The 41,350-nt window shown below is 64.5% G+C and carries 40 protein-coding genes and 1 CRISPR repeat array; of the genes, 23 read left to right on the forward strand and 17 right to left on the reverse strand.

Going from position 1 to position 41,350, the window contains the following annotated elements:
• A partial coding sequence (locus ACOOHB_RS00945; protein ID WP_420442957.1) for a YbaK/EbsC family protein occupies positions 1–494 on the forward strand: 494 nt, incomplete at its 5' end.
• 27 nt (positions 495–521) lie between these two features.
• Here the strand turns inward: ACOOHB_RS00945 and ACOOHB_RS00950 are convergent.
• Complete coding sequence (locus ACOOHB_RS00950) at positions 522–2,858, reverse strand: MMPL family transporter (protein WP_420442958.1); 2,337 nt, start codon at positions 2,856–2,858, stop codon at positions 522–524.
• A gap of 212 nt (positions 2,859–3,070) precedes the next feature.
• Here ACOOHB_RS00950 and ACOOHB_RS00955 point away from each other — a divergent pair, with 212 nt between their 5' ends.
• A complete protein-coding gene (locus tag ACOOHB_RS00955; RefSeq protein WP_420442959.1) occupies positions 3,071–5,122 on the forward strand; it encodes a 5'-nucleotidase C-terminal domain-containing protein in 2,052 nt (683 codons plus the stop codon).
• A 34-nt stretch (positions 5,123–5,156) separates the two neighbouring features.
• Here the strand turns inward: ACOOHB_RS00955 and ACOOHB_RS00960 are convergent, their stop codons facing one another.
• Entirely contained in the window at positions 5,157–6,794 is a 1,638-nt protein-coding gene (locus ACOOHB_RS00960; RefSeq protein ID WP_420442960.1) for an HD domain-containing protein, read from the reverse strand.
• A 73-nt stretch (positions 6,795–6,867) separates the two neighbouring features.
• Between ACOOHB_RS00960 and ACOOHB_RS00965 the strand changes: the two genes are divergently transcribed.
• A complete protein-coding gene (locus tag ACOOHB_RS00965; RefSeq protein ID WP_420442961.1) occupies positions 6,868–7,278 on the forward strand; it encodes an acyl-CoA thioesterase in 411 nt (136 codons plus the stop codon).
• Between the two features lie 9 nt (positions 7,279–7,287).
• Here ACOOHB_RS00965 and ACOOHB_RS00970 read toward each other — a convergent pair whose 3' ends face one another.
• Entirely contained in the window at positions 7,288–8,073 is a 786-nt protein-coding gene (locus ACOOHB_RS00970; protein WP_420442962.1) for an SDR family NAD(P)-dependent oxidoreductase, read from the reverse strand.
• A gap of 123 nt (positions 8,074–8,196) precedes the next feature.
• Here ACOOHB_RS00970 and ACOOHB_RS00975 point away from each other — a divergent pair, with 123 nt between their 5' ends.
• A complete protein-coding gene (locus tag ACOOHB_RS00975) occupies positions 8,197–9,228 on the forward strand; it encodes a zinc-dependent alcohol dehydrogenase (protein ID WP_420442963.1) in 1,032 nt (343 codons plus the stop codon).
• Between the two features lie 83 nt (positions 9,229–9,311).
• Here the strand turns inward: ACOOHB_RS00975 and ACOOHB_RS00980 are convergent, their stop codons facing one another.
• Entirely contained in the window at positions 9,312–9,665 is a 354-nt protein-coding gene (locus ACOOHB_RS00980) for a hypothetical protein (RefSeq protein WP_420442964.1), read from the reverse strand.
• Between the two features lie 10 nt (positions 9,666–9,675).
• Positions 9,676–9,918 carry a hypothetical protein gene (locus tag ACOOHB_RS00985; RefSeq protein ID WP_420442965.1) on the reverse strand — a complete coding sequence of 81 codons (243 nt, stop codon included), beginning with the start codon at positions 9,916–9,918 and terminating at the stop codon, positions 9,676–9,678.
• Positions 9,919–10,151: 233 nt separating this feature from the next.
• On the opposite strand from ACOOHB_RS00985, the gene ACOOHB_RS00990 reads away from it, so the two are divergent.
• The 4 genes from ACOOHB_RS00990 (at position 10,152) to ACOOHB_RS01005 (ending at position 14,359) form a co-directional block, all read left to right on the forward strand.
• Positions 10,152–11,702, forward strand: coding sequence for an acyl-CoA carboxylase subunit beta (locus ACOOHB_RS00990; RefSeq protein WP_420442966.1), 1,551 nt, complete (start codon positions 10,152–10,154; stop codon positions 11,700–11,702).
• 90 nt (positions 11,703–11,792) lie between these two features.
• Entirely contained in the window at positions 11,793–13,043 is a 1,251-nt protein-coding gene (locus ACOOHB_RS00995; protein WP_420442967.1) for an acyl-CoA dehydrogenase family protein, read from the forward strand.
• A 70-nt stretch (positions 13,044–13,113) separates the two neighbouring features.
• Complete coding sequence (locus tag ACOOHB_RS01000) at positions 13,114–13,884, forward strand: SDR family oxidoreductase (RefSeq protein WP_420442968.1); 771 nt, start codon at positions 13,114–13,116, stop codon at positions 13,882–13,884.
• A gap of 40 nt (positions 13,885–13,924) precedes the next feature.
• Complete coding sequence (locus ACOOHB_RS01005; protein WP_420442969.1) at positions 13,925–14,359, forward strand: hypothetical protein; 435 nt, start codon at positions 13,925–13,927, stop codon at positions 14,357–14,359.
• A gap of 3 nt (positions 14,360–14,362) precedes the next feature.
• Here the strand turns inward: ACOOHB_RS01005 and ACOOHB_RS01010 are convergent, their stop codons facing one another.
• Both ACOOHB_RS01010 and ACOOHB_RS01015 read right to left on the reverse strand, forming a co-directional pair.
• Entirely contained in the window at positions 14,363–15,190 is an 828-nt protein-coding gene (locus tag ACOOHB_RS01010; RefSeq protein ID WP_420442970.1) for an alpha/beta fold hydrolase, read from the reverse strand.
• Positions 15,187–16,170: a crotonase/enoyl-CoA hydratase family protein gene (locus ACOOHB_RS01015; RefSeq protein ID WP_420442971.1), complete on the reverse strand. Its 984-nt coding sequence runs from the start codon at positions 16,168–16,170 to the stop codon at positions 15,187–15,189. The genes ACOOHB_RS01010 and ACOOHB_RS01015 overlap by 4 nt, the downstream gene beginning before the upstream one ends.
• Before the next feature lie 238 nt (positions 16,171–16,408).
• Between ACOOHB_RS01015 and ACOOHB_RS01020 the strand changes: the two genes are divergently transcribed.
• Together ACOOHB_RS01020 and ACOOHB_RS01025 are read left to right on the forward strand one after the other, a co-directional pair.
• The gene (locus ACOOHB_RS01020) at positions 16,409–17,593 is read left to right on the forward strand and encodes an AAA family ATPase (RefSeq protein ID WP_420442972.1); all 1,185 of its coding nucleotides are present in this window, start codon (positions 16,409–16,411) and stop codon (positions 17,591–17,593) included.
• A complete protein-coding gene (locus ACOOHB_RS01025) occupies positions 17,590–18,210 on the forward strand; it encodes a DUF4276 family protein (protein ID WP_420442973.1) in 621 nt (206 codons plus the stop codon). Before ACOOHB_RS01020 ends, ACOOHB_RS01025 begins: the two co-directional genes overlap by 4 nt.
• 17 nt (positions 18,211–18,227) lie before the next feature.
• Here the strand turns inward: ACOOHB_RS01025 and ACOOHB_RS01030 are convergent, their stop codons facing one another.
• Positions 18,228–18,413 (reverse strand): hypothetical protein, encoded by a 186-nt coding sequence (locus ACOOHB_RS01030; protein WP_420442974.1) that lies wholly within the window; start codon positions 18,411–18,413, stop codon positions 18,228–18,230.
• 125 nt (positions 18,414–18,538) lie between these two features.
• Positions 18,539–19,015, reverse strand: coding sequence for a molybdopterin-dependent oxidoreductase (locus ACOOHB_RS01035; protein WP_420442975.1), 477 nt, complete (start codon positions 19,013–19,015; stop codon positions 18,539–18,541).
• A 118-nt stretch (positions 19,016–19,133) separates the two neighbouring features.
• On the opposite strand from ACOOHB_RS01035, the gene ACOOHB_RS01040 reads away from it, so the two are divergent.
• The 11 genes from ACOOHB_RS01040 to cas2 all read left to right on the forward strand — a co-directional run bounded on the left by ACOOHB_RS01040 (position 19,134) and on the right by cas2 (position 31,261).
• A complete protein-coding gene (locus ACOOHB_RS01040; protein ID WP_420442976.1) occupies positions 19,134–19,571 on the forward strand; it encodes a nucleotidyltransferase domain-containing protein in 438 nt (145 codons plus the stop codon).
• Positions 19,568–19,903, forward strand: a complete 336-nt coding sequence (locus ACOOHB_RS01045; protein WP_420442977.1) for a DUF86 domain-containing protein — start codon at positions 19,568–19,570, stop codon at positions 19,901–19,903. The genes ACOOHB_RS01040 and ACOOHB_RS01045 overlap by 4 nt, the downstream gene beginning before the upstream one ends.
• Positions 19,904–20,050: 147 nt before the next feature.
• The gene (locus ACOOHB_RS01050) at positions 20,051–21,304 is read left to right on the forward strand and encodes an ATP-binding protein (RefSeq protein WP_420442978.1); all 1,254 of its coding nucleotides are present in this window, start codon (positions 20,051–20,053) and stop codon (positions 21,302–21,304) included.
• Between the two features lie 344 nt (positions 21,305–21,648).
• Positions 21,649–21,801: a hypothetical protein gene (locus ACOOHB_RS01055; protein ID WP_420442979.1), complete on the forward strand. Its 153-nt coding sequence runs from the start codon at positions 21,649–21,651 to the stop codon at positions 21,799–21,801.
• Between the two features lie 8 nt (positions 21,802–21,809).
• Positions 21,810–22,058 carry a hypothetical protein gene (locus ACOOHB_RS01060; protein WP_420442980.1) on the forward strand — a complete coding sequence of 83 codons (249 nt, stop codon included), beginning with the start codon at positions 21,810–21,812 and terminating at the stop codon, positions 22,056–22,058.
• A gap of 331 nt (positions 22,059–22,389) precedes the next feature.
• Positions 22,390–23,637: a type I-G CRISPR-associated RAMP protein Csb1/Cas7g gene (gene cas7g, locus ACOOHB_RS01065; protein WP_420442981.1), complete on the forward strand. Its 1,248-nt coding sequence runs from the start codon at positions 22,390–22,392 to the stop codon at positions 23,635–23,637.
• Entirely contained in the window at positions 23,634–25,328 is a 1,695-nt protein-coding gene (gene csb2, locus ACOOHB_RS01070; RefSeq protein WP_420442982.1) for a type I-G CRISPR-associated protein Csb2, read from the forward strand. Before cas7g ends, csb2 begins: the two co-directional genes overlap by 4 nt.
• The gene (cas3g, locus tag ACOOHB_RS01075) at positions 25,318–28,395 is read left to right on the forward strand and encodes a type I-G CRISPR-associated helicase/endonuclease Cas3g (RefSeq protein ID WP_420442983.1); all 3,078 of its coding nucleotides are present in this window, start codon (positions 25,318–25,320) and stop codon (positions 28,393–28,395) included. The genes csb2 and cas3g overlap by 11 nt, the downstream gene beginning before the upstream one ends.
• Entirely contained in the window at positions 28,395–29,327 is a 933-nt protein-coding gene (locus ACOOHB_RS01080) for a type I-G CRISPR-associated protein, Cas3-extension family (RefSeq protein WP_420442984.1), read from the forward strand. Before cas3g ends, ACOOHB_RS01080 begins: the two co-directional genes overlap by 1 nt.
• Complete coding sequence (cas4g/cas1g, locus tag ACOOHB_RS01085) at positions 29,320–30,960, forward strand: CRISPR-associated endonuclease Cas4g/Cas1g (protein ID WP_420442985.1); 1,641 nt, start codon at positions 29,320–29,322, stop codon at positions 30,958–30,960. The genes ACOOHB_RS01080 and cas4g/cas1g overlap by 8 nt, the downstream gene beginning before the upstream one ends.
• Before the next feature lie 4 nt (positions 30,961–30,964).
• The gene (cas2, locus tag ACOOHB_RS01090; RefSeq protein ID WP_420442986.1) at positions 30,965–31,261 is read left to right on the forward strand and encodes a CRISPR-associated endonuclease Cas2; all 297 of its coding nucleotides are present in this window, start codon (positions 30,965–30,967) and stop codon (positions 31,259–31,261) included.
• 170 nt (positions 31,262–31,431) lie between these two features.
• Positions 31,432–33,875: direct repeats of the CRISPR family, unit length 36 nt; unit sequence GTCTGGCGGATCAATTGATCCGCCCTTCATTGAAGC.
• 449 nt (positions 33,876–34,324) lie between these two features.
• Here cas2 and ACOOHB_RS01095 read toward each other — a convergent pair.
• The 4 genes from ACOOHB_RS01095 to ACOOHB_RS01110 form a co-directional block, all read right to left on the reverse strand.
• Positions 34,325–34,621 carry a hypothetical protein gene (locus ACOOHB_RS01095; protein WP_420442987.1) on the reverse strand — a complete coding sequence of 99 codons (297 nt, stop codon included), beginning with the start codon at positions 34,619–34,621 and terminating at the stop codon, positions 34,325–34,327.
• 31 nt (positions 34,622–34,652) lie between these two features.
• Complete coding sequence (locus ACOOHB_RS01100) at positions 34,653–34,844, reverse strand: hypothetical protein (RefSeq protein ID WP_420442988.1); 192 nt, start codon at positions 34,842–34,844, stop codon at positions 34,653–34,655.
• Between the two features lie 113 nt (positions 34,845–34,957).
• Complete coding sequence (locus tag ACOOHB_RS01105; RefSeq protein WP_420442989.1) at positions 34,958–35,953, reverse strand: molybdopterin-dependent oxidoreductase; 996 nt, start codon at positions 35,951–35,953, stop codon at positions 34,958–34,960.
• 196 nt (positions 35,954–36,149) lie between these two features.
• Positions 36,150–37,247 (reverse strand): ABC transporter substrate-binding protein, encoded by a 1,098-nt coding sequence (locus ACOOHB_RS01110; protein WP_420442990.1) that lies wholly within the window; start codon positions 37,245–37,247, stop codon positions 36,150–36,152.
• 118 nt (positions 37,248–37,365) lie between these two features.
• Between ACOOHB_RS01110 and ACOOHB_RS01115 the strand changes: the two genes are divergently transcribed.
• On the forward strand, positions 37,366–37,629 hold the full coding sequence (locus ACOOHB_RS01115; RefSeq protein WP_420442991.1) for a transposase: 264 nt from the start codon (positions 37,366–37,368) through the stop codon (positions 37,627–37,629).
• 28 nt (positions 37,630–37,657) lie between these two features.
• Positions 37,658–38,203, forward strand: coding sequence for a transposase (locus ACOOHB_RS01120; protein ID WP_420442995.1), 546 nt, complete (start codon positions 37,658–37,660; stop codon positions 38,201–38,203).
• Positions 38,204–38,269: 66 nt separating this feature from the next.
• On the opposite strand, the gene ACOOHB_RS01125 is transcribed toward ACOOHB_RS01120, so the two are convergent.
• The 4 genes from ACOOHB_RS01125 to ACOOHB_RS01140 all read right to left on the reverse strand — a co-directional run.
• The gene (locus tag ACOOHB_RS01125) at positions 38,270–39,052 is read right to left on the reverse strand and encodes an ABC transporter permease (protein ID WP_420442992.1); all 783 of its coding nucleotides are present in this window, start codon (positions 39,050–39,052) and stop codon (positions 38,270–38,272) included.
• Complete coding sequence (locus ACOOHB_RS01130; protein WP_420442996.1) at positions 39,049–39,870, reverse strand: ABC transporter ATP-binding protein; 822 nt, start codon at positions 39,868–39,870, stop codon at positions 39,049–39,051. The genes ACOOHB_RS01125 and ACOOHB_RS01130 overlap by 4 nt, the downstream gene beginning before the upstream one ends.
• Positions 39,871–39,911: 41 nt before the next feature.
• The gene (locus tag ACOOHB_RS01135) at positions 39,912–40,889 is read right to left on the reverse strand and encodes an ABC transporter permease (RefSeq protein WP_420442993.1); all 978 of its coding nucleotides are present in this window, start codon (positions 40,887–40,889) and stop codon (positions 39,912–39,914) included.
• A 10-nt stretch (positions 40,890–40,899) separates the two neighbouring features.
• Positions 40,900–41,350 (reverse strand): LLM class flavin-dependent oxidoreductase (locus tag ACOOHB_RS01140; RefSeq protein WP_420442994.1); only part of this gene is annotated, 451 nt, incomplete at its 5' end.

A 41,350-nucleotide genomic window follows, 5' to 3' on the forward strand; every position in this document is an offset into this window, starting at 1 on the left:
TGGCCAACAGCAATCAGACGAGCTCGGGGCGCGCGAGCGCTCGTGAGCGGTTCCTGGCCGGAGCACAAGAGGTGGGGATGGCACCGGAGATCCTGCGCTTTCCCGACGGCACGCGCACGGCCGCGCAGGCTGCAGCAGTGGGCTGCGAGCTGGGCCAGATCGTGAAGTCTCTGGTGTTCCTGTGCGACGGCGAGGCCGTGCTGGCGCTGACATCGGGTTCCAACCGTGTGGACACCGGGCGGCTGGGAGCCTTGCTCGGCGGCATGATCACGCGAGCCGACGCTGACGGGGTCCGGGAAGCCACGGGCTATGCGATCGGCGGCACACCCCCGTTCGGCCACGCTCGGCCGCTGCGGGCAGTGTTGGACCGAGCGCTTCTGGCCTACGACACGGTGTGGGCGGCAGCAGGAACGCCCGACACGGTGTTCGAGCTGACGCCCGATGAGCTGGTGCGGGCCAGCGGGGCCGAGGTGGCCGACTTCGCTACTGACTGAGCGGAGCGGGCGACTCGATGCGTCGGCTCAGTCAGCGCCCTCAGACGCCTCTAGACGGTCGACCCCGGGCAGCTCCCCTTCGATCCGAAGATTCGGGATGATGCGGTCGAGCCACGCTGGCAGCCACCAGTTGCGAGCGCCGAGCAGCTCCATGGTCGAAGGCACGATGAGCATCCGCACCAGCGTCGCGTCGATGGCGATCGCCGTGGCGAGCCCCATGCCGAACAGTTTGACCACCCGTTCATCCTCCAGCACGAAGCTGCCGAAGACCACCACCATGATCGCCGCGGCAGCGGTGATGACCCGCGCAGTGGCGGCCAGGCCGTCGGCGACGGAGTTGACGGGGTCGCCGGTGCGCTCGTACTCCTCTTTCATGCGTGAGAGCAGGAAGACCTCGTAGTCCATGGACAAACCGAACAGGACAGCGAACAGCATCATCGGGATGAACGGTTCGATGGGTGCGGGCTCGATGCCGAGCACGTTGCCGAACCAGCCCCACTGGAACACGGCCACCAGCACGCCGTAGGACGCGCCGATGGACAGCATGTTCATGATGACTGCTTTGAGCGGCACGACCACCGAGCGGAACACTGCCATCAGCAGCAGGAACGACGCCCCCAGCACCGCTGCGAAGAAGATCAGCATGCGCCCGGCCAGGTAGTCACTGAAGTCGATGCGAAACGCAACCGCGCCGCCGACCAGCGCGTCGACGCCGGTGCCGTCCATCGATGCGGGGATCACGCTGTCGCGCAACGTGTGAACGAGCGTCTCGGTAGCGACGTCCTGTGGGCCGGTGGACGGCTGAACTCGGATCAAAGCCGCCCCGCCGTCGGAGCTCGGGAGCGCTGGCGACGCGAACGTGATGCCGTCTGTCTGATTCAACGCCCCCGACAATCCGTTGAGCGCCCCGAGATCAGCAGGACCGGATACCTCGGCCACAATGAACAGGGGACCGTTCGCGCCTGGTCCGAAGCCCTCGGCAACCAATTCGTAGGCCTTGCGCGTCGTGGTTTCGGGCGGATAGTTGCCCTCGTCTGAGAAGCCGAGCCGCAGGCCCAGCGCTGGCGCCGCCAGCAGGAGCAGCACTGCGGTGCCGCCCAACGCGAACAGCCATGGGCGGCCTTGCACTACCCGGCTCAGCCGATACCAAGCGGTGTCCCTCAGCGCTTTCGGCTCGCGCCGGCGCAGGTTTCGTCGCAGCGGATTGCCAGTGCCTCCGAAGGCGCCCGCAACGAGCATGGCGACGGCGATGGCGACTGGAATCGCGGCGAGCAGGGGTCGGATGCCGAGACCGAAGCCCAGCAGCGCCAACGCGATCAGCGACGCGGCGACGATGCCGCGGACCTTGGTCGTCGCCATCCGTTCGCCGAACAGGCCCAGCATCGCGGGCAGCAGTGTCATCGAACCGGCCATCACGATCGTGACGGTGATCGCCGCGGACAGCCCCATGCCGGCGACGAAGGGCAGGCCGATGAGCAGCAGTCCCAGCAGCGAGACCACCACAGTCGCGCCGGCGAACACCACCGAACGGCCTGCGGAATCCAATGCGGCACCCACTGCGTCGAGCGGCTCGAAGCCGTGGTGGAGCCATTCACGGAAGCGGTTGAGGATGATCAGCGCGTAGTCGATGCCCACGCCGAGCCCGATCATGACCCCGAGCGTCGGCGCAATGTCGGGCACGGTCACCACGTTGCTGAGAATCGTGATGGTGAGTGCACCGATGCCGACCCCAATGAGCGCCGTCCCGACAGTCACCCCCATGGCGACGACTGAGCCGACCGCTGCGATCAGCACGAACACGGCGAACGCGAGCCCGATTGCTTCGGTCTCAGGAGGCTCTTGACCGGCGAGCCACGAACCGCCCATCTCCACCTCGACGCCCGGCATGTCGCGCAGACCGCTCTCATCGATCAACTCAATGATCTGCTCGCCGAGGGCGCCGGCATTGTTGACGTTGAACGAACGGCTCATCTGGATGTCGGCAAACGCGATCTGTCCGGCATTCGGGCCTTGCTGAGCGATCTGCTGCCGACCGCTGCGGTCGTAGGGCGAGCTGACGGTCACCTCGTCGATGGCTGCCACGGTGGCAAGCAACTCGGACATAGCCGAGCGAACCGCGGGATCGTGCACGCCGGAGGCGGCCTTGATCACGATTGTCCCGCCGATGTTGGACCCGACGCTGCCGAAGTGCGTTTCGAGCACATCAGCAGCGCGGTCGCTCTCAGAGTCGGGAGTGGCCAGTGCGGCGCCGTAGGACGCTCCCACGGCGCCGGCGATCAGGCCGGCTGCCATAGCGATGCCGAGCCAGGCTGCGAGGACACGCCAAGGGTTCCGGAAACACCATCGACCGAGAGCTGCATACATGTTCGACGTCCTTGCGCGAGAGTGAGCGCCCTTGCCGCGCAGCCTGACGACCGGAGACCGGGATGTGGTGCCCGGAGGGGATCAAGCGGCGACGCTACCGGTCCGTTTTGACGTCCCCTGCGCTGACGGTTTCCCGATATGTTGCCGATCGGTGGCATCGTCGTCACACCCCCGAGCGACACTGCGCGGCGGAGAATTTGAGGAGGCGGCACGTGGCCGTGACACAAACGACATCGGAACGCGCAGTGCAGCGACGGAAGACGAAGCGTCGGCGGATGGCCTTGATGGCTGCGGTGATGCTCGTGACGGTGCCGCTGACGGCGACACCGCTTGGAGCACAGACAGAAGGCGACGGCGACGGCGAGGCCGTTCCGACGCTCATCTCCGCGGGTCCGGTGACCGTGACGATCCTGCACAACAACGACGGCGAGTCCAAGCTGCTGCCCGACGTCGCGTCGGGATTTCCGGGTGTTGCCGCCTTCGTGGCCGAAATGCGGGAGCTACAGGCCGCTGCGGCCAGCGACGGACCGGTCGTGACGCTGACCTCCGGTGACAACTTCCTGGCCTCGCTGGAGCTGGGCGTGTCGCTCGACCGCGACGGACCGATGTACGACTCGGTGGCGCTGAGCGGTCTGTACGACGCAATGGCGCTCGGCAACCACGACTTCGACTTCGGGCCCGAGGTGACAGCCCGGTTCATCGAAGGCTTCGATCCGGCGATCCCGTTCCTGAGCGCCAACATCGACGTGTCGGACGAACCGGCGCTGGCAGCCCTGGCCGAGCGTGGCTTGGTGGCGCCCTCGACAGTGATCGAAAGTGACGGCGAGCGCATCGGCGTGATCGGCGCGGTGACGCCGTGGCTGCCGAATATCTCCAGTCCCCGCAAGGTCGTGGTCAGTGCCGTGCTGCCGGCCGTGCAGGCCGAGGCCGACCGGTTGGCGTCCGAGGGCGTCAACAAGATCGTTCTCGTCAGCCACTTGCAGGACGTGAACGAAGAGGTGGCGCTGGTTGCCGAGCTGACCGGCGTGGACGTGGTCATTGCAGGTGGCGGCGACGACCTGCTGGCGAATGCCGGCGACACGTGCCAGCCCGACGATGAGCCCGTGTCGCCGTACCCGATGTGGGTTGCCGACGCCGCTGGCACCCAGGTGCCCGTGGTGACTGCGCCTGGTGGCTATCGCTGCATCGGCAAGCTGTCGGTGACCTTCGACGCCGACGGCAATGTCACAGCGGCGACTGGCTCCTCGGTTGGGATTGCGCTGGACAGGGAGCCCGATGCGACCGTCCAGACCGAGGTGGTCGAACCGTTGACCGCCGAGGTGACGTTGGTCGACAGCACCCAGATCGGCACAAGCGAGGTGGAGCTTGAGGGCCGAAAGCCGGTGCTGCGCACCCAGTCGACGAACATCGGCAGCCTGATGGCCGACGCCCTGCGGGTGCGCGGCGCGCACCTTGCACCCGGCTTCAGTGTGGAGGCCCCGCAGGTCGCCGTCTCCAACGGCGGCGGTCTGCGCAACGACTCGGTCATCACCGCAGGCGTCGTGAGTGTCGGCACCACGTGGGACATCGCACCGTTCAACAACGTTTTGGTCACGGCGAGTGTTCCGAGGGCCACCTTGGCCGAGCTCCTCGAGCGGGCGCTGAGTGGTCTGCCCGGCGCGTCGGGCCAGTATCCGCAGGTCTCTGGCATGACGGTCGTCTATGACCCTGACGGCACTGCACAGGGCATCGACCGCGACGGCGACTGCGGGCCCATCGAGCCAACCGGCAGCCGCCTGCGTTCGGTGACGCTGGACGACGGCACGCAGATCGTCCGAGACGGCGAGGTCGTGCCCGGCGATCCGATTGGGCTGGCAACGGTTGACTTCCTGGCCGGCGGAGGCGATTGCTACCCGCTGGGCGACATCACTTTCACCCGCCTCGGCGTGACCTACCAGCAGGCCCTCGCGGACTACATCTCCGAGGATCTCAATGGTGTGATCAGCGCTGAGCGGTACCCCGTCGACGGCGGCAATCGCGTCTCGGCGATGGCGGCGCCCGAACCCGAAGCCATCTACATCTCCTACGTGGTGCAGCCAGGAGACACGTTGCGCGATCTGGCTTGGTGGTACCTCGGCGATCCCAGCCGGTGGCCGGAGATCTTTGAGCTGAATCGCGATCGCCCGCAGCCGTACGGTCGGATGCTGACGAACCCGGACCTGATCCACATCGGATGGACGCTGGTCGTGCCCGACACCTGGGACGGCGGAGGCTGTCCCTGCTGAGACCGTGCGGCAGGGCGAGTTCGGTGCGCTGGCTTCAGTGCCCGCTGGCGGGCCCGGCAGGTGCTGTCGCTTTGCTGGCGGCCAGACCATTCGTCGGATGAGTGGCCTTGCCCGTCTCGGCGACCTCGGGCTGGATCACCACCGTGCGTCCCGTGATCGATTCGAGCAATGCGCTGCGGGCCCGAGCGGTGAACAGCTCCACCGAGGTGTCCGCGCCTGGTGAGACCCGCGCGATCAGCCTGAGTTCAGCGTCTGGAGCGTCCGCCACCCGCACGCGCGTCACGACTTGACGGTTGGAACGGTCCAGGCCGATCGCCACCCGCAGCATCGCCGCCATCCACCGCACCTTGTTCTGGTCGGAAGAGCTCAAAGAGGCGAAGTCGGCGTGCTTGGACTTGGGCGCACTCTTGCGGTGATAACGGGCCACCTGGGCGATGATCTCGATCTCGCGCTCGGTGAAGCCGGTCAAGTGCTCGCTGTTGCGGATGATGTAGTAGCTGTGACGGTGGTGGGCGCTGTGGGAGATGAATATGCCCACGTTGTGCAGCAATGAGGCCGCCTCGAACAGCTCTCGATCCTCATCGTCGAGCCCATGCTGCGGTCCCAGGCCGTCGAACAACTCGAGTGCCAGATCGGTGATGTGTTCTGCGTGGCGCAGATCCTCGTGGTAGCTGTTCGCCACGTACATCACGCCCGAGCGCCGCAGATCCTCGAGGCGGTGGAATGGGTCCAGCTCCGGCGCAGCGGCCCGCCGCATCTGCTCGAACAGGATGCCTTCGCGCAAGGCGTAATCGGAGACCTCCATCCGCTTGATGCCGAGCACCATGAACGTCTGCTCCAAGAGCAGCGCACCGCCCACGATGATGTCGGCCCGGCGTTCTTCCAGCCCCTCGATGGCGAGCCGGCGGGCCGGCGTCGTGGCGGCGACGAGGTCCGCAGTCAGGGTTCGCAGCTCCTTCGCCGTGAACGACAAGCGCCCGGTACGGCTGTCGCGATCGCCGCGCCGGATAGCGCACATGCGTGCCAAGGCCGTGATCGTCCCGGACGAGCCGACCGCTGTCTCAAAGCCGAGCTCGGTGATGTCGGCTGGCAGGTGCCCGAGGAACGACTCGATGTAGATGCGGCACTCCTTCACCGACCGCTTACGGGTGAGGCCCTCAGGGAAGAATCGGTCGGTCAACCGGATCGAGCCCAGCTTCAGGCTGCGCAGCAGCAGCGCCTCGGCCCCGTCGCCGAGAATGAACTCGGTTGACCCGCCGCCGATGTCGATGATCAGGTGGCGCTTGTCGAGCAGCGGCACAGCCGCCAGCACGCCGAGGTGAATCAGCCGGGCCTCCTCGACTCCGGACACCACCTCGATGTCCAAGCCGGCCTCGGAGCGGGCTCGCTCGGTGAATTCGTTGCGGTTGCCGGCCTCGCGCACGGCGCTTGTGGCCACCGCGGTGACGCTTGTCGCGCCGGCGTGGACGGCGATCCGTTGCATCCGGGCGAGCGTGGAGATGCCACGGTCCATGGCATCGGGTTCGAGGCGCTTCATGTCCTCGGGGCCCGAGCCCAGCCGAACCGGCTCGCGCTCGCGCGTCAGGACTTCGAAATGGCCGTCGGCGTCAACGGATGCGACGACGAGATGGAACGAGTTCGTTCCCACGTCGATCGCTGCGATGACGCTCACGTGCCGCAACGCTAGAGGGATCGGTGAGCAACCCGGAAGATGGCGCCGGTTGTTGCGCCCTAGCGTTGCGCCGATGGCGACCCACGCGACCACGATCGTGCCGCGCTTCGGCGAATTGGACCCGTACAACCACGTCAACCATGCGGTCTATGTGTCGTACTTCGAGGCAGCCCGTTGCGTGGCGCTCGAATCGGCCGACCTCGCGTTGCCAGACCTGTCAGATCAGAACGTGCAAATCGTGGTGACCAACCTCGAGGTGCGTTTCCGGGAACCTGCAACGGCGCGAGACACCCTGCGTGTCGAAACCGAGCTGGCCGAACGCCGGCGCGCGAGCACGCGCTGGCAGCAGCGGATCATCCGCGAGGCCGATGACGCGGTGCTCGTGGAAGCCAACCTCGTCGCGGCGATCTGCGACAACGACGGCAAGCCTCGCCGTCCGCCCCCGGACCTGATGGGCAAGCTCGAAGCGCTGCTTCCTGGCTAGCCGCTGCGGTCAGACGACGGGGGATAGGCCCCCGTCGATGTTGATCGCGGTGCCGGTGACGTAGCTGGCGGCGTCGCTGGCGAGGAACAGGGCGAGGTTGGCGAACTCCTGGGCGTCGCCCATGCGGCCGGCGGGAATGCGGTTCCCCACCGCTGCTGTGAATTCTTCGAACGTCGTGCCGGCGTTCTCTCGCTCCCAGCGCGTGCGCCACTGGTGAGTAACGAGCAGGCCCGTGATGAGCGCATTCACCAGGACACCGTCGGGGGCGAACTCCGACGCGAGCGCCTTGGTCATTGCCAAGCCTGCTGCCCGGGTCGCTGCGGTCGGGCACGTGTGGGCGCTCGCAGCCTTCGCCCCGATATTCAGCGTGTTGATGATGCGACCCCAGCCTTGGCCGCGCATGTGCGGCAGGCAGAGACGGCATAGGCGTACGGCGGAGAACAGCTTCAGATCGAAGTCGTCCTGCCAGTCGTCATCATCGATCTCGAGAAATGGCTTCGCATTCGATGTGCCGGAATTGTTGACGAGGATGTCGATCGGCCCGCATGCGGCAACTGCCTCGGCGTGAGCCCGGGCGACCTCTGCGGCCTCGCGGACGTCAGCTGAGATCGCCGCGTGGGCCGCGTTGGGGTTCGCTGATTGCAGCGCCGCCAGCGTCTCGTCGAGCGCTGATCGCTCGCGGGCGACGACTGCCACCGAGGCCCCTGCAGCAGCGAACGTCTCGGCCATCGCACGCCCCAGACCTCGGCTGCCGCCGGTGATGAGCGCCGTGCGGGAATCAAGTCTCAATTCCATGCGCGCACGCTATGTCCGGGCGCTGCCTCGCGCTGTGTCCGGGTACCGCGCAGCGCCATTTCCAGGCGCTGCTGGGAGATGTGATCCGGCGCGACGAGGCAGGTCGTGCGCGACGATGTCCGCATGCGCACGGGACTGGTAACCGGCAAGGGGCAATTCGAGTTGCGCGAGGTCGACGAGCCGACGCCCGGGCCGGGCGACGCGCTGGTTGAGATCTCGCTCTGCGGGATCTGCGGGAGTGACGTGCACGCGTACGTCGAGGGCTGGCCTTACGCGCCGGGCATCTGCGGTCACGAGTGGGTCGGCAATGTTGTTGCCGTCGGGTCCGACGTCCGCGTTGTCGGCACGGGCGACCGCGTGACGGGCGGATTGGCGCCGGGCTGCGGTCGCTGTGCGGAATGCCGGGCCGATCTCGGCGCGTACTGCTCGACAGCGCGCTCGTACTACATGGGCGCGAATGCCCCGGTTTCGGGTGGCTTCGCGCCGTTCATGGCGGCGAGTGCCGATCGACTGGTGCGAGTACCCGACGAGCTCACCGACGACGACGCTGCTGTGATCGAACCCGTCTCGGTAGCGCTGCACGCCGTGCGGCGCAGCCGCATGCGCGCCGGCGATGTGGCGTGCGTCGTCGGCTGCGGTCCGATCGGCTTGCTGGTTGCTCAGTGCGCGCGGCTCGCGGGTGCGGGGACCGTGATCGCCGTGGAGCCCGATGCCGACCGGCGAGACCTGGCGCTCGATACCGGCGCCGATGTGGCAGTTGCACCCGGCGCAGAGATGCGCGAGGCGGTGAACGAGGCCACGGGCGGTCTGCGAGCCGACATCGCCTTCGACTGCGCCGGCATCCCACAGACCATCCAGCAATCGGTGGACATGGTGCGCAATGGCGGCTCGGTGTGCATCGTGGGCGTGACCGGCAGCGACGCCACGATTCGCCCCAACCGATGGCTGTTCAAGGAGATCTCGGTGGACACCTCGCTCGCGTTCACCCTTGACGAGATGCGCGCCGCTGCCGGCTTCATCGCCGACGGCCGCATCAGCGTCACCCCGCTGGTGCAGGGCACGGTCACCCTCGACGAGCTGCCGCAGACGATCGACGATCTCGCCACCAAGCGCAACCCCGCCGTCAAGCTGCTCGTCGACCCCACCGCCGGCTGATCCGCCGCCCGAACGGGTCGGCTGTCTTGGCTGGTCCCCCTAGCGCCACGGCGCGTTCTTTTTCGGCGAGCCCTGCCTGGGAGTCATCGCCAGCGCTCTCGCCGTGCTTGTGCCTTGAGCGATCCCCCGCCGGTGGATGCAGCCGGAGCGCAGGCCACCAGCGTGTCGTGCATCGTTGACAGTCGGCGTGCCTCAGCCTCAGGTATGTCAGCGCCTGAGCCGTACTTCCTGAGCACTTCGGCATAATTCGGGGCGCCGCCAGCCGCAAGCACGCGGTCAATCTCGGTGGCGGGAACTGCGACGTTGCGATCCGGATCGGGGCCGCCCACTATCTCGCCCCATTCGATCATGCAGTAAATGTCGAACAGATCAACCCCAAGCCGCTCCGCGGCAAGTCGCGCACGCACTGGCCGGTCCTCCGGGACGAGGTGTCGCATGGTCGGCGGCCTAGACATCGTGCTCTCCGTTCATTTCGAGAATGTCCGCGAGCTCGTTCCAGAGCTTACGCGTGATGATCACGATCGCAGCTTCTGCAACCTGCTCTTCATGCGCGCTTCGAGCTGCCGCCTTTGCGTTGTCGAGTGCGTCCAACACAGCGAGCACCTCGTCGCGATTCAGCTCGATGGCACCGGGTAGCCGAACGAAAGGCGCATCCGCAGACATCGCTGAGACAATAGATGGAAATAACATGAAAATTACTGTAATATTCGCTTCGACCTGTCCACATGGACACGAGAGCAGCAGCCCGACGGCAGCCAGACTCGGGGCATGAATCCTGCCAGAAGCAGCGCGCTCGCAAAGCGCCTCGGCCCTGCCCATACTCTCGGCAACGTGCGTACCCTCGGGATACTTGGATCCTGCAGTCACGTGTGAATAGCAGGGGCCCCATGACCCGAGGGGCGAAGGCAAGAAAAGGGGGCCGGATGAGCTGGGAGCCTGAGATCGCCGAGCTTCGGCGCCGGGAGACGTTCGCCGAGGCGCTCGGCGGACCCGACAAGGTCGAGCGGCAGCACTTCTTCGGCAAGATGACCGTGCGCGAGCGCATAGACGCCGTGGCCGACAAGGGCTCGTTTCACGAGATCGGCAAGACCGCCGGCGTCGCCACCTACGACGATCACGGCAACCTCGTCCACCTGACGCCGTCGAACTTCGTATTCGGCCTCGCCCGCATCGACGACCGCCCGGTCATCCTCTCGGGCGACGACTTCACAGTGCGGGGCGGCTCGTCGGACGCCACCATTCCGGAGAAGCGCAATGCAGCCGAGTCCATGGCCTACGAGATGCGGCTGCCCCACATCCGGCTGGTGGACGGCATGGGCGGCGGCGGATCGGTGAGGTCCATCGAGATGGCGGGCCGCACGTACATCCCCGAGCTGCGCGGCTGGGACACCATCGTGAACCACCTCTCAGTGGCGCCGTCGGTGTCGCTGGCACTGGGCTCGGTTGCGGGCATCGGCGCGGCCCGGGTGGCCACGGCGCACTACTCGGTGATCGTGCGCGACACCGCGCAGATGATGATCGCCGGACCGGCCTTGGTGGAGCAGGCGTCACTGGGCGACCACGGCAAAGAAGAACTGGGTCACGCCGACATTCACACTGCAAACGGCGCTATCGACGACGTGGTCGGCAGTGAAGCCGAGGCGTTCGAGCGCGCACGGCAATTCCTGTCGTACCTGCCCTCGAACGTCGACGAGCTACCTGAGCGCGTGCTCAGCGGCGATAGCCCGCAGCGCCGTGACTCAGAGCTGATCTCGATCGTGCCCCGCGAGCCGCGGCGGGTCTACAAGATGCGATCCATCGTCGAATCGGTGTTCGATCAGGACAGCTTCTTCGAGATCGGGAGCCGCTGGGGACGCTCGATCATCACTGGCCTTGCTCGCCTCGACGGCTGGCCGGTGGCGGTCTTTGCTGAGGATCCCTACGTGTACGGCGGCGGCTGGACTGCCGATGGATGCCGCAAGCTGATCCGCCTGCTCGACACTGCCTCCACGTTCCATCTACCGGTCGTGCACCTTGAGGATTGCCCAGGCTTTCTCATCGGCAAGGAGTCCGAGGAGAGCGGCACCATCCGGTTCGGATCGGCCGCGCTGGCGGCCCTCGGGCAGTTGACCGCTCCGTTCGCGTGCGTGGTGATCCGCAAGGCCTTCGGTGTCGCGGGTGCCGCCAACAACAAACCCGGCGCGCGCAGCTTCCGCTTCGCCTGGCCGTCGGGCGACTGGGGCTCGCTGCCGATCGAGGGTGGCATCGAAGTCGCCTACAAGCAGGACCTCGCCGACAGCGACACGCCCGACGAGCTCCTGGAAGACATACGCGAGCGGTTGAACCTGGTGCGCTCACCGCATCGTTCGGCGGAGTTCTTCGAGGTCGAGGAGATCATCGACCCTCGCGACACCCGACCGCTGCTGTGCGAATGGGCAGACCTGGCTCGCCGCTCCCTGCGGCCCGGGCCGAGTTCGTTCGGCTACCGGCCGTAGCCGAACCATTGGGCACGGCGGTTATAGGCCCTGAGCCAACGCGACGAGCCGCGTGGCAGACTCAGCGGCGAGCAATAGGGGAGCGCGACCATGGATCCCACATACACCGAAGAGGCTGAGGACTATCGGGAGAAGATCCAGGCGTTCCTGGCCGAGCACTTGCCTCCCAACTGGGGCGGCATGGGCGATCTCTCCGAGGAGGCCCGGGAGAAGTTCGTCGAGGAGTGGCGTGCGCTATTGGCCGAGAACCAGTTGCTGGCTGTGTCGTGGCCGATCGAATACGGCGGTGCCGGGCTGAGCGAGGTGGAGCGTGTCGTGCTCGCCGAGGAGTTCTTGACCGCAGGCGTGCCGACGGGCGGCGACAACGACGGCTTCAGCATCACAATGGTGGGCAACGCCATCATCGAGTGCGGCACCGAAGAGCAGAAGCGCCACTTCCTGCCCAAGATCATCTCTGGCGAGCATCGTTGGTGTCAGGGCTACAGCGAGCCCGACAGCGGCTCCGATCTCGCCAACCTGGGCACCCGCGCGGTGCTCGACGGCGACGAGTGGGTCATCAACGGCCAGAAGATCTGGACCTCCAGCGGCCACACGGCCAACTGGATCTTCGTACTGTGCCGGACGAACCCCACCGAGGCCAAGCACCGTGGCATCTCGTTCCTGCTGGTCCCGGTGGATCAGCCCAGTGTCGAGATGCGCCCGATCATCAACATCAACAACCGTCACGACTTCAACGAGGTGTTCTTCACCGACGCAAAGACGGCGAAGGAGAACGTGGTCGGCGACGTGAACGACGGCTGGCGGGTCGCAAACGTGCTCCTCGGCTTCGAACGCGGTCACGGGGCCACCACCGATGCGCTGCGGTTCCGTAACGAGTTGGACCGAGTCACCGCCGTTGCCGTCGAACGGGGCGCCACCGACAATCCGCTGGTGCGTCAGAAGCTCGCCCAAGCGCACGCCAAGGTCGAGATCATGAAGTGGATGGGCCAGCGCAACATCACCAACGTGCTGGCGGGCAAGGCCCCCGGGCCGGAGTCGTCGCTGCACAAGCTGCTGTGGAGCGAATACCACCACTGGCTTACGGAGTTCTCGCTGGAGATTCTGGGAATGGAAGCCACTGCCCCGAGCGGCCATCCGGCGGTGAACGGCATCAACACCGACGCGGTCGGCGCAGAGTTCTCCTCGCTCTCATGGGTGCAGACCTTCATGGGCGCGAGGCCCGGCACCATCTACGCGGGCACGTCCGAGGTTCAGCGCAACATCGTGGGCGACCGAGTGCTCGGATTGCCGCGAGAGCCGCGAGCCGACGGCGGTCCGTGGAACGAGATCGGCAAGAAGTAACCGGGTCAGAACTCGAAACCCAAGAGCGAGGCGCGTACGCGCCAGGGTGCATGACTGAAAGGGACCAGACATGGAACTGCGACTGGATGGCAAGACTGCGCTGGTGACTGGCGGCTCGGCCGGCATCGGCAAGGGCATCGCGAAGGCATTCGCCGACGCTGGCGCGAACGTGATGATCACGAGCCGCAAGGCCGACAAGTGCGAGGCCGCTGTTGCCGACATCGGCGGCGAGTGCGACTACATCGCCTCGCACATCGGCCATCTCGACCAGGCCGAACGTGTGATGGGTGAGACCATCGAGCGCTACGGCTCGCTCGACATCCTGGTCAACAATGCTGCGACAAACCCCTGGGCCGGGCCGATGGTCGACTGCGACGTGCCGCGCCTGGACAAGACCTATGAGGTGAACCTGCGCGCCCCGTTGCAGTGGACCCAGACGGCGTGGCAGATGTGGATGTCCGAACACGGCGGCTCGGTCATAAATATCGCCTCGGTTGGCGGGCACCACACTTCCCAGGCGCTGGGCGTCTACTGCATGTTCAAGGACGCCCTCATGCACATGACTCGGCAGCTGGCTGCCGAGATCGGCCCCAAGGTCCGGGTGAACTGCATCGCTCCGGGATTGATCCGGACGGATTTTGCGCGGGTGCTCTGGGATGGGCCGCGCGGGAAGATGATCGCCGACCAGCTTCCGATGAGGCGTCTCGGTGAGCCCTCCGATATCGGTGAGGCGGCACTGTTCTTGTCCGCCGGCGCGGATTGGATCACCGGTCACGTCATGGACATCGACGGCGGCGAGTGCGTCAAGATCGCCGGCGAGCTTCCACTCGAAGAGGGATAGTGACGGTCCCGACGCTCGCACGAGCGACGGCATCATCGAGGTGAAGCAGCCCGCGGACAAGGTGCCATTGCGTCCGAACGGCGCGCGATTTCCCCTGCTGATACTGGCGGTGTGGACCGTGGCGATCTGGTTGACCCGCATCGTCAACGTTGCCCAGGCGGGCGACCTCGGCTTCTGGGGCACGCTGTGGAGCGTGCTCGTTGCCCTCGTGTTTGTCGACCTCGGGCTCGCGACGCTCGTCTGGGCTGTCTCGGGCAAGTTCGGCCCGAGGTGGTTCGTCATGCTGGCAATGCTGTCGGTGATCTATTGGCCGATACGCACAGCGCAGCTCTGGGCCGACAGCACGCAGACCACAGGCTTCAAGCTGGTGCACACAGCGCTGATGCTCGTCACTATTACGGCCGTGGCGCTCGCGGTCTGGGCGGTTCGCCGCGCTCGCCGGCTCCCGCCCGACGCTGCTCCTTCCTCAGCCTGAGCTTCAAGAAGTCTCAGCGAACGCAGGAAGCGTCGCGAGCCACGCTGCGACAGCGCGGGGGTCCTCCACCATGGCGTTGTGGCCGAGGCCGCTGAACACATGTGGAGCGGCAGCACCAGCCGCGTGCGGGTTCGTCGCAGCATCGGCCAGATCGTCGTGATGATCGGGCGCTACTAGCGGATCGAACTCACCCAGCGCCATCGCCAGCGGGCACTTCGCGGCGGGCAGCAAGCCCGTCATGTCGGGGGGGCCAACGCCGACGGTGGCGGGATCCTGGGTGGTCCTCCAGGGCGAAACGGTGCCCGCTGCTCGGGAGGCCGGATCGGCGACCACGCCAGCATCGATCGTTGCTGCGAGACGCGGGTCATCGGGTGCGAACACGCCAAAGAGCCCCGACAGCTTCATGAACCACTCGACGGCGCCGTCCCGGTCTTCGAACATGCGGGGCGGCCGCGCCGCCAAGCCGTCGATGCGAGACAGTTCTTCGTCGGACCAGCGCAGCTTCACGCCGACTGTCGCCACTTGTGTCGGCGGCGGTCCGAACCAGCCCGAGGCGAGCGCGAACCCGACTGCTCCGCCCATGGAGTGACCCACGACGGCGTACGGACGCCCGCCGTAGTCACGTTGCAGCACCTCGGCCACGTCAGCTGCCATCGCCCCGAACGAGTAGTGGCCGCTCCACGGTGCGGCGCCATGCCCTCGGAAGTCGGGTGCAAGAACAGCGGTGCCGCCAGCACCCAACAGCTCGGCCACGCCGTCCCACACATGGCAATTGGCGCCCAATCCATGCAGCAGCACCAACGTCACGCTGTCGCCCGACTGCCCGCTCATCGTGGCCGCTCGCCGTAGTCGCCGTGAGGCGCATCCCGCTCGGCGATGACCTGTCGGAAACCCTTCGTCTCGAAGTCCTCCACCCAGCGGTACGCCTCCTCGGTATGCCGAGTGACACCGTCAAAGAACGTGCCGAGCAGTTGGCTGGTGCGCAGGCCCATGTTCTCGAACGCCTGGTTGATGAGCAGCTTGTTGAGCGCAAGCTGATTCGCCGGGATATGCGCGAGCTTGCGTGCAAATGCCTCGACACGGTCGCCGAGCTCTTCAGGCGGGTAGACGTAGGCGACGAGCCCGATGCGGTGCGCCGTCTCAGCGTCGATGGCGTCGCCCGACAGCAAGAACTGCTTGGCGTGCTCGAGGCCTAGCCGATACACCCACATCATCGTGGTGGGCGTGCCGTAGATGCGTGAGGGGGCATAGCCGATGTGCGCATCTGAGGCCATGAACAGCAGGTCACAGCACAGGATCATGTCGGTGGCCCCGCCGATTGCCCAGCCGTGGATCTGCCCGAGCACCGGCTTGGGGCATTCCCAGATCTTCATGAACCGCTTCACGTTGTGGCCCATGAACTGCCAGTCCCGCACCGGGTCCCAGGCACCCTCGCGAGGCTTCGGACCAGGAGCGCTGTAAGGACTGCCCCACGTGTCGTAGAACTCCCCTGAACTCGATTCTCCAGTGCTCGCTGCCACATTGCCGTGGCTGCCGCCACGGGTGCTGCCACCGCCCGGGTTGAGGTCATAGCCGGCCGTCAGCGTGGGGCCGTTGCCCCGGAGCACGATCGAGCGGACGTTTCTCGACGCCGTCGCCCGATCGATCCCGTCCGCCACCCCCGCAATGACGCCCTCGGTCAGCGTGTTCATGCGCTCGGGCCGGTTCAGGGTGATGAAAGCAACAGCGTCGGCCTCGGTGTACAGCACCACCGGCTCCGCGTCGGAGCCCTCTGCGTCACCGCTGCCGGCCGTTGGGGTGTCCGCGTCCATGTCGCGGACGCTAGCTGCGCATGATGGGCTCACTCACATTTGCCTCTGACTCGGCTTCCTCCAGATTCCCAAGAAGATGACCTCCAATTCCTCAACAGGTGACTCATCGAGTCCTCAGGAGGCTCGATTTGAACCTTTGGCGCTCGTGGGCGGCACCATAGGATCGAACCGAATTCGGCCATCCCCGACCACGGGCCGATGCTGCGTTCAGCGTCCACTACGAGAGATTGAGCCACTGATGGACAACAAATCTCCGAACGAGGGTCATGAGCCGCCGCAATCGGACGTGTCTTCAGGCTCGGTGACGTTGGACTCCGTAGCAATTCGTGGATTCCGCTCGCTGGCCGACGTGGAGTTGGGCGGACTGGGCGGCGTAACGGTTCTCATCGGCGCGAATGGTTCGGGCAAGTCGAACTTCGTTCGCTTCTTTGAGATGTTGGGCTGGATGCTGCGGTCTCGTCGTCTCGAGCAGTTCGTCAACCAGTACGGCGGTGCCGACGATCAGTTGTTCATGGGGAACAAGGTGACACCGCGGATGGAGGCCGATATTCGCCTCAAGACGCAGAGCGGACTCAACGAGTACTCGATCTCACTTTCCTACGGTGCTCCCGATCGCTTCATCTTCAGCGATGAGCGCTGGCGATTCAGCGATCCCGACAAAGGGCTGGGGTTGGCTCCATGGAACTCGGCGGGAAGCGGTCACACCGAAGCGAGGATCGATGACGCCGCCAAGGGTCACATTTCGGATGTCAATCCGACGACGGCGCGCGTGGTCTGCAACCTGCTGAGGGACTGCCACACCTTTCAGTTTCATGACACGTCCCTAGGTGCCGCCATGAAGCGACCATGGGACATGAGCGACAACCGCTTGCTGCGCTCTGACGGCGGCAACTTGGCCGCTGTGCTTCTCCGACTCCGGGACGAATACCCGGATCACTACGAATGGGTCCAAGGCAACATCCGACGCATCCTGCCCAATTTTGATCAGTTCCTCATCGAGGAACGGCACGGAAAGGCGATCCTGCGGTGGCGCGCAACGGATTGGGACAAGACGTTCGGCGCCCATCTGACATCGGATGGGTCACTCAGATTCTTCGCGCTGGTCACGCTTCTCAACCTTCCGTCCGACATGCTGCCCAAGGTGATCGTCCTCGATGAGCCGGAACTTGGCTTGCACCCTGCGGCTGTATCCCTGATCGGGTCGATGATCGAATCGGTGTCCGATCAGTGCCAAGTCATCGTGGCTACTCAGTCGCCCCATCTCGTCGACGCCTTCGACCTCAGCGAGATTGTGGTGATGGAGCTGGAGAACTCCAAGACCGCGGTGCGCCGGTTGGACCGCAACGACTACCTGCGATGGCTTGAAGAGAACTACACGACGGGAGAACTCTGGCAGATGAATCTGCTCGGCGGCCGCCCATGAGGCGGGTGGCAGTCGCCGTCGAAGGCGAAACCGAGGAAGAGTTCGTCAAGCAACTGTTGTCGCCGCATCTCAGCGAGCATGGTGTCTTGGTTGATCCAGTCAAGCCTGGGCGCCGTGGCGGCGACATCCACGTCGACCGGCTGGCGCCGCACATGGCAAGGCTGTCTTGGAGCTACGACGCGGTCACATCGCTGGTGGATTTCTACGGCTTCCGTCTCCGCCAGCCAGGCGAAACGGTGCAGGACCTTGAGGCACGAATTGAGATGGCAATCGGGACGCATCCCCGGAAAGAACCTCGCCTCGTTCCCCAGTTCGCCTACGTGCAGCAGTACGAGTTCGAAGCGCTGCTCTTCGCGGATCCGAACTCATTCAGCGTCCTGCCGAATTTGCCGAGGTCGGTGCTCACGATGCTCAGCGATATTGCGGGCGGATTTCCGACACCGGAAGACATCAACGACAGCCCGACAACTGCTCCGAGCAAGAGAATCGAGCAGTGCGTCGCCGACTACAAGAAGCGATTCCACGGGCCCGCGATCGCGTTGAAGATTGGTCTGCCACGCATCCGCGCGGCATGCCCCCGCTTCGACGACTGGGTTTCCCGGCTCGAAGCCCTGTGAGGGAGCGTTGGCCAGCATCACGATTCGCTCTGATCGATCCCGTCCGCCACCCCCGCGATGACGCCCTCGGTCAGCGTGTTCATGCGCTCGGGCCGGTTCAGGGTGATGAAAGCAACAGTGTCGGCCTCGGTGTACAGAACCACCGGCTCCGGGCCGGATCCCTCCGCGTCACCGCTGCCGGCCGTTGGGGTGTCCGCGTCCATGTCGCGGACGCTAGCTGCGCATGGCGCGCACACTCACTGCACAACCAACCCAACCGGCGCAGTTCGCGCCTCGTGCTCGGAGGCGTCTCGGTGGCCCAGGCGGTGCGGTGGCCAGCGATGGCCGGTTATTCCAGCGGGAATGGGAGTTGGAGCCACCAAGGGCGGTCGACGGGGTCGATGCGGGTCACCCACTTGACCCACCAGAAGCCCCGCCGTCCGGGTGCCGCCAGTCGCACCGGGGCGCCGTGGCCGCGGCGCAGCGGCTTACCGCTGTAGCCGATGGCTAGGTACAGGTTGGCGACGTCGCGAGCGGGGAACAGGCGGCTGTAGCCGGTCAGCGATGTGACTTCCAGCGTGGGCGCGTCCACCGACCCCAGCAGCTCGGCCAGCGGCACCGCGTCCCACGACTGGCGGCTCCACCACCCGCCGGTGCAGTCGAGGTCGGCCGCTTTGGGGCGTCCTGGTCGGCTGACGATATGCCACACCAACAGGGGGGCCAGCAGTGCGGCCAGCAGAACATGGGTCCACAGCGCCGACCAGTAGCCCACCCCGTGCCACAGCCCGGTGGCGTGGAGGACGCCGAGCAGTGAGCCAATTGCCAAGTCTCATCTCATGTCGATCTAGGTCAGCCACTGTATGGGCGATGGCCCTTCCGAACGGTTGTCAGCATCAGTTGAATCAACTGATGTAAGTGATGCTGCCTACTGGTAACGTCAGCGCATGAGGCGCGTCACGGTGACCATTCCTGACAATCTTGAGGCCGAACTGGATCGGTTCATCGCCCAGCAGCCGGCGCTCCCGTCGGTGACTGCCGTGCTGCAAGCGAGCTTGGAGCAGTTTCTCGCCCAAGGCGGTGGACCTGGCCGCTCGACCCAGCTTGACCGAGTGTTGCGAAGCCGCCGGCACATCTCCGCGACCGCCCGAAAGTACGGAATCAGCGACATACGCATCTTCGGCTCGGTCGCTCGTGGCGAAGCGCGCCCCGACAGCGACATCGACATCCTCGTCTCAACGGGTCGCGGGACCGGGCTGTTCGATCTGGCTCGGCTGAGGATGGAGCTGGAGCAACTCCTTGAGGCTCCGGTGCATCTTGCGACCGACGGCGGCATGACCGATGCGCAGCGTGAAGCGGTCCTCGCTGAGGCCATCACACTGTGACCGACGCGGACCGGCATCGGTGGCAGCACATTCTGGAAGCGGCCGAGGCAGTTGCGCTCTATGCAGCAGTCGGCCACGATGAATTCAGACGCGATGCGATTCGCCAAGACGCGTGCGCCTACCGGCTGCTCGTCATCGGGGAGGCTGCCACGCGGCTCGCCTCAAGTCTCGGTTCAGCGTCCGATCTTGACGAACTCCGAGCAGCGGCCGACATGCGGAACTTGCTGATCCATGAGTACTGGAAGACCGATATCGACGTGCTCTGGCAAGCGGTCACCGAGGACATCCCGCGATTCGCCGCGAAGATCCGGCGCATCGTTGACGAGGCCTGACCAGTGACTCACTGATGTGGCGCCTTCGGACCTTGCGGCTTCGACATCGTGAATCCCTGGTTCAGACCCCTCCAAATCCCCAGCAATCACCCCTCCAAATCCCTGGCAAAACAGCCTCCAAATCCCCAGTTCGAGTAGGCTGGAGACATGACGCAGCGTGTCGATCGACGGATTGCGCAGATCGTGAGGGATCGGCTCGCCGAGGAACCGGTGGTGGCGCTGCAGGGGCCGCGCACGGTGGGCAAGTCGACTCTCCTGGCCGAAGCCGCGGGCCGCCACGGGGTGCGCGTGATCGATCTCGATCAGCCTGCGATGCGTGACGCAGTGTCCGCCGATCCGGCGACGTTCGTGGCAGGCCCGTCGCCGGTGTGCATCGACGAGTTCCACAAGGCGCCGGTCGTGCTCGATGCCATAAAGGCCGAACTGAATCGTCAGCTTTCGGCTGGACGCTTCGTCATCACTGGTTCCACACGATTCGACGCGCTGCCGCTGGCTGCCCAAGCGCTGACTGGCCGCATCCATATCGTCGATGTGCTGCCGTTCTCGCAGGGCGAGATGGCCGGATTCACCGAGGTCTTCTTGGAGACTGCGATGAGCGAGCCCGCGTCGCTCGTCTCGTCTCATCGTTCGCCGACGACTCGTTTCGACTACATAGCAAGAACCTGCATGGGCGGTCTTCCCCTCGCAGTGGCCCGCAGTGACGAGGCGCGCCGTCGCTGGTTCGACGACTACGTACGTGTGTCGCTGGTTCGCGATGTCACCGAGCTGGCCAAGGTCCGCCAAGGAGCTCTACTGCCCGCTCTGCTGCGACGCCTCGCAGGGCAGACGGCTCAAGTGCTGAATATGGCGAGTGCCGGCCGCGCAGTGGGGCTTCCTGCTGCGACGGCGGAGATGTACACGAAACTGCTTGAGGACCTGTTCCTCGTTCGCCGCCTGGAAGCCTGGGGTCGCACTCTGCGGGCGCGCGCCGCTGCCTCGCCGAAGGTGCATGTGCTTGACAGCGGCTTGGCGGCCCGGCTCATGGGTGTCACGCCGGAACGACTGGGCCGCCCCGATCCAGCTGCAATCACGGAGTTCGGCCATCTGTTCGAGACATTCGTGGTAGGCGAATTGCTCAAGCAGGCCTCGTGGGCCAGCGGGATCGCCTCGGTCGGTCATTGGCGCACCCACGACGGCCAAGAAGTCGACCTCGTCATCGAGCACAGCGACGGCGCGGTAACGGCGTTCGAGGTGAAGGCCGCAGCCCGTGTCGACCACCGCGATGCCCGAGGCTTGCGCGCACTACGCGACATTCTCGGCGAAGCGTTCAATGCGGGCTTCGTGCTGAACACCGGCGAGGTGACATACCGGCTCGACGACCGGATCATCGTCGCGCCCGCCGATCGCCTCTGGAGTGCTTGATCGCGTCGGTGTGCCAAGCAGAGAGGCGGCGGCGGGCATGGTCGACCTCGACAAATTGCATCCGTGGCGCCAAGGCGGCACCTATGCCGCTGATAGGCCCGAGTCGAGTATCGACGAGGATTACCTGCGGCGCCACGTGTCAGCTGCGTTGAGCATCGCCCGGTTCGCTGCCGAGCGGTGCGCAACTAATGATTGCATTGCAATCACCCCGCTAGGTTCAGTCTGAGGTCAGACAGCCACTGCCGGGGAGATCTGGACGATGGCAAGCATCGCCATCCGCAACCTTGACGATCGGATCAAGGCGCGACTGCGCCTGCGTGCCGCCAGTGTTCAGCTAGACGACGATGTTCGTTCTGGACACGAACGTCGTCTCGGAGTTGATTCGTCCCATTCCCGAGATGTCGGTGGCCACGCGCAAAGTGGCCGATTTCGCCGGCATGGGCCTCGATATCGTGGATCCTTGGACTGTGCGCGGGGGCGGTGCCGCAGGGCGATGACGTCACGGATGCCATCCGGCTGTGGGTTTCGATTCCGCTGGTGGGACAAGGGACCGCGAAGCAACCGCCTGCTCGGCGGCACCGGCCAAACAGCCCTGCGAGTGACCTACTTGGAACAGACCGCAGCACGCGAGCCAAAGACCTGCCGTCTCACCCTGCTGAGCACCCACGCCGAGCGCCTGTTCGCCGTGGTCGGCCCCGGTGCGGGGCAGAGCGAGCGCACTCAACCGGCACAGCCGCGGCCGACGCCGGGGTAGCCAGCGTCCAATCTTCCTCGCCTTTCAGGACGCCTCGCGCTAGACCTGGAATGGCGGGGCTTTCAAATCCCGGCCTCGTGCTGAACACGGGCGAAATGGCCTACCGACTTCACGACCGCATCTTCGTCGCTCCAGCAGACCGCTTCGGGACCACCTGACTGCACCGAGGTCGCCCTACCGGCCTGTTTCCCAAGCGCACAAAGCGCTTTCCCTAGCCCAGTCACGCCGTCGGATCAGGGCACCGGCATCAGCCGACGAGCAAAGCATCCGCGAACTTGTCACACCCCTCATTCAAGATAGTTGGAGTGACGACTGTGGAGAGGGTTGAGCGATGACTGAGTTGACCTACGAGATGCTGCGGGACGCGGTGGCAGGCGGAGCGGTTGCGCTGCGCTCTGCGTTGAGTCTGCAGCCGGCCGACGGCGACGGCGGGAAAGTATTCCCGCCCACCTATTCCGTCGACAACCGGGCTGCCTATGCGGTCGAGGACCGGCGTGTCGGGGATCGGGTATCCAAAACGGTGCTACTTGACTCTGTGGCTTCGCAAGCGAACCGCGCTGAGATGTCGCTGCTCGAAGGTTGGGAGAGCGGTGAGCTCAGCTTTCCCGTTGCCTACGTCGATTTCGCCGGTGAGGAAGGCGTGAGAGATATCGGCCGACTTACAGTGCTGGAGGCTCCGCATCGCATCGCGGATGCAATATTTCGTGACAGTCTCTTGGACGGCACGCTGTTTCGCCTGTCAGATATCGGTCGCGCGATCACTGAGGCACATCCTCGCAATGCGACCGAAATGTTCCGTTATGCACCGACAGCGCTCTTGTTCGGTCAATGGGACTCGACGGGGCCCAAGGGAGGTCTCGGCGCAAAGTTCCAGCGGGCGTTTGTGTCGGAGATCGTCGGCCTCGATGCGGAGATCGGTATGAAGGTTGGCAGCCGCATCGACCCGCTGCAGATCGAGAGGCTCGCTGGAGACAAGATTGCGTACAACCACGCCAAATCCGAGCAAGTCTGGACCTTCGATCCAAACGAGGCTGTCCAACTCAAGGGCGGAAAACCGGAACCAGCGTCTCGTGGAAGCAAGTCCGGGGAGGCTGGTCAGCCGTCCAAGATCAACCATGGCAACATCCCACCTTCGATCGATCCGTTGACAGGGGGCGTGACGATCTCTGCGGCGCGCCAGACCACGGTGCTGTCACTGGCAGCGCTGCGCCGACTCAAGTTCGAGGGCGAGAGTCGGGGCGCCGCTGTGGCCGCCCGCACTGCTGTTGCTGCATTGGGCGTTGCAGCAATCGCGTATGGCTACGAGATGGACTTCGATCTGCGTTCGCGGTGCTTGTTGATTCCCGAGCATTCGCCGTCCGTCGAACTCGTCGGGCGGGATGGGTCCACACCGGAGATCGTCGCTATCGGTCGCGATTCGAGTGTGCAGCTTGTAGAGCAGGCGGCGATTGCTGCACTGGATGCGGGCCTCGGCTGGGCCACTGAGGAGATCCGGCTTGTCCCCGCACCCAAGCTGGTCGAGTTGCTTCGGCGCAGTCGCGAGGTCTCGGCACGCGAGGGTGCCGTGGAGTCGGTGTGATCGCCGTCGAGGTCACGCTGTTGACCGGTCGGTATGTGGCCACGGCACACCACGACCGCCGAGAACACGAGTGGCCGCCGCACCCGGCGCGCTTGTTCTCGGCGCTCGTGGCGACATGGGCCGACGCTGACGTTCCAGATGCGAACGAGAGGCACGCACTTGAGTGGCTCGAAGGCCAGTCCGCGCCGGCGATTACGGCTTCTCGAGCCGAGGACGTTGCCGTTCGCCGGCCCGTGAGCCACTTCGTACCTGTGAACGACGCATCGGTCGTCGCAGGCGCGCAGTATCGGCGTCGCGTCGAGCGGTTGGATGACGACCTCGACGAGCTCTACCGAGAACTCGAATCAGCTGGCGGCGGGATGACGCGAGCTGTCGAGCGTTTGCGCGACAAGATCGACAAGGAACGCGATGTGGCGTCGATGGTCGATCCAGTTGGCGCTACCAATCCAAAGGCTGCAGTCGCGCTCCTCCCAGACGGCCGTGGCAAGCAGGAACGTCAGTTTCCATCCGTCACACCTGACTGCTCCCTTGTGACGTTCTGCTGGGAGGCAGCCCCTCCATCGGGCGTCACCACTGCGCTTGACGCGCTGCTTGGCAGAGTGACCCGAATTGGGCACTCGTCATCGTTGGTGTCGTGCCGGTTGCTCCTGACTGCACCGGAGCCAACGATGCGGCCGGGTACCGGAACGACAATGTTGCGCTGTACCCAGCGCGGCCAACTCGCTGCTCTTGAGCAGATGTATGCGGCCCACGAGGGCATCCGGCCGCGGGCGATGCCGTTCGTCGGCGTTCGATACGCCCATGTGGACACCGAAGGGGGTACGGCGTCTGCCGCCGTGCGCTCCGATGTCGCTGGTGAGCTCGTTGTCTTCGAATTGCCGGGTGCCAAACGCCACTTGCCGTTGACGCGCACCGTCGAACTTGCTGAGGCACTGCGCGGCGCCATCTTCCATCACGCAGATGACCCATTGCCAGAAGGTCTCAGTGGCCATCTGCCGGACGGCAGACCGAGTCGTGACCCCCACATCGCGTTCTTGGCGCTGCCCAACGTCGGCCACAACCACGCAGATGGCCGACTCATGGGCATGGCCGTGATGCTGCCCGACGGGCTCGATGAAGCGGCGGCGCGAGCCGCCTTGCGCGCTATCGGCCTGTGGGAACGAGCCGAGCCGAATGGTCAGTGCCGACTGACACTTCCCGGCGGTGCCGAGCTTGATCTCCAGCGCAAACAACCTCCGTTCGAATTCAAGAGCCTCGAACCTCAATCGTGGTCTCGGCCGTCGCATGATTGGGCGAGTGCAACTCCGATTGCCTTGCCCAAGAACCCGGGGCGGCTGACGCAGGGCTCGCCAGCCGCCCGAGCGAAGGCTTGGGCCGCCGCTGAGGATCAGGTGCGGCAGTCGTGCGCTCACGTCGGTCTGCCTGAGCCCGCATCGATCGCAGTGTCGCTCGATCCGCTCATGATCGGGGCGAGGCCAGCTGCTGCCTTTCCGGTCTTCGTGCAGGGCTCTCGACGAGGTGACGCGGTCCGTCGGCGGCTGGTGCATGCAGCCCTTCGATTCGACGCAGAAGTCGAGGGCCCGGTTGTGCTGGGTTCCGGCAGGTTTCTTGGACTCGGCCTCATGCGACCGCTCCCGGAACGACGGACGGCGCCTGAGACCAGAAACGGGCGAGGCCAAGATGAGCGTTGAGCAGCTGTCTGCCGATGACTTTGCTTCTTTCTTCGAGGCTGTCCACGATCATCCGCCGTATCCGTGGCAGGTGCGCCTCACCAAACAAGTGCTCACAGAGGAGCGTTGGCCCGAGGTGATCGACCTGCCGACCGGTACTGGCAAGACAGCGGTGCTCGACACGGCGGTGTTTGCGCTCGCGGCCAAGCCCAAGGTGTTTCCGCGACGCGTTGTCTTCGTCATCGACCGCCGCATCGTCGTCGATCAGGTCTACGAGCGAGCCCAGCGCATCAGCCATTTGATCCGCATTGCGGACGGCGGCGTGCTTGACCGAGTGCGCTCCGCTCTCGATGAGGTCGCCGCTGATGTGGACCAGCCCATCGGCGTCTCAGCGTTGCGCGGCGGCATCCCGCTCGACAACGAATGGGCCACTCGGCCCGATCAGCCGTGGGTGATGGTCTCCACCGTCGACCAGTTCGGTTCGAAGCTCTTGTTCCGTGGCTACGGCGTTAGTTCAGTCATGCGGCCCGTCCATGCAGGACTGGCCGGTAACGACTGCTTGGTGATCCTCGACGAGGTTCATCTGAGCCGGCCGTTCTTGGCCACATTGCGCGATATCAAGTTGGAAGCGTCCAGCAACTCCTTTGACGCAACACTGCTGCCCAAAAGAGGCGGCGTCGTTGAGATGTCGGCAACTCCTCCCGGCGACGAGCGTCGTCGTTTCGTGCTTGATCCCGCCACGGACCTCGATGGCCCGGATGCAACGAGAAAGCGGCTCCGTCGCATCGCTCGTGCGCCGAAGCGGGCCTGTCTGGTGCCGTTGCCGGGCAGCGCCCCGCATGCGGCCTTGCCGAAGGAGATCCTGCGCATCGTCCGGAAGAAACTCCAAGAACATGAGCGAAGTGTCGGTGTCGTGGTTAATCGGGTGCGCACGGCGCGAGAGGTGAAGAGTGCCCTGAGCGAGGCAGGTTTCACTGCGCATCTCATTACCGGTCGCATGCGCCCGCTGGACCGGGAGCGTCGACTCCGCGAGATCTCTGAGCTAGTTGATCCTGATGGCCGGAATCCTGAGGCGGATCGGACGGTTGTGGTAGCTACGCAGTCGATCGAAGTCGGCGCCGATTTCAGCTTCGATGCACTCATCACCGAGGCGTGCCCACTCGACAGCCTCCGTCAGCGGGTTGGTCGCCTCGACCGGCGCGGAACTCTGGCTCGCGACACAGGTCGACCGGCGCGCTGTTGGATTCTCGGCTTGAAGTCCGATGTTGAGGGCAAGCGACCCGACCCGATTTACGGTCAATCCGTCCGAGTCACTTGGCGTGAGCTATGCGAGCGCGCCGTCGAATCAGAGATCGATGTCGGCCCGGCGAGCGAGAGGCTGGAGGATTTCCCCGTCGAAGCGAGAGCGCCAGCCGCGAAAGCACCGTTGTTGCTGCCCACGCACATCGAAGCGTGGGCGCAAACGAGTCCTGAACCACTGGTGCAGCCGGACATCAGCGAGTTTCTGCACGGGTTCGTCGAGAGTCCTCCTGAGCCTGAGGTCTCAATCGTCTGGCGCCGGGACCGAAGCAGTGAGGCACTGCGGTTGGTGCCACCGCGCCCAGCGGAGCACCTGTCGGTGCCGATGTCGGCGGCACGAGCATGGCTACGCGGTGCCGACGAGACGCCGACCGCGGATGTCGGCACACCCGCCCCGCAAAGCAGACCGACTCGTGCGGGTGATGAGACTGCAAGTACAGCAAGCAAGCTTGTTTGCCGATATTGCGGCGGTGACGAAATCTTCGAGGAAGTTGGAATCAACGAAGTGCGGCCCGGTGATGTCCTGTTGGTCGATCCAGCGCAAGGTGGCCTGACCGCTGGCACTTGGGATCCTCAGCCTGCGAAGGTCGCCAGGACCGAATCCGGTGCCGACGATCACCACGGCACAGCCGACGCGGCGGTCGATGACCTGGGCGATGAGGCTCAATGGGCGTACGGTCGGCGACGCACGTTGCGCCTCAGCGATGGTCTGCGTTTGCAGCTGCAACGCCGGCTTGGTGGCGACGTTGCGGAAACGCCGGGGCCTATCAGCGAGGCGGCGGCAGAAGGGGCCCAACCCACGGCACTCTCGAGGAGGCAGCAGGTGCAGGCATGGGCTCGCAACGTTCTGCAAGTCGCGGACTCGCAGCCAGCCGATAGCGGCTCATTGCCTGCGTGGTTGGCTGGCGGACACCCTCGGCCGCTCGACGACGCGGAGGTCGCGAACGGTCGCCGTAGCGGCGCGTTGCAAGAACAACTCGGAATGCTGCGGTGGCTGGCAGAGGCAGATGAGCGTGAATTCAGCGTCGAGTTGGTGACGCCAAGATCCTCGGGAGTCGCCACTCCGTCGGGACAAGTTCGGCTCGAGGACTACTTTGTGGTCGTCGAGCGTTCCGTGGATGTCGCGACGCTCGGAACCGGTGGCAACGATGCGTCGCTGACAGGTACCGGCGTCCTTCTGGAGGACCACCTCTCGGGAGTCGGCAATCGTGCGGCGGCATTCGGGCATCGCCTCGGACTTTCAGATGCGTTGATTGCAGACTTGCGGCGTGCCGGCGAGATGCACGATCTCGGCAAGGTCGACAGCCGATTCCAGGCGCAGATGGTCGGCCATGATCGCGTCCGTTTAGCGATGCAGGACAAGCCGCTCGCGAAGTCACTGCCTTCCGCGCGTCCTCGTCCTCACCTCTGGCCACCCGTGCGCCACGAAGTCGCGAGTGTGGCCATGGCGCAGTCAGCCCAGGAGTTCATGGCGCGTTGCCACGACCCCGACCTCGTGCTGCATCTCGTGGCAACTCATCACGGCCAGGGTCGTCCCCTGCCCCGAATCGTCTCGGACGATTGCCCGCAGGATTTGGCCTATGAGATTGACGGCACGAGACTGTTCGCGCACACGAACTTCAGCGAAACGCCCATGGCAATCGAGATGGCCGATCGATTCTGGCGCCTGAGCGCAAAGTACGGACACCACGGCCTCGCGTGGCTCGAAGCAATTCTCCGGCTGGCCGATCATCGGCAGAGCGAGCAAGAGGCACACGACCTGGCCGGCTCCGCTCCGGAGGTCAGTTGATGCCTGAGATGCACTTGCCAGGATTGCCCGGCAACAGCCCGCTTGGCTTTCTGGCCGCCCTTGGCACGCAGGTCGCCCTTGCTGATGCCGGTCGTGACTTCCGCCTTAGTTGGACTGATTCGCTCATTCCGGTCGCAGCTATTGATCCAGCATGCGAAGTCGATGAGATCGCTACCCATGTTGTCTCATTGGCAAGAAGATGGGCCATTGGACCAGCGCTAGACCCGTTGCCGAAACGCGACGACGCGAAGTTTCCTGTGGCTGCAATACGGGACTACCTGTCGTCCGCCCGAGAAACACCGGACGGCGTATTGGCGATGTCATTTGTCGCCGAAAACAGTGTCGACGTCATGACAGGCTCGAAGGCGAAACCGACAGATTTTGACTTCACCTCCGGTAATCAAAAATTGTTCCATATAGCAAGAAGAATACTCTCCGAGACTCGGATGGAGGATATCGAACAAACCCTTGAAGACGCATGGCAATACGATGAACGGTTGCCATCGTTAGGTTGGGATGTCAACGATGACCGCCAATACGCGCTATCGGCATTCAACCCCACAAACACAACAAGTAATCCCAAGTTGGCTTGCCCCGGCGTTCAATGTCTAGCGATTCTGGGCTTGTGTCAATATCCAGTGTTTCGCGGACTGCGAAAGACCGCGACTACCGCGTGTTATGGCACTTGGAATCGAGGCGCATTTTCTTGGCCGTTATGGGAACGGCCCGCGTCGCGACGTGTTGTCAGGACGCTCATTGCACACACTTCTATACCGGAGACTGCGAAGGCAAATACTAGGACGCTGTCATTCAGTTCCCGAGTTGAGAACTTCCCTGGCTGGGGCATCATCAAGATCATGTCATCTGATATAGATCGGTCTGCCAAGTACGGCAGGTTCAGCCCTCCTCGAGTGATCTGGCAACGTGCCTGAAGTACCCGATCTCGTTCCGGCCCGGATGGTCAACGAGTTCGTGTACTGCCCGCGACTCTTCTACTTGGAGTGGGTCCAGAGTCGTTTCGAGGACAACGCCGACACGGTTCATGGCCGCTACGTGCATCGCAGCGTGGATCAGGGCGGTGGCCGCATGGGCGGATCCTCGGAGGACGATCCAGTGCGTAATGCGCGCTCGGTACTCGTCAGTTCTGAGCGGCTCGGGCTCATCGCCAAGACCGACATCGTCGAGGGCTTCGACGGAAGGGTCGTTCCCGTCGAGGTCAAGCGCGGCCGGCCTCCCAAGCACGGACCCGCGTGGGAGCCGGAGCTTCTGCAGCTGGCTGCTATCGGTTTGATCTTGCGTGACGAGGGCTACGACTGCGGCGAAGGCCAGTTCTACTTCGCTTCGTCCCGCGAGCGCACGACTGTCGAATTCGACGACCGGCTCATGGAACGGACGCTTGAGGTCGTGGAGCGGCTGCGTGGCGTCGCTGCCTCGGACGACCCGCCACCTCCTTTGGTGGACAGCCCCAAGTGCCCGCGGTGTTCGCTGGTCGGAATCTGCCTGCCCGATGAGACCAACTTCCATACCGGTCGCGTCGACAAGGCCCCGCGGCGACTCACACCGCGCGATTCGGCGGCCCGCCCGTTGTATGTGACCGAGCAGGGTGCTCGGCTCGGCATCAGCCAACGTCGAGTAGAGGTCAAGGTCAACCGTGAAGTGGTGCGTAGCGATCGTCTCATCGACGTTTCTCAGATCAACCTCAGCGGGAACGTGCAAGTGTCCACGCAGTTGCTGCACGCGGCGTTCCGCGAGGACATTCCGGTGTGCTGGTTCAGCTATGGAGGATGGTTCCAGGGGATGGCGCATGGCATGCCGTCCAAGCATGTGGAGTTGCGGCGGCGTCAGGTTGCGGTGGCAGCCCAGGCAGGCTTGCCGCTCGCCCGACAGATGATCGTCGGCAAGATCCGCAACTCCCGAACGCTGCTGATGCGCAATTCCCGCGAGCCGGTGGATGCGGCTGTCCAGCAGTTGAAGGATCTCGCCTCGAAGGCGGGCGAAACCGATTCGATCGAGTCGCTGTTGGGCATCGAGGGCGCAGCGGCTCGTTCGTATTTCGGCAGCTTCGGATCCATGCTGAAGGATGACCCTCTCGGCACATTCGACTTCGCTGGGCGCAACCGACGGCCGCCTCGCGACCCGGTCAACTGCCTGTTGTCATTCCTGTACGCCTTGCTGGTCAAGGACCTCACCGCAGTCGTATTGGCCATCGGTTTCGACCCGTATTTGGGCGTTTATCACCGCCCCAGGTTCGGGCGACCCGCACTCGCACTCGATCTGGCAGAGGAGTTCCGCCCCATCATCGCCGAGTCGGTTGTCATCAACGCCGTGAACAACGGCGAGGTAACCAAGAATGGCTTCGTCATACGAGCTGGGGGAGTCGCACTCGAACAAGCGGCACGTCGAGCCGTGATCGCTTCGTATGAGCGGCGGCTCGACCACGAGGTCACTCATCCCACCTATGGCTACAAGATCACCTACCGGCGTGTGCTCGAAGTTCAGGCCCGGATGCTCGGGGCCTGCATGCTCGGTGAGATTCCTGAGTACGTTCCATTCACTACGAGGTAGGTTCATGAGCGGTCGTCGCCGATACTTGGTCTCCTACGATGTCAGCGATCCGAAGCGTCTCCGTAGGGTTCACAAGGCAATGAAGGCATACGGTTGGCCAATGCACTACAGCGTGTTCATCAGCGATCTCGACGACATCGAATTGATCGATCTCAAGATGGAGCTAGGAGAAGCCATTCATCATGGCGAGGACACCATTGCCTTCATCGACCTCGGGAAGCCGACAGAACGAGGTCGAGAGTGCTTCGAATTCCTCGGCAACGCGCCGCCACTGCCCCAATCTGGACCGGTTATCGTCTGATCCGAGCGGTCCGGTTAGGTCTCGATGCCCGGGGAGCGCTCGCACCCCGTAAGTACGGGCCAATTCTGCACTTTGACAATCGAATGCCATGCTTCTCACGAGCGCCCCAGCCCGGAGCGCTCGCAACTGCTCGCGAAACTGCTGGTCAACCCCGGTAGATATCGAGAGCGGTCTGGCGGATCAATTGATCCGCCCTTCATTGAAGCTGAGTTGAAGTCGCCGGCGTCGCCGGCGATGCGGTAGTCTGGCGGATCAATTGATCCGCCCTTCATTGAAGCAGGAGAGTTCCGAGTGGTCCTCGTCTGGCTGCCGCGTAGTCTGGCGGATCAATTGATCCGCCCTTCATTGAAGCCTGCCACTCGCGGATGTTGCCGCCCTTGCCGGCGTCGCGTCTGGCGGATCAATTGATCCGCCCTTCATTGAAGCGCTGAGGCCGCTGTCCGAGTGCTGTCCGAACTGCCGTCTGGCGGATCAATTGATCCGCCCTTCATTGAAGCGCTGGTACGCACGCCACACCGCGACACACTCAGCACAGTCTGGCGGATCAATTGATCCGCCCTTCATTGAAGCGCGGACTCGCACGCCTTCGCTGTCGCCAACGGCAGGCTCGTCTGGCGGATCAATTGATCCGCCCTTCATTGAAGCAGCCGATCCCGAAGAGGCGCTGTATCGGCGACGCGGGTCTGGCGGATCAATTGATCCGCCCTTCATTGAAGCCGTGCCAGCACGAGCCATCCGGACTCGAGGTCGAGCAGGTCTGGCGGATCAATTGATCCGCCCTTCATTGAAGCATCCGAACTCGCCGTCTTGCGGATCGACGCCCCACGAGTCTGGCGGATCAATTGATCCGCCCTTCATTGAAGCTACGGCGACACTGTGCGCCTCGGCTCCGGCCACGGCCGTCTGGCGGATCAATTGATCCGCCCTTCATTGAAGCGTCGTGAATCTCGGGATCGTGAACGAGGAGCCGACTGATGTCTGGCGGATCAATTGATCCGCCCTTCATTGAAGCACCGGTGCGCTGCGTCAGTCTGTGTCTGTGGCGTTGGTCTGGCGGATCAATTGATCCGCCCTTCATTGAAGCCGCAGAGCAGCACGAACGTCCTTCTTTGAGGTTGTGTGTCTGGCGGATCAATTGATCCGCCCTTCATTGAAGCGATGCTATGAAGTGGGCAGACGCTTTAGTACTGGTCGTCTGGCGGATCAATTGATCCGCCCTTCATTGAAGCGGGGATTGGGGTCTGACGCTTGCTACTCTTCTGTAGCGTCTGGCGGATCAATTGATCCGCCCTTCATTGAAGCGCGGGACCTGACTACGCGTCGGACGGCGGCAGTGTGTCTGGCGGATCAATTGATCCGCCCTTCATTGAAGCGCTGTAGCCCTCGGTCAGATAGACGAGATCTGGGTCGTCTGGCGGATCAATTGATCCGCCCTTCATTGAAGCCAGCAAGTCATAGGAGTTGCTAGTGAGCAGATGCCCGTCTGGCGGATCAATTGATCCGCCCTTCATTGAAGCACACACGACCAACAGCACCGAGTCGTTGGCGGCTAGGGTCTGGCGGATCAATTGATCCGCCCTTCATTGAAGCAGACACGGCGGGGCGTCGCCCAGTTCACGGGACTCGAGTCTGGCGGATCAATTGATCCGCCCTTCATTGAAGCCGTTTCTGCGACTGCGCCGGAAGCGTCGACCTCGGCGTCTGGCGGATCAATTGATCCGCCCTTCATTGAAGCGCCTGCATCCGGTCGAGAGCGCCGGACATGCGGTTGACGTCTGGCGGATCAATTGATCCGCCCTTCATTGAAGCCGTAACGAAGCTGATGTCGAAGCGTCCGACGCAATGCTGTCTGGCGGATCAATTGATCCGCCCTTCATTGAAGCATGGGAACTCTCCGTTCCAAACGGCCACTACAGCCAGTCTGGCGGATCAATTGATCCGCCCTTCATTGAAGCATATTCGTGAACACCGTACGGTCGCCAACTTGTCGGTCTGGCGGATCAATTGATCCGCCCTTCATTGAAGCAACCTCGCGACGCTCCTCGTCGACGCTGCCGTCGCCCTATCTGGCGGATCAATTGATCCGCCCTTCATTGAAGCGTCGACGACGCGGAACACGTGGACGCGGCTGGATCCCTGTCTGGCGGATCAATTGATCCGCCCTTCATTGAAGCCAGATGATCGACATGCTCAAGGGCGACGTCCGGATGTCTGGCGGATCAATTGATCCGCCCTTCATTGAAGCGTGCATGCCCTGTACGTGCCCAATCCGGCCACTCGCACGTCTGGCGGATCAATTGATCCGCCCTTCATTGAAGCAGCGGCTTCGTCAGCTGGGCGATGTAGGTCGCCTCGATGGTCTGGCGGATCAATTGATCCGCCCTTCATTGAAGCGGTGAGTGCTCGCATTTCGTCGGTGAGTCCGGAGGTGGTCTGGCGGATCAATTGATCCGCCCTTCATTGAAGCACGACCACGTTGCCGGCGATGGATGCGCCGAGGTCGGCGTCTGGCGGATCAATTGATCTGCCCTTCATTGAAGCGGTCTGATGGGAGTCATGCAGCGTTTAATCAACGATGGTCTGGCGGATCAATTGATCCGCCCTTGGTTGAAGCGATCGCGACGACGATCTCTTGGGACCCGATGGGCGCTTCCCCCGTGGCTGGTCAGTCGGTTACGGCGGGCTGGTCGCCCGCGTTGTGATGGCACTGGTGTTCGTGTCGAGTTGGTGTGCGATGGCCCAGGCTCGTGAGGCGCCGGGCGGTGTTGTGGCGGGCGAACCATTCGGAGATCGATCGCCGGGCTGTGGCCCGGTCGGGATGGCGGGACCTGCGTGAGCGACGACCCTGCCGGCGGCAGCGCACCCGCGGCGACCGCGCCGACGAATCAGCGGGTATGGTGGCCCCCGTGAGGTTCGCCTCACTCACACAACCCAAACTGACAGACCAGGCAGCGCCCTCGAACGTGAAACCGTTCGGGGGCGCTGCTGTTTCCTAAGCGGTGGTCGGGCGCTGATTCGGCCTTGCCGGGGTCTGCAGCCTCGACCGTGCCTTATCCGGGCGGTTCAAGAAGCGAGCGCACGCGCTAGGGCGTTGACGATGCGTTCGGCTACATCGGCTGCTGCGCGGACATGAGTCACGTTCAGCTTCCTGGAAGCAAAGCCCCCGTACTCTGCAAGCGCCCGATCCTGGCGGATCTCGTTCGCATCGACGAGATCGCTCGCGGAAATGGACCCTGCCAATTCGCGCCTGGCGTAGTCAATTGTCAATCGGTGGGCGCCTTCGCCACCGCGTACTCGGAGCCCGTTTGCCGACATATGCCCAACCACGGCCTTGCGGATGGCGTCGTGGCATGCGGGCATGGCGAGTGTTGTGTCGCTCTCAGCGAGCCAGTCAGACGCGATGCTCGACTTCTAGCATGATCGGCGTCAGGGGCTGCTCTCGAATTTGAGCGACGAACGCTTCCGGCGAAGGGGAATCCCAGCTGTCACGGTCGATCACGATGGGGTTGACTTCTACCCGCAGATCCTCTTCGACGTCACGGCACGCCGCGCGAACTGCCCGCAGCGGCGCCTTGCCAATCACAGCGACATCGATGTCGTTGGGAAAGAGGCCGGGCTCGCCGACAAAGCGAGCCTTCGCGATTTTGTGGGATTCGGGCTGCAGGGCTAGGCGAGGCGGCGACTAACGGCGACCAGCTATTCCAGCGGGAATGGGAGTTGGAGCCACCAAGGGCGGTCGACGGGGTCGATGCGGGTCACCCACTTGACCCACCAGAAGCCCCGCCGTCCGGGTGCCACCAGTCGCACCGGGGCGCCGTGGCCGCGGCGCAGCGGCTTACCGCTGTAGCCGACGGCCAGGTACAGGTTGGCGACGTCGCGAGCGGGGAACAGGCGGCTGTAGCCGGTCAGCGATGTGACTTCCAGCGTGGGCGCGTCCACCGACCCCATCAGCTCGGCCAGCGGCACCGCGTCCCACGACTGGCGGCTCCACCACCCGCCGGTGCAGTCGAGGTCGGCCGTCACCGGGACGGCTCGTGCTCCCAAGGCCTCGATCGTTACCGGTTCGCCTGCGACAGTGAGGTCCCAGTGCGAAGCGGCCACTCGGGGCGACTGGTCGTTGAGCCACATGGTCGTTGGCATATCTGCCGGGTTGAACGAGGCGATCTCGTGTGAGCCGGTGAATCGCCGGTTGTCGCCCACCGCCAGCTGCTGAATCCAATACACCGCGCCAGCAGCTGCCAGTGCGACGCCCCCGCCGATCAGTGCCCTGCGGTCGAGGTCGGCCGCTTTGGGGCGTCCTGGCCGGCTGACGATATGCCACACCAACAGGGGGGCCAGCAGCGCGGCCAGCAGAACATGGGTCCACAGCGCCGACCAGTAGCCCACCCCGTGCCACAGCCCGGTGGCGTGGAGGACGCCGAGCACGACGGTGGCTGTTACCAGCGCTCCCAGCAGCATCGACAGCCACCGGGTAGGTCGGCGGCGCTTCAGCCCGGTGCGCACCGAGCCCCGGAGCTTGGCCGGGGCCAGCGCCAGCAGGCTCAGGCCGGCGAGGGCATGCACGACCGTTAACCAGCGGGCCCAGCCGGTACCCATCGCCCAGGACGCCAGCCCAGTCCCGGCCGCCACTGTCGCCGCGACAGCCAGGAGCAGATCCACCCGTCGAGCAGTGAGCCAATCGCCAAGTCTCATCTCATGTCGATCTATATCGCGATCACCGAGGACATCCCGCGATTCGACGCGAAGATCCGGCGCATTGTTGACGAGGCCCGGCCAGATCCTGACCCGAGCGTCCCAAATACTCCCCGCAAAGCGGTCTCTGGCCGACAGGGGCGACGGCGATTGACTCGCCACCGCCCCCAAGTCGGTCTGGTGAGTGCGCGAGCGGCTACTCGCCGCCGGGAAGCAGTTCCACGGTGACTCGCTGCCAGCCGTCGCCCACGACATCGATGCCGGCCTCCCGCAGATTCGCCACCGCCTCTTCAGCGATGTCGGTGCGGTAGGCGCCGTCGGTGGGTGCCGAGGCCAGGATGCCCTCGCCGGTTGCGACTTCGACAGTCTGCGCCCACAGGTCGGGATCCATGATGCCTGAGCCCAATGGAGATGGCCAGATCAAAGCGCTGATCTCGTTCATCTGCCATGTCTGGTGCGACTCGCCCAGCGTCGAGACATTGTCGAGCACGATTTGCACGCACTCGGCGGGGTTGTCCCGGCAGTGGATCCAGCCTCTCAGCGACGCCTCAACGAACCGAACAGCCGCATCGCGGTAGGCCGGATCCTCGTCGAGGCGGTCGGCGTCCGCCCACAGAGCGTCCTGCAGCATCGCCGTGCCCACGTCATTCCAGTTGATGACGTTGAGATCTCCAGGCTGGAAGAGCTCGCCGGTGTCAGGGTTGACCGTCTCGAGCACTTGGGCGTACTCGTTGTAGATCATGGCCTGCGCTGCGTCGATCTGACCATCGATCAGAGCCAGCATGTCGAAGTTCTGCTGCACCAGCTGGACGTCGGAGTCCGGGTCGAGCCCGTTCTTGCGCAGTCCCGCCAGCAGCTCGAATTCGTTGCCGAATCCCCAGTTGCCCACCGTGCGGCCCTCGAGGTCACTAACCCCCGTGATGCCGGAGCCAACGAAGGACACCTGCAAAGTGGCGCTTCGCTGGAACACTTGGGCAATGTTGGTGATGTTGGCACCCTCTTCTCGCGGCACCAAGCCTCTCGGCACCCACGAGACCGCGAATTCAGCAGCGCCTGAGTCCAGAACCGAGGCCGGAACGATGTCAACGCCACCCTCGAGAATCTCCACGTCGAGTCCGACGTCTTCGTAGAAGCCGAGCGCCTGGGCCGCGTAGTAGCCGGCGAACTGTGCCTGCGTGAACCACTGCAGCTGCAGCGACACTTCGGAAATGGGCTCGAATTCGGGCTCATCGGTTGCGTCATCGCTGCCGGTGCAGGCCGCGGCTAGTAGGCCTAGCGCCAGCAGCGGCACCATCAGCCGGATCAAATTTTTCTTAGAGGCCGCGCGGATTGGCCATCCACGGGTTGGCTGGTTCCCCGGTGTATTGGTCGGGTTGTCCTGAACAAGACAACCCGTGGAGGCCGGTTTCATCATGCGCGCTTTGGAGCCCGAGGTGGTGGATGTGATCTGGGCGGCGGTCGAGCCGATGCTGCCTGTGCGGCCGGTGGGTGACCCTGGCAGGGGGCATCGCCCCCGGATACCGGACCGGCTGTGCTTTTGGGGGATCCTGGTGCGGCTGGCGACGGGCTGCTCATGGCAGTGCGCGGAAGCGCTGCTGGGATGGCAGGTGTCGGACACGACGCTGCGGTCGCGCCGCGACGAAGCTGATCGCGGCCGAAGCGATCGCTGCCTATGACCGGATCGTGGGACTCGATCTCGATGACGTGTGCGTCGACGGGTCCACCCACAAAGCCCCTTGTGGTGGGGAAGGGACCGGCAAAAGCCCCGTGGACAGGCGAAAACTCGGCTGGAAGTGGTCAATCGCGATCGACGGGGCGGGGATCCCGGTCGGGTGGGCCGCCGCGGGCGCGAACCGCAACGACATCATGCTGTTCGACCCCACCATTGCCGAGATCGAACGCCAAGGGCTCCATCACGACACCGAGACCTTGCACCTCGACCGCGGCTACTGGGGCGCCCGCGTCGACAACTCAGCAGCCAAGGCCGGCATCACCGATCTGGTGCGGCCCCCCAAACGCAAACCCGGCAACGACGGCCCCGCCGAACCGATCACAGCGCCGCTGGGGCTGCGCTGGCGCGTCGAGCGAACCAACTCATGGCTGTCCAACTACGGCCAGCTGCGACGAAACACCGACCGAAAACCCGAGCACCGCCTCGCCCAGCTCGCCCTCGCCGTCGCCTTGATCATCACCCTCAAACTCATCGACCACCGCAACCGCTGGCAACCCCACAACCGCCCAATCCGCTAACGCTCTTAGCCTTCATATTTCCCCCCTATTAGGTTCCCAAATGGGATCTCACAAACAGCAATCGGTTCATGACGCCTTCCGCGCTGCGAAGTACCACGGCATGATCAGCCGTTCGAGCACCGCAGCAATCGCGTACAGGCCGATGCCCACCAGCGAGCCCGCCAGCACCGCGGCCCACGCGTCGTCGTAGCGGGTCAAACCCGCTGAGTTGGTGATGACGTTGCCGAGCGCGTCCTGGCGGCCGCCGAAGTACTCGGCCACGATGGCCGCGATCACCGCCAGCGACGTGGCGAGCTTGAGCGCAGTGAAGAAGTACGGCATGGCGTTCGGGATTCGCACTTCGCGCATGATCCTCCACTTGCCGGCGCCGTAGGACTCCATGAGCTCGACCTGGCTGGGTTCGGGCTGTCCGAGCCCTCTGGTTGTGTTGATGAACACCGGAAAGAAGACCAGCACGACCACGACGGCCTGGTTGGAGCGGGGCGACAGAATCCCGAACCAGGCGTTGAAGATGGGTGCCAGCGCGATGATCGGCACTGCGTTGACGGCAACAGCCAGCGGTGTGATCGTCTCGTTGGCCGAGCGGAAGGCTGTGACGAGCACGGCAGCCGCCGCTCCCGCCACGACCCCGGCGAGGAGTCCGGTGACGATGATGAAACCGGTGATGCCGGTGGCTGTCGCGATGGTTTCGAAGTTCTCGGCCACCGCACTGCCAATGCGCGAGGGCGGCGGGAGCACGAAGCCGTCAGGGTTCAGCACAGCCAGGAGTGCCTCCCAACCGGCGAACATGATCAGCGCGGCCACCACCGGCGGCAGCCACGAGCGAAGCAGCGCCCTTGCCGCGGTCACGATTCGTGACCTCCTCGCAGTGCGTTTCGCACCGCGGTCACGTTGGCGAAGTACGCCGGGTCGTCGCGGGTTGTCTCGCTGCGCTCCCCGAGGTCGGTGTCGATGACAGCGGAGATCCTCCCCGGCCGGGGCGACATCACCACCACCCTCGTGGACAGGAAAACCGCCTCGCTGATGGAGTGGGTCACGAAGATGACAGTGGTCTGTGTCTCGGTCCAGATCCGCAGCAACTCGTTCTGCATGTGCTCGCGCGTCATCTCGTCGAGCGCGCCGAACGGTTCGTCCATCAACAGCAGTTTCGGATCGAACGACATCGCCCGAGCGATGGCGACGCGCTGCTGCATGCCGCCGGACAGCTCTGCGGGGTGGTGCCGGGCGAACTCGCCCAGCTTCACCAATTCGAGCATTTCGGCTGAGCGCTGCCGACGGTCGGCCGCCTTCCAGCCCATCAGCTCGAGCGGCAACTCGATGTTGCGCGACACGTTGCGCCAGTCGAACAGACCTGCCCTCTGGAACACCATCGAGTAGTCGCGGTCGAGGCGGGCACGGTCGGCCGGCTTGCCGTTGACCTTGACCGACCCATCGCTCACATCGATCAGCGCAGCGATCAGCCTCAGCAGGGTGCTCTTGCCACAGCCGGACGGGCCGATCAGCGTGACGAACTCGCCTGAGCCGATCCGGAGATCGATGTCGGTGAGTGCGACGACCTCGTTGGGGCGCCCCGGGTTGAACACCTTGGAGACGTTCTCCACCTCGACGGCGGCCGTGGCGGCGTTCGCCGCGCCGTCGAGGTCGTTGCTCTCGCCCGCATCGCTCATGTGCCCGTCGCTCATGTGCCCGTCGCTCATGTGCCCGTCGCTCATGTGACAGCTTCCCGGCCCTTGCGTCCCACCAGCGCGTACTCGACGGATGAGATCACCGCGAAGACGAAGATCCCCAGAACCGCCGCACCCAGCACGGCCACATAGAGGCGCTCAGGCCCCGTCGTGTAGCGCTGGGCTTCCAGCAGCACCCGGCGGCCCAGCCCGCCCCTCACCCCGGCAGAGATCTCGCCCACGATGGCGCCCACGACGCTCGCTGTGGCTGCGATCTTGAACGCAGCGAACAAGTAGGGCAGCGACGCCGGCAAGCGCAGCCGCCACAGCGTCTGGCCCCATCGTGCTGCGTAGGAGTCCATCAGCTCGAGGTTCTCGGGCCGGGGGGACTGCAGGCCTCGCAGGCCGTTGATCGTCACCGGGAAGAAGGTCAGGTAGGTAGCGATGACCGAAACCGACATCCAGTCCTGCCAATCGAAGGGCAGGAAGTCCAAGCTCTTGCGGCCCCAGATCACGATGATGGGCGCGATGGCGATCAGCGGGATGGTTTGGCTGGCGATGACGTGGGGCACGAACGCACGCTCCAAGCGCCCCGAGGTGGTGAGCACGATGGCGATGCCCAAGCCGACCAATACCCCGATGGTGAACCCCACCGCTGCCTCTCGCAGCGTGAAGGCGGCTTCGGTGGCGATGATTGTCCAGAAGGCTTGGCCGGTGCCCCTGGGCTCAGCGAAGATCCCCGCGACGATGTCCAGCATTGGGGGCATTTTCAGGTCGTTGGTCTCGGGCAAGAACGACCCGATCACCGGCCAGCTGGACTGACCGTCGTCGATGGCTGTTCCCACCTTCTTGTAAGCGGTATAGGCAAGGCCCAGCAGGCACACGAACAGCGCCAGTACGACCACCTGCCGCAAGGTTTGGCGGGCTCGGGCGCGCCGACGCTCGCGGGCCGCCTGCTGTCGAAGAAACTGGTCTCGGACAATCGGGTCGATCGTCGCCGGGGCAGCGGTGTCAGCTTGCACGACGCGCCGGTCAGGTTCCCAGCGCCGGAATGATCTGCTGGCCGTAGGCGCTCAGTGTCTCGTCTTTGGCGTCGTGCATCAGGTAGATGGCGAACTGGTCAACGCCGAGGTCGCGCAGCTCGCCAAGCCGGGCAATATGGCTGCTGGCGTCGCCGAGAATGCAGAACCGGTCGATCACGTCGTCGGGGACGAAGTCGGTGTGGATGTTGCCGGCCTTTCCGTGCTCGGCGTAGTCGTAGCCCTGGCGCCCGGAGATGTAGTCGGTGAGTGCTTGAGGCACCCCGCCGCCGGTGTCTCCGTAACGCTCGACGAGGTCGGCCACGTGGTTGCCGACCATGCCCCCGAACCACCGGCACTGATCGCGCTGGTGGGCGAGGTCGTCGCCGACATAGGCAGGCGCGGCGACGCATATGTAGAGGTCGTCGGGATCGCGACCAGCCTCTGCCGCAGCACGGCAAACG

The organism is Candidatus Poriferisodalis sp., from assembly GCF_965215815.1.
Lineage (GTDB): Bacteria > Actinomycetota > Acidimicrobiia > Acidimicrobiales > Poriferisodalaceae > Poriferisodalis.

Bases quoted from the DNA above. Each gene is read 5' to 3' on its own strand.
- ACOOHB_RS00985 (WP_420442965.1), bottom strand. From the start codon at position 9,918: ATGTTATTTCCATCTATTGTCTCAGCGATGTCTGCGGATGCGCCTTTC.
- ACOOHB_RS00950 (WP_420442958.1), bottom strand. From the start codon at position 2,858: ATGTATGCAGCTCTCGGTCGATGGTGTTTCCGGAACCCTTGGCGTGTC.
- ACOOHB_RS01115 (WP_420442991.1), top strand. From the start codon at position 37,366: ATGCGCGCTTTGGAGCCCGAGGTGGTGGATGTGATCTGGGCGGCGGTC.
- ACOOHB_RS00975 (WP_420442963.1), top strand. From the start codon at position 8,197: ATGCGCACGGGACTGGTAACCGGCAAGGGGCAATTCGAGTTGCGCGAG.
- ACOOHB_RS01080 (WP_420442984.1), top strand. From the start codon at position 28,395: ATGCCTGAGATGCACTTGCCAGGATTGCCCGGCAACAGCCCGCTTGGC.
- cas3g (WP_420442983.1), top strand. From the start codon at position 25,318: ATGAGCGTTGAGCAGCTGTCTGCCGATGACTTTGCTTCTTTCTTCGAG.
- ACOOHB_RS01010 (WP_420442970.1), bottom strand. From the start codon at position 15,190: ATGAGCGGGCAGTCGGGCGACAGCGTGACGTTGGTGCTGCTGCATGGA.
- ACOOHB_RS00980 (WP_420442964.1), bottom strand. From the start codon at position 9,665: ATGCGACACCTCGTCCCGGAGGACCGGCCAGTGCGTGCGCGACTTGCC.
- cas2 (WP_420442986.1), top strand. From the start codon at position 30,965: ATGAGCGGTCGTCGCCGATACTTGGTCTCCTACGATGTCAGCGATCCG.
- ACOOHB_RS01000 (WP_420442968.1), top strand. From the start codon at position 13,114: ATGGAACTGCGACTGGATGGCAAGACTGCGCTGGTGACTGGCGGCTCG.
- ACOOHB_RS01040 (WP_420442976.1), top strand. From the start codon at position 19,134: ATGAGGCGCGTCACGGTGACCATTCCTGACAATCTTGAGGCCGAACTG.
- ACOOHB_RS01055 (WP_420442979.1), top strand. From the start codon at position 21,649: ATGTTCGTTCTGGACACGAACGTCGTCTCGGAGTTGATTCGTCCCATT.
- ACOOHB_RS00995 (WP_420442967.1), top strand. From the start codon at position 11,793: ATGGATCCCACATACACCGAAGAGGCTGAGGACTATCGGGAGAAGATC.
- ACOOHB_RS01105 (WP_420442989.1), bottom strand. From the start codon at position 35,953: ATGAGACTTGGCGATTGGCTCACTGCTCGACGGGTGGATCTGCTCCTG.
- ACOOHB_RS00970 (WP_420442962.1), bottom strand. From the start codon at position 8,073: ATGGAATTGAGACTTGATTCCCGCACGGCGCTCATCACCGGCGGCAGC.
- ACOOHB_RS01050 (WP_420442978.1), top strand. From the start codon at position 20,051: ATGACGCAGCGTGTCGATCGACGGATTGCGCAGATCGTGAGGGATCGG.
- ACOOHB_RS00965 (WP_420442961.1), top strand. From the start codon at position 6,868: ATGGCGACCCACGCGACCACGATCGTGCCGCGCTTCGGCGAATTGGAC.
- ACOOHB_RS01095 (WP_420442987.1), bottom strand. From the start codon at position 34,621: ATGCCCGCATGCCACGACGCCATCCGCAAGGCCGTGGTTGGGCATATG.
- ACOOHB_RS01030 (WP_420442974.1), bottom strand. From the start codon at position 18,413: ATGGACGCGGACACCCCAACGGCCGGCAGCGGTGACGCGGAGGGATCC.
- ACOOHB_RS01110 (WP_420442990.1), bottom strand. From the start codon at position 37,247: ATGGTGCCGCTGCTGGCGCTAGGCCTACTAGCCGCGGCCTGCACCGGC.
- ACOOHB_RS01130 (WP_420442996.1), bottom strand. From the start codon at position 39,870: ATGAGCGATGCGGGCGAGAGCAACGACCTCGACGGCGCGGCGAACGCC.
- ACOOHB_RS01020 (WP_420442972.1), top strand. From the start codon at position 16,409: ATGGACAACAAATCTCCGAACGAGGGTCATGAGCCGCCGCAATCGGAC.
- ACOOHB_RS01025 (WP_420442973.1), top strand. From the start codon at position 17,590: ATGAGGCGGGTGGCAGTCGCCGTCGAAGGCGAAACCGAGGAAGAGTTC.
- ACOOHB_RS01015 (WP_420442971.1), bottom strand. From the start codon at position 16,170: ATGGACGCGGACACCCCAACGGCCGGCAGCGGTGACGCAGAGGGCTCC.
- ACOOHB_RS01060 (WP_420442980.1), top strand. From the start codon at position 21,810: ATGCCATCCGGCTGTGGGTTTCGATTCCGCTGGTGGGACAAGGGACCG.
- ACOOHB_RS00990 (WP_420442966.1), top strand. From the start codon at position 10,152: ATGAGCTGGGAGCCTGAGATCGCCGAGCTTCGGCGCCGGGAGACGTTC.
- cas7g (WP_420442981.1), top strand. From the start codon at position 22,390: ATGACTGAGTTGACCTACGAGATGCTGCGGGACGCGGTGGCAGGCGGA.